We start from the raw sequence: 56,917 nt of genomic DNA on the forward strand, positions 1-56,917 counted from the left end.
CGAACCGACCACCGAGCCCACGGTCGAACCGACCACCGAGCCCACGGTCGAACCGACCACCGAGCCCACGGTCGAACCGACCACCGAGCCCAGCGCTGGAACCACGCCCGGAGTGACGGCACCCTCACCTGGCAAGCCGTCCAGCCCGGACGCGAAGTCGACCTCGCGCGCGAAGCTCGCCAAGACCGGCGCAGGAACCACGTCGCTCGCAGCGGTCGCCGCGGTCCTCCTGCTCGCGGGAATCTCAACCACGGTTGCGCGCAGGCGGGCATAACCCCGCGCAATCGGCGTCGGTAGTCTCGTAAGGGACTGTCTGGTGGCGGGCCCGGCTTCATTCGAAGCCGGGCCCGCCACGCACATATACGGCTCTCGGTGTGTTGAGTTGTGGTGAGCGGTGAGTCCCTGAGCCGCGTTACTAAGGGGCTTGAGGATGCGGGCCTGTGGGGTGACGTTGGGTACGCCACTTCGGCGTCTACTACGCCGGTTGGGTGTGCGCTGAAGGGCTCGGAGGCCTTCAGCACACACCTAAGTGGCGTACCCAAGTACTAACCGGCGTAGTAGACGACGCCGACCAATCGTCGGAGCCCGTCCGCACGAACGCGGTCCAGCACCGGCCTCCCTACACGCCGGCATCGGCCGCACCCCACCGCTTACCGCACCTCCCAAATGCCGCCCTCTGAGCGATAATCGCCCCATGCCCACCTCGCCGATCGTCCGCACCGGCACCGCCGAGGTGTTGCTCGCAGAACTCGGGGACCGCCTGGCCGAGCGCTTGCACACGGCCGCAGCCGCCGTCGGCCGCGACGCCGCGTCCGCCACCGAACTCCACACCCGGATCGACGACGGGCCTGATGCCCGCAGCGGCGGCCGCCTCGTCGTCGGGCTGACCGGGGCACCCGGAGCCGGCAAGTCCACACTGGCCGCAGCGCTGGAGCACAACCTGCGGCAACGAGAGTTGCTCGCCGGCGGCGTACCCATGGACGGATTCCACATGTCCAACGCGGTGCTGGACGCGCTGGGCCGCCACGGCCGCAAGGGCGCCCCGGACACCTTCGACGTCGTCGGCTACCTGTCCGTGCTCGACCGGGTGCGTGCGCCCGGATGCATGGACGTTCTGACGCCGGTGTACCGGCGGGACCTGCACGAACCGGTGGCGGCCGGCGCGCTGGTGAGCGGTCCCGGCGTCGTGGTCACCGAGGGCAACTACCTGGCACTGGAATCGGGCGAGTGGAGGCAGGTCCGCGCCCGGATTGATCTGCTGATCTTCTTGGAAGTGCCCGAGGCGGAGCTCATTGACCGCCTGGTGTCCCGTCACCAGGACTTCGGTCGCAGCATCGCCGACGCCGGCCACTGGGTGCGCACCGTGGACGTGCCCAATGCGCGTCTGGTGTCCGCCTGTGCACACCGCTGCGACGAGATCTGGCGGCTCCGGCCCGCGGGCTAGGCCGACTTCCGGGCCGGCCCCGTCGGCCGTCCAGGCCAATGCCGCGTCGCCCCGGCCCATGCCCCGCCAGCCATTCCCCAGGCATCCCCACGCGGACCATCGGCACTTTCGCGCGCATTTGTGCGGATGCGCCGAGGCCGACCCCATTTGGAATCCATAGCCTCACCGCAGCAGTACTCGAAAAGCGAGTACGCGACACGATTGAGGGCCACCCAATGGCACACCTGAAGATGAAGGCGCTACTGACCACCTCCGCACTGGTTGCGGCGACCGCAGCGGTCGGGACGGCCGCCTCGGACCCGAATGGCGACTACTACGCCCGCCTCAAGAAACCCGACTGGAATCCGCCCAATGAGGCCTTCCCGATCGCGTGGACCACGCTGTACACGGATATCGCGCTGACCACCGGGCTCACCCTGGCCGACCTGTGGGAGGCCGGCGAGATCACGGGCAGCAACAAGGAGGCCAAGCGGTTCCTGACGGCGACCGCCGCGAACCTGGCGCTCAATGGCGGCTGGAGCTGGGCGTTCTTCCGCGCCAAGCAGCCGGCTCTGTCCGCCGTCTGGTCCGGAGTCCTCGCCGCCAGCTCGGCCGATCTGACCCGCCGCGTCTTCAAGATCAGTAAGGTGCGCGGCATGGCCCTGGCGCCATACGCGGCCTGGACCGCATTCGCCACCGCCCTGTCCTGCGCCGTGTGGAAGCTGAACGACCGCGCGGCCAGTCACCGCGCATCTTGACCCCTCGCCCCGGGGCGGCGGTCGGCCGTCCCAGCTCTGCCATGATGAAGCCGCCGAGGGTGTCGAAGGGGCCGTCGGGCAGGCTGCGGTCCAGTGCCCGGGCGACGTCGGCGCGGGAGATGAGCCCGTCTATCACCATGCCGCCGCTGCGGCGCACCACGGTCGGCTCCTCACGGTCGTACTCGTCGGCGATCTGCCCGGTGAACTCCTCGACGACGTCCTCCAGGGTGACGATCCCGTCCGTGCCGCCGTATTCGTCCACCACCATCCGCCGCTCCTCGACGCCGAGGTTCTCCTGCGCCAGGATGAGAGTGCGCAGCTCACCCAGCCCCACAGACTCGATCCGGGCCACCGGATCGCGCCCCAGTAGCCGAAGTAGTCCGTCTGCGCCGCCCCGAAGGAGGCGGAGACGCAGGCGCCGACCAGGATGAACAGCAGCACGAGCAGGCAGTTGCGCAGCAGTGGATCCACATCCGCATTGTCTAGGGGGGCTGCTTCCGGGTTCCTGATCAACCACTCATAGAAGGCTCTGGTGGATATCAACCGTTTACTCCCGAGTCCACCCGCCTGACCAAACACTCTCAGAACCGTGAGAACAACCTCAAACCACTCGGAGCGCCCGCCAAGAAAACAATACGAATACTCCCAAAGCCGCTTGAATCCGAATACGCGCACATAGCCGGAGATGTTTACTTCCCTTGTCACCGGCCCGCCAGGGCCACAAACCACCGACATGGCAGGAGCAGGCATCATGACCGCGCACAACTTCGTCGTCGTGACCTTCGCGGAGTCGAGTAAGGCCTACGAGGCGCTCAGTGATATCCGGCAGGCGGCACAGGCCGGGAGAATCTCCGTCCCGGCGGCCATCATTGCCGAGCGGGAACCGGACGGCCACCTGCATCTGGCCGAGGGCGCAGACGCCCGCATCGGGGACGGTGCCTTCTCCGGGGGGCTCATCGGCATGCTCATCGGCATTCTGGGCGGGCCGCTCGGAATGCTGCTCGGCTGGGGCACCGGGGCCCTGGCGGGAGGCTTCGTCGACGTCGAACGAGTCAATCGCGCCGAGACCGCCATCGGCGAGTTCAGCTCACGCCTGCCCGCGGGAACGACGGCGATCTTCGCCGAGGCCCGCGAGTACGCCGAGGAGGTGCTGGACGGTCTGGTGGCCCCGCTGGACGGGGTAGTGGTGCGACGACCCGCCGCCGAGGTGCTGGCGGAGCTGGAGTCGGCGCAGGACGCCGCCAGGGCCGCCAACCGGGAAGCCACCAAGGTCATGCGTCAGGAGCGGCGCCAGGAGCGCAAGGAGGCCTGGGAGGAGCGCGTGGCCCGGCTCAAGGAGCGTTTCCACCACAAGGGCTGAGGCGCCGCCGAGGGCAGGATCACGACCGTCTCGGTATTCGTAGTCCAGTCCTCTCCGGCTGCCCGGTCAGGGCATGCTCCAAAGCTGCACGGGGGCTCCGCCGGTCGGCGGGCCCCCGTTGGCCGGCCCATCCTTGTCCGCCGGTTGGACGCCAGTCGGCGCCCGGATCCGCTTCGGCAGCCGGAGCGAAGGCGGCCCTTGCGGAGGAGCGACGCCAGGAGCGCAGTGCGCAGATCGCGGTGGCCGTCTTCCCCCTGGTGATGTTCTCCGCCTTCCTCGCCGCCTTCTTCTCCCCCAGCACCTTCGTGCCACTGGCCAACTACATGACCCCACTGCTGGCGGTGACCATGCTGGGCATGGGCATGACCCTGTCGGTGCCCGACTTCACCATGATCGCGCGCCATCCGGTGCCGGTCGTGGTAGGCGTGCTCGCCCAGTACTGCGTCATGCCGCTGGTGGGCTGGAGCGTCGCCCACGTGATTCCGCTGCCCGACGCGCTCAAGGTCGGCATCATCCTCATCGGCTGCGTCCCGGGCGGGACCACGTCGAACGTGTGCAGCTTCCTGGCCATGGGCAACACCGCGCTGAGCGTGTCCATGACGGCCCTGTCCACCATGCTCGCGCCCGTGGTCACACCGCTGCTCACCCTGTGGCCGGCGGGTACCTACATGGAGGTGCCGGCGGGGTCGATCGTGCAGATCGTGCTGCTGCCGGTGGGGACGGGACTGGTGCTGAACATGTTCGCGCACCGGCAGGTAGCACGGATTCAGCCGCTCATGCCCTGGGTGTCCGTGGTTGCGATTGCCGGGGTGGTGGCTGCGGTCGTTTCCCGCAGCCAGGCGTTGATCGCCACGGCCGGACTACTCATGTTCGTGGCGATCGCCGTCGAGAACGCCATTGGGTATGGGCTCGGCTATGCGGTCGCCCGGGCTATCGGGGTATCGCGCCGCGACCGGCGCACCATCTCCATCGAGACAGGCCTGCAGAACGCCGGGCTCGGCTCCACCCTGGCCGCCGCCTACCTCGGCGCCGCCGTGGCCGCACCGTGCGCGGTGGCAACCTTCTGGCACACGATCACCGGTTCCATGCTCGCCATGTACTGGCGCCTGCGCGGCTTCCCCGACGGCGAGGACCCGCTGGCCACAGTCCGCGAACTGCGCGTGCGTGCGGCTGCGGCAGCTGCGACCGCCGAGGCCTAATACTCTTCGGCCGCGCCCCGGCCGCCGGAACCAGGGCCGGACTCCGGTTGGCGGGAGTCTCCTTCGGGCTTGGCGGGCTGCTCCGAAAGGCGGGGCATCCCCCGAGGACGCTGGGCGGCCGTCGAGGACGTACCTCGGCCCGCGAGAACGCTGCCCCGGAGGACGTCCTCGGCGGCGAGGGCGCGTTCTCACGGTCTATCCCGCGTCCTCGAAACAGTCAGTGGGGCCTGATGCTCAGTGGTCGATTACCAGGAGCCGGGGCGCATACGCCTCTAGGTCGTGTTATGTAAGTCGTTTGAGCCAGTGGTCGATGCTGGCGATGCGGGTGGTTGGTTGGTAGCGGACGGCGAGTTTGTCGTGTCTGGTGGCCAGGGCCCGGTTCTGCTTGAGCTGGCCGAAGCAGCGCTCCACCGCGTTGCGGTCCTTGTAGGCGATCGGGTCGAAGGCGGGCGGCCTGCTGCCGCGTCGGCGGCGGTGTGCGGCCTGGTCGGCCTTGACGGGGACGGTCACGGCGATGTGTTGGGCGCGCAGCCAGTCACGATTCGTGTCAAGCCCTACTTGGACCGCGAGGCTCCGCTTGGACTGCCCAGCCCTGCTTGGACCGTCCTAGACGCCGTCTCAGGCGGTCCATCCAGGCAAACGCGGTCCATCCAGACGAACGCGGTCCGAGCAGGGGGCCGGGACGGGCACGGGCGCCGGGTCCCGAGGACCTCCCCGCCGGCCGGCGGCCCAGGTGCCGGGCAGGGCCGCCCCCGGGCGGAGGCGAGCCAGCTGTTCCAGGCAAGCGGCGTGGCGCCGGGCGGGGGCCCGTCCGCCTGGCGGCCGGCCGCCGGCGCCTGCTCCCGTGCGCGTCGGCACAAAGTGTCCGAGATCGGCACAAACAGCTCCGGCGCTGCCGCCAGCGGCAGGCAGAGCGTTGGAATCATGCGGTTTCTCGATCGGCCCCAGGGGCTGCCGGCGGCCTTTGTGCCGAACTCGGACACCCCCGCAGGCGCCTACCCCACCACACCCACCCCACCACGCCGGCAATACTCACCACACCCTCATACCAGAAGAACCCTCAAACGACCTACATAACACGACCTAGACGCCCGACCGCACGTCGCGGGCAGACAGTGGTGGAAGTGCACTGCCCTCCGGGCCGACCCCGACAACGACCCCCTACACCCGAACACGACCAGCACCCGGCGAGAACGTCCTTGTACGCCCCAGTCCCTCACAAACGTGGAGGGATCGGGGATGAGGTTTGAGGGTGTGTTGTCTGGCGCGCGTGGGTCGAGTGCTGCTCTGCTCATCTGCGGGCACGCCTGCGGCGCTCGCCGCTGCCGCACGTCCCGCAAAAGTGTCCGGATTCGGGACAAACGATGCCGGCGGCGTCCAAGGCCGCGAGCACAACGTTGGAATCATGCGGGTGCAAGAACGGCTCACGCCCACGTGGGCGGCGTTTGTCCCGGATCCGGACACTCCACCCCGACGCACGCACCCTCATCCCGCAACAAGCCCCGTCTAGCTAAGGCATGACAGCATGCAGGAGACGCAGCCCTCCACCTCGGTGGCGGCGATTAGCCCTGCCGGGAAACTGGCACTGGCGCCGTAGGCGCTGGCGAAGTAAGCTATTCGTCGCTCAGGGCAATAGCCCTGCGAAGTGGACCCGGCAGCCTTCCGGACGGTGGGCGAGCCGGGTTTCGCGTGTCAGTCGCCCAGCTCAATGACGTCGAGCGTGACGCCGGCCAACGCCTCCCGCCACTGCCCACCCTTGTTCCAACACCAGCTGACGGCATCGGCCAGCCAGAGCAGAGGCTCTTCGTGATCATGCAAATGATCGTAGGTTCCGTCCCAACCAGAGCCGAACGCTTCATGCAGCACGCGCCGATCAGACTGCACAGCAGCGTCATTTCGATCAAGCACGAGCTGTTGGCAACCTCCATCGCGCAGCGCCTCGGCCAGGGCACGCAGGCATCTTGGCCTCGCAATCCTCGGTTTTGCCGCACTCCGGTACACCTCGACCTTGACTGGCATCGCCACGATGTCGTGGATTACCGCGCGGCGCACATCATCACGTTCCTTGGTGAAGTGAATAGAGCGCTGTCCAGAGCGCAGACGGCAACGAAGTGCCTTTCGGATCCGATGCACATCAGACGGTCGCAAGTACACCGCGGTAATCGAGTATCCCCGGACCTCAGACTCGTCGACAAACACGCGATAGGGACGCGACAGATCCCAACCGTCTTTACTCACCGCCCTAAACCCCCCTTACCACGCAGCCTCACAGCATGCAGGATACGCAGCCCTCCACCTCGGTGCCGGTGAGCGCCGCCTGGCGCAGGCGGATGTAGTACAGCGACTTGATGCCCTTGCGCCAGGCATAGATCTGCGCCCTGTTCACATCGCGGGTGGTGGCGGTGTCCGGGAAGAACAGCGTCAGGCTCAGCCCCTGGTCCACGTGCTGGGTGGCGGCGGCGTAGGTGTCGATGATCTTCTCGGGGCCGATCTCGTAGGCGTCCTCGTAGTACTCGAGGTTGTCGTTGGTCATGTACGGCGCCGGGTAGTAGACCCGCCCGATCTTGCCCTCCTTGCGGATCTCGATCTTGGCGACGATCGGGTGGATCGAGGAGGTGGAGTGGTTGATGTAGGAGATCGACCCGGTGGGCGGCACCGCCTGCAGGTTGCGGTTGTAGATGCCGTCCCGCTTGATCTTTCCCGCCAGCTCCGCCCAGTCGGCGCGCGTGGGCACGTGCACCGACGACGCCGCGAAGATCTCGCGGACCCGCTCGGTGACGGGAACGAAGTCCTGCGTCAGGTACTTGTCGAAGAACTCGCCGGACGCGTACTTGGACTCCTCGAAACCGACGAAGGCCTCCCCGCGCTCCACCGCCAGCTCGTGCGAGGCGGTCAGGGCGGCGAACAGCACGGAGGCGAAGTAGACGTTGGTGAAGTCCAGGCCCTCCTCGGACCCGTAGTGGATGCGCTCGCGCGCCAGGAATCCGTGCAGGTTCATCTGGCCCAGGCCGATCGCGTGGGACTCGCGGTTGCCGCGGTTGATCGAGGGCACCGACTCCAGCTCCGTCTGGTCCGAGACCGCCGTCAGGCCGCGCACTGCCGTGCGAATGGTGCGGGCGAAGTCCGGGGAGTCCATGGTCTTGGCGATGTTCAGGGAGCCCAGGTTGCAGGAGATGTCCTTGCCCACGTGGGCGTAGGACAGGTCCTCATTGAGCACGCTCGGCTCGGACACCTGCAGGATCTCCGAGCACAGGTTGGACATGACCACCTTGCCCTTGATCGGGTTGGCGCGGTTGACCGTGTCCTCGAACATGACGTAGGGGTAGCCGGACTCGAACTGGATCTCGGCCAGCGTCTGGAAGAACTGGCGGGCGTTGATCTTCTCCTTGCGGATGCGCTCATCGGCCACCAGCTCGCGGTACTTCTCGGTGACGTTGATGTCCGCGAAGGGCACCCCGTAGACGCGCTCGACGTCGTAGGGGCTGAACAGGTACATGTCCTCGTTGCCCCGGGCCAGCTCGAAGGTGATGTCCGGGATGACGACGCCGAGCGAGAGGGTCTTGATGCGGATCTTCTCATCCGCGTTCTCCCGCTTGGTGTCCAGGAACCGCATGATGTCCGGGTGGTGGGCGTGCAGGTACACGGCGCCGGCGCCCTGGCGCGCGCCCAGCTGGTTGGCGTAGGAGAAGGAGTCCTCCAGCAGCTTCATCACCGGGATGACGCCGCTGGACTGGTTCTCGATGCGCTTGATGGGGGCGCCCATCTCCCGCAGGTTGCTCAGCAGCAGGGCGACGCCGCCGCCCCGCTTGGACAGCTGCAGGGCGGAGTTGATGCCGCGGGCGATCGACTCCATGTTGTCCTCGATGCGCACCAGGAAGCAGGAGACGGGCTCGCCGCGCTGAGCCTTGCCCTCGTTGAGGAAGGTGGGGGTGGCCGGCTGGAAGCGGCCGGACATCATCTCGCCGATCAGGTCCAGCGCCAGGGCCTCATCGCCGTCGCCCAGTGCCAGGGCGACCATGGTGACGCGGTCCTCGAAGCGCTCCAGGTAGCGCTTTCCGTCGAAGGTCTTGAGCGTGTAGGAGGTGTAGTACTTGAAGGCGCCCAAGAAGGTCTCGAAGCGGTAGTCGTAGGCATAGGCGGCCTTGAAGGCGGACTTGACGAACTCGGGCGTGTAGCGGTCCAGCACCTCCTGCTCGTAGTAGCCCTCCCGCACCAGGTGGTCCAGCTTCTCCTCCAGGGTGGGGAAGGTGACCGTGTTGCTGTTGACGTGCTGGAGGAAGTACTGGCGCGTGGCCTCGCGGTCGGCGTCGAACTGGATCATGCCGTTCGCGTCGTACAGGTTCAGCTTGGCGTTCAGGGCGTGATAGTCGAGGTCCGGGGCCACCGTGGTCTTCGTGCCGGTGCTCGTCGGGGCCGTCAGCGTGTCTGCCAAAACTTGTCCAATCCTTCTTTTACGCGTTCGACGTCGGTGGGGGTGCCGAGCAGCTCGTACCGGTAGAGGAAGGGCACGTTCAGCTTGCTGGCGATGATGTCGCCGGCGAGGCCGTAGGCCTCGCCGAAGTTGGTGTTGCCTGAGGCGATCACGCCGCGGCACAGCGACCGGTTGTGCGGGTCATTGAGGAACCTGATCACCTGCTTGGGTACGGCGCCCTTGACGGCGCCGCCTCCATAAGTGGGAACGACGAGGATGTACTCCTCGTCGACGCACAGCGGCTCATCCTTCGGACGCAGCGGGATGCGCGCGCTGGGGTAGCCGAGCCGGTCGACGAAGCGACGGGTGTTCTCCGAGGCGGAGGAGAAGTAGACGAGTAGCGGGCGGCCACTCACGAACGCCTGCCTCCGCTCAGATGGCGGCGGCCTCGGCGACGGAGACGAGGGCCTTGATCTTGTCCGGGCGGAAGCCGGACCAGTGCTCGCCGCCGGCCATGACCACGGGCGCCTGCGCGTAGCCGAGGGAGCGAACCTGCTCCAGGGCCTCGGCATCGAGGGTGATGTCAACCGTCTCGTAGGACAGGCCGGCCTTGTCCAGGGCGCGGTAGGTGGCGGAGCACTGGACGCAGTTGGGCTTGGAGTAGACGGTGATCGCCATGTCAGTCACTTCCTGGCAGTGGGTGGTTGATGATTGAGGTGCGTGCGCGCCCCGACGGCCTCCGCTAGCGGGAACCTACCCGGTTGTAATCACACGCATGTAGTTCTCGGGAGGGCAAGCGCCCCCTGCTGTTCAAAACACTACCCCTAGGGGTCGGGGTGCGCCACTACCCCAAGATGATGTGGCTGGCGTGTCGTTGTGCATAGACCCCCTCCGAGCTGTGGACAGCGCACCGATCGCTGTGGACGCACCTGTGGAGCCGGCGCGGACACCCCCGCCGACCATCCCGGCGCCGATGCGGCCGAGGCCGGCTCGGATCGGCTCATCCATGCTCTCGCGGGGGTCCGACACGAATTCGACCCCCTTAACCCCGAGCCACCCACAGGCACACGACCCAACCATCCCCGCTTCGTCCCCAGTCTGGGGACGAAGCGAAGAAAAAAGCCCTCCGGATCACTGCCCGCCGGGCGTGTCGCACCACCGCCGGAGGGACTTCCCCCATTCCGTCCTGCGCCACAACCGTGCTACGTTCCAATGAAGCGGCTCACATGGGCCGACCGCGCGGCAGCGAGCGCACCACCGAGAGGACCGCGAGACGACTATGGACGCATCCGAGCGCCGGCAGGCGATCCTGACCCGCCTCGAGGGGGCCGCCGCCCCCCTGGCGGCGGCGTGGCTGGGCGAGCAGCTCGGCGTCTCCCGGCAGATCGTCGTCGGCGACGTCGCCCTGCTGCGCGCCGCCGGGCACGCCATCCGCGCCACCAACCGCGGCTACGTCCTGGCTCGCCCCAGTTCGCGGCCGCGCCGCGTCCTCCACGTGCAGCACGGACGCGATCAGGTGGCCGCAGAGGTAGCCGCGATCATCGACGCCGGCGGCACGGCCCTGGACACGATCATCGAGCACCGGCTATACGGTCAGATCACGGTGGACCTCCTCATTCACAACCAAGCCGAGCTCGACCTCTTCCTCGAGCGCATGACCGAGTCCTCGACCCTGTCCGAGCTGACCAACGGCTGGCACGCGCACACAGTCGAGGCCGACACCGAGGCGCAGTTGGACGCCATCGAGGCACGCCTGGACGAGCTCGGCATCTTGCGCTGACACGCGGCTCACGACTCGGGCCGAGTGCCGCCCGCCTGAGAGGCACTTCACGCAGCCAGTGTCATGACACCTAGCCGCATCCGGCTATTCTGCATGTGTCTTGACACCAAGTGCGGGATCGCGCCCGTCACCGCCCGCCGCCCATGGGAGGCCCCATGTCCGCACCCTCCGCTCCCCCCGCCGGCCCTGCCGCCCCCTCCCCCGCCCGCAGGCGCGGCCCGCTGAACCGGCTGCGCGCCTTCGGCGACCGGTTCTTCATCGAGGGCCTTACCGGCATGGCGCACGGCCTGTTCGCCACGCTGATCATCGGCACGATCCTCACCCAGCTCGGCGCCCTCATCCCCGGGACGGCGGGCGACTTCATCGTGCTGATGGGGCGAGTGGCCTCCGCCGTCACCGGCGCCGGCATCGGCCTGGGCACCGCCCGCCGCCTGGGGGCCGACACCTTCGTCGTCATCTCCGCGGCCGCCGTTGGACAGATCGCCGCCCAGGCGTCCGGCCTGCTGTCCGGCAGCGCCATCCTGACCGACGACGGCGGCACCGCCCTACTCCTGCGCGGTCCGGGCGAGCCGCTGGGCGCCTTCGTGGCCGCCTGCGTGGCCGTCGAGGCCGGGCGCCTGGTCTCGGGCCGGACGCCGGTGGACATCCTGGTCACCCCGCTGACCACCATCGTCGTGGGCGGCGGCGTCGGGCTGCTGGTGGGCCCACCCATCTCCTCGGCCATGACGGCGCTGGGGCAGCTGGTCAACTGGGGCACCGAACGGCAGCCGCTGCTGATGGGGGTGATCGTCGCCGTGATCATGGGCATGGTGCTGACGCTGCCGATCTCCTCGGCGGCGCTCGGCGTGATCCTGGGCCTGTCCGGCATAGCCGCGGGCGCCGCAACCATCGGCTGCACCACCCAGATGGTGGGCTTCGCCGTCGCCTCCTTCCGCGAGAACCGCTGGTCCGGGCTGTTGGCGCAGGGCCTGGGAACCTCCATGCTGCAAATGCCGAACATCCTGCGTCGGCCGCTGATCTGGGTACCGCCCACACTGGCGTCGGCACTGCTCGGGCCGGTGGCGACCGCGGTGCTGCACCTGGAGTCCAACGCCGTCGGCTCGGGCATGGGGTCGGCGGGCCTGGTCGGTCAGCTCATGACCTGGCAGACCATGAGCACCGGCACCCCTCCGGCGCAGCTGCTGGCCACCATCGTGCTGTTCCACTTCGTCGCCCCGGCGCTGCTGACCCTGGCCATCAGCGAGTTCATGCGCGCTCGCGGCTGGATCCGCCCCGGCGATATGGCCCTCGCCCGGGCGTAACCGTGTCCGCTTGTTTCAGGGCTCTTCGTGTTTGAGGGTGTGGTGGTGTGACGGGTGGGGTGTCAGGGTGGTGGTTTGTGGGCACGTTCCTCCGGGCGCGGCACGTGGCGCGATGGGTGGGGCGTGCGCGGTGGGTCACCGTGAGTCACGGTGGGTCACGGCGGATCGGGCGCGACGACTCGTACCTTCGCCTGAGGGTTCGTTCCTTCGCGGGAGGTGGCGAAGCGATGGCGCCAAGTGACAACCGTCGTCGGAACACACGAACCGTCCGCCCCGCCACGCCGCTGCGGGCCATGACCCGCCCGGGGACGCACTCGGTATCCCGACTGGCCCGCGCCCGGGTTGATGGCACCCACAGCCCCCGACCGGCTGCGCTTCGCAGCTGACCGCCGTGCCGATTTACGACCTCGGGGCGTGGTTTACGGCCCCGGGGTGGTCGTGGATCGCACCCCAGGTCGTAAACCCGCGCTCCACGCCCTCGCGAGGTCGCTCGGAGCAACGACGCTGAGCACGTCCCCGGGCGCGGGAGGTCGTTGTCGGTGGGTGCCGGCCTGCCGAGCACGACCTCTTCGGCTCCAAGCCCTCCACACTCGGGAGGGCCTCGGGGCAACGAGGGCGTTGTCGGGCCAGCGAGGACGACCTCGATCCCCGGCCGCCGGCTCCCGCAGACCAGTCGTCGGAATCACGCGGGCAACCGGACCGGAGACCACAGCCCTGGGCCACGCACACCACCACAACAAGCGGCCAAGCACCAACCAGAACACGCCACCAGCCACACCCCCGAACGCGAAGAGCCCGTTGAGGGCGCCGGCGCCCGGTGACGCGGGGCGCACGCCCCGCGCCCCCCACGCCACAGTCGCAATCGCGACCCCCGAATAGCCGTAATGCATGCGACACCACATACGAGTATGGCCATATCCGTGCCATACTCGTGATCGAAACGCGATTGTCATTCGGCGACGGCGCGCCCAGTGCTCGGCGCCGCCCTGCCCCGGCAAAGGAGGTACCCCTTGACTGCACCGGCCTTACGGTCGTCGCAGGCCTCGCCCCCGGAACAGTCACCGCTCCCCGCCGGCTGTCACGCGGCCTCTCGGCAGATGGTCGCAGCGGGCATCGGGATCGACCTGGCCATCGTGGCTGTGCCGCTGGTGGTCGGCCTGTTGCTGTCGGGCCCGGCACTGCTCAGGCTCCTGCTCGTGCTGGCGGCGCTGGGCCTGCTCCTGGCCCAGCTCGTTGGCCATTGCCTGTACGGCAGAGCCGCCGGCGGCCTGCTGCTGGGGCTGCTCACCGTCGACGCCGAGGCGGGCCTGCCCACCGGAACGGCACGAGCCCTGTTGGCGGTCGTGCGCCTGGGCTCTGCCGCCGGAGCCACCGTGCTGGACATCCACAACGGCCCCGATCCGTCCCGGGTGACCCTGGACGAGCTGGACGAACTCGCTGAAGCCGCCGAGCTCTCCGCCCGCGCACAGCAGCTGGCTGCAGCATCGTCGCCCTCGCCGCAGCCGGTCCAGCCGCAACCGCAGCAGCCGCAGCCGAGACAGCCGGAGCAGGCTCCCGCGACCGCAGCCCTCCCGCCCGAGTCACCGCCTGCGCTCCGTGCCGTACCGGCGCAGCCCCCCTCGGCGCAGACTCCCCCGATGACGCCCATGCCGCTGCCGCCGTCCGTGCCGCCGCAGGCGCCCCCGCCCCCACCGCCGCCCGAGCCCGCCCAGCACCCGGCCGCCGCGGCCGCGCCGCAGGCCCCCGCACCGCCCCGAATGACCCGCAAGGAGTTGCGGGCCCGGGAGCGGGAGCAGGAGCGCGCCCGCGCCCGGCAGGCGCTGAGCTTCCCGGACGCCCAGGCCCCTGGCCCCGAGAGGATGGTCGGATGAGAGCCGCGGCCGCACCGCCCGGAGCCGGCCTCACCGGAACCGCCCGCGAGGCTGCCGCCCACCCGAGGAGCGCCCGTGCCGCGTGAGAACGAGCAGGCGGTTCTCGATTCCGCCCGCGTGCACCACGCCCGCCTGCGTGACGCGCTCGAGCGCGGTCGCGTCCCCGGCAGGAGCCGCGCCCAGGCGCCACGGCTGATCGCGTCACTGGTGGTCGCGGCCCTGGCGTGCAGCGGCTGCGTGGGCTACGCCTACATCTCCACGCACCTGGAGTCACTCCGCAACCCCTCGGGCAGCAGCGTCTCCACCGACAGCGCCACAGAACACGCCACAGACGCGCCCGCTTCAACCCAGCCAACGGATGCAGCGGCGCAGGCAACCCAGGAAGCAGAGCAATGATCCCCTACACCCGCATCACGCTAGTGGCCGACCGGTCACGAGCCGAGCTGGTACTGCCCTCCACCGAGCCGGTCGGCGCCCAGATGCCGACGCTGCTGTCCCTGCTGGGCGACCAGTCCGGCCGCTCCGGCGCCCCGACGGCGACGCACCTGGTGCGCACCGACGGCCGTCTGGTGGACCCCGAACTGGACCTGGTCACCCAGGAGGTCCTGGACGGCGAGGTCCTGCGCGTGGTGGCGGACGACGAGATCCCGCCGCCCGCACGCGTGTCCGACCTCAGTGAGGCCATGGCAGACCTCACCGAGGCGCACCCGGGCCGGTGGCGGCGCACGGACCGGCCGCTCGGAGTCGGCATTCTCATCGGCGTCCTGACCGCGCTCGCCGTCTGGCCCCAGCTCCAGGGGCTGACGCCGACGGCGCACACCTGGGTGGCGCTGACGGGTCTGGCCCTGCTCTTCGCCGTCGCCGCGCTCCGGCGCAGCGGCATCGGCCCGGTCGGCGTCGACGTCCTCGGAATGTGCCTGCTGCTGGGACTGCTGGCGGCGCAGGGCCTCACCCTGGCGACGACGGGGACCGGGCCCGGAGCACTCGCCGCGCTCGCCCTGCTGCTGCTGACCACGGCCGCCCTGGGGCTGGCAGGCGGACGCCTCGGCTGGAGCACCGGTGCCGCCGTCGGACTCGGTGCCGAAGGCGCCTGGATGCTCATCGCCGCCCTGTCCCCCACCACGAAGCTGGCCCACGGCCTCCTGGCGGTGCTCGCGCTGATACTCGCGGGCTGTCTGCCGTGGATCGCGCTGGTGGTCTCCGGGGCGGCCCGACTGGACGACACCGCCTTGACCGGGGTGCTGCCGCCGCGGGACCGGGCCCGCCGCAGCCTGACCGCCGCCCACGACTCACTGCTGGTCTCCTGCCTGGTGGCGGCCGCGGCCCTGGCGTGGGCGACGGCGAACCTGGCGCGGCAGGACGATCCGTGGGGGCGCTGGCTGGCCGTGGCCGTCGTGATCGCGGCGGCGCTGCGCTCGCGCGCCTTCCCCCTGCGGGCGGAGGTCATCGCCCTGTGGCTGGCCTGCCTGCCGGCGCCGCTGATGCTGGCCTCGCCGCTGCCCTGGTCGCAGCGCGCCGCACTGCTGGCCGTCGCCGTCCTGGTGCTGGCGGCCGCGTCCCTCTACCAGAGCGCCGACCAGACCCGCGTGCGGCTGCGGCGCCTCGGCGACCTGGCGGAGACGGCCGCCACCGTCGCCACGTTGCCGCTGCTGTGCGGCCTGGATGGACTCTTCGCCCACCTGCTGGGGCTCTTCTCATGAGCGCTCCCGCCCGCCTCCGTCCCGGAGCAGGCCGCGACGGCGCCCGTACCGATTTCCTGCGCCGCCCGCTCGACCTGTGCGCCCTGGCCCTCACCGGCGCGGCCGCCTGGCGCCACGCCGCTGCGCACACGCAGCAGGCCCTGGTGCAGCCGCTGCCGTTGACCTGTCGCATCGCCGTGGTCCCCACCGGGCGGGCCTGCGGGGCCACCACCGTGGCCCTGCAACTGACCGGGGCGCTGACCCGCTCCCGGCGCGCGCCCGCGCTGGTATTGTCCGCCTCCCCCGGCACCGACGCCGCCGCCGACCGGCTGCCCTTCTCCCGTCGCTGGCCCCTGGAGGAACCCGTTCCCACCGCGGTGCCGCCGGCGGAGCTCGGCCCCGCCCTGCGCGGCTCGGCCGGCTGCGGGCCCGACGGCCTGACCTCCTGCCTGCGGCTGGTGCCGGCGGAGCCGGGACTGCCGCCGACCTGGCACCGGGCGCGGCGCGAGCTCGGGCACTTCTTCGACACCTGCGTGACCGAGTTCGGTCCGCTGACCCACGCGGAACTGGCCGAGATCGCGCCGCTCCACCACGCCCTGGTGCTCGTGACCCCGGCGCGGCGCCGGGAGGTGGAGCGCGCCCGCGCGCGCCTGCGCCGGCTCGCCGAGGCCCTCACCGGGCACCCGGCCGACGCCGCAGTAGGCGCAGTCGGCGCGGTAGGTGCAGAGCCCGCCGCCCTGCCCGCGGGGACGAGGCGCGGCAGGCCGCCCGTGGTGCTGCACGCCGTCGTCGCCACCGCGCCCGGGCATCCGCTCATCCCGCGCCTGGGCCCGGACGAGATCCTGGTCCCCTACGACCCTGCGCTGCGGCGGCCCGGCCCCACGCCCCTGCGGCGCCGCACCGCCGTCGCCATCGCCGCCCTGGCGGCCCGCGCCGTGGATGCGGCCGCCCGGACAGCACGAGGTGAGGCATGATCCGCACCGTCCACCGCCCCGGGCGTCTGCACCGCCCGCTGGAGCTGCCCGAACCGGCCGTCGTGCCCGCGCCCCCGCAGCTGGCCGACACCGGTGCGGGGCAGGGACTCCCCTTCCAGATGCTGCTGCCGCTGGCCGGCGCGGGCTCATCCATGCTCATGATGACCCTGCTGCGCTCCAACCTGATCTTCGCGATCCTCGGCGCGGTGGTGATGCTGGTGACCGTGATCGGCATGCTCGCCGCCACTGTGTCCCGGCGCAACGGGCAGGCCCGTCAGCGCCGGGAGCGGCGCGAGCGCTATCTGGACTCGCTGGCGGATGCCGCAGCCGCCCTGGAGGCGACCGCCGGGCAGCTGCGTCAGCGCGCCTACCGGGCCCACCCCGCGCCGCAGGCGCTCGCCGCCTGGGCCATCTCCCCCGAACGGCGCTGGGAGCGGCGACGCACCGACGGCGACTTCCTGCGCCTGCGGCTGGGCACCGCCGACCTGCCCCATCCGCTGGCGGCCATGCCGCGCACGGAGGCCGTCGCCCAGGCCGATCCCCTGCTGGTGCAGGAGGCGCGGGCCCTGGTGGACAACTACGCGGTGCAGTACGCCATGCCCGCCGCCATCGATCTTGACGCCGCCGGCGAGGTGTCGCTGATCGGCCCCCGGGAGGCCACCCGCGCCCTGGCCCGCACCCTGCTGGTGCAGGCGGCGGTCCACCACGCCCCGGAGGATCTGCACATCGCGCTCGCCTACGACCAGTCCGTGGCCGAGGCGTGGGAGGGCGTGGCCCGGCTCCCCCACCTGCGCGTTCACGGCGCCTTCGACGGCCCGGTGGCCATGCGCCGGGTGGGGGCGGACCAGCAGGACCTGGAGCGCGTGCTGCGTCCCGAGATCGCCGCCGCCGCGAAGGCCGCCGCCCAGGTGGCGCGCATAGGGACGGGAGGCGGGCAACGTCGTCGCACCCGGCTGCTCGCCGTCGTCGACGCCGAGGGACCTGCCCGGTCCTTGACGATTCCCGACGCCTCCCTGCGGGCGCAGGACGTGGGCGCCACCGTCGTGCACCTGGTCACCGACCGCTTGGACGAGCCCTCCGACCCGTCGCTGCGGCTGACGGTGCGCGAAGACGGCACGGTGCTCGTGGAGGACCTGCGTCCGGCCCGCGACGCCTCGGGAAGGATCGACCACGCCGCCGCCCCGATCCCGCCCACCGTGGTGACTCCCGACGAGCTGGGTCCGGCGGCCGCGGAGGGCGTGTGCAGGGCGCTGGCGCCGCTGTCCCTGGGGGCGGCCGCCGAGCGGGAGGTGGAGGACGCCTCCGCCACCCCGCTGGCCGACCTGCTCGGGGTGAACGACCCCAGGAGGATCGACGTGCCCGCCGCCTGGCGGCCCCGCTCGGCCCGCGACTTCCTGCGGGTGCCGCTGGGCACCGACGACAACCACGAACTGGTGCTGCTGGACCTGAAGGAGTCCGCCCAGCTGGGGGTCGGGCCGCACGGGCTGTGCGTGGGCGCTACCGGCTCGGGCAAGTCGGAGCTGCTGCGCACCCTGGTGACGGCGCTCGCCGTCGGCCACGGGCCGGAGGACCTGTCGATGATCCTGGTCGACTACAAGGGCGGCGCCGCCTTCGCGCCCTTCGCCTCCCTGCCGCACGTGGTCGGGCTGATGGACAACCTGGCCGACGACGCCGGGCTCATCGAGCGGGCGCGCGCCTCGATCGCCGGCGAGGTGGTGCGCCGGCAGAAGCAGCTGCGGGACGCCGGCTCCTCCCCCAACATCGCCCACTACCGGCGGCTGCGCGAGGAGCATCCGGAGATGGCGCCCATGCCGCACCTGTTCGTCATCATCGACGAGTTCGGGGAGCTGCTGACGGCGAATCCGGACTTCGTGGACCTGCTGCTGACGATTGGGCGCATCGGCCGGTCCATAGGCGTGCACCTGCTGCTGTCCAGCCAGCGCATTGAGGGCGGCAAGCTGCGCGGCCTGGACACCTACCTGTCCTACCGGATCTGCCTGCGCACCTTCACCGAGGGCGAGTCCTCCACGGTGATCGGGGTGCCGGACGCCTTCCACCTGCCCGCCTCCCCCGGGTACGGGTACCTGAAGGTGGACACCAGCGTCTTCACGCGCTTCCGGGCCGGCTATGTCTCCGGACCGGTGGAGGAGGTGGAGGCCGAGCCCGCCCCCGCCGAGCGCGAGGAGCAGGTGCCGCTGCTGCTGCCGGTGCACAACGGCCTGGAGGCCGAGGAGCCGACGGCGGCACAGGCCGTCGTCCCGGAGGGGCACACCACGAGGCGGACGGTGGTGGACGCCGTCGTGGCACAGCTGAGCCGGGCCGCTGAGCCCATGCCGCCGGTGTGGCTGCGGCCGCTGCCCGCCCGGCTGCCGCTGACAGACGTGTTGGGCGGGTCGCTGCGGCGCGACGCCGTCGGGCTGCGGGCGCCCGCCCCGCCCGGCCCCGGGCCCAGGGTGCCGGTGGGGCTGGTGGATGATCCCGCCCGGCAGCGGCAGCAGCCGTGGCTGCTGGACCTGACTGTGGGCGGCGGGCACGTGGCCGTGGTCGGGGCGCCGCAGAGCGGCCGCACCACCTTCCTGTGGACACTGGCCACTGCGGCCGCGCTGACGAGCGGACCCGACCGGCTCGCCTTCTACGGGGTGGACGCCACCGGCGGCGGGCTGTCGCGACTGGTGGCGCTGCCGAATGTGGGCGGCGTGGCCACGCGCGGGGACCGGGAGCGCATGCGCCGCGTGCTGGAGGAGGTGGTGGCGATGCTGGATCAGCGCGAGCAGGTGCTGGCGGCGCGCCGTATCGACTCCCTGGAGGTGCTGCGCGCCCGGCACGCCGCGGGGGAGCTGCCCGAGCTGGCCAGCGCGGACGTGGTGCTGCTGGTGGACGGACTGGGCCTGCTGCGCTCGGACTTCCCGGAGCTGGAGGACCCGCTGGATGAGGTTCTGCGCCGCGGCGGCGGTTTGGGGGTGCATGCGGTGATGACGCTGTCGCGCGGGAACGATCTGCGCATGTCGCAGCAGTCGCTGGTGGGCACCCGTCTGGAGCTGCGGCTGAATGACCCGGCTGATTCGCTGGTGGCCCGCAAGCTCTCGGCCACGCTGCGGGCGGATACGCCGGGCCGGGTGCTGCGCACGGACAAGCTGTTCGCCCAGGTGGCGCTGCCGGTGGTTGAGGGCGCCGACCTGTCCGAGGGCGTCGGCGCGGCCCTGCAGGTGCTGGCGGAGGAAGTGGGCGCGGCCTGGTCGGGGCCGTTGCCGGCGCCGGTGCGGCTGCTGCCGGAGAGCATCGACCCGGCGGACCTGCCCGACGGCGAGCAGGAGCCGGAGCTGCTGCCGCTGGGGCTGTTCCAGGACACGATGACCCCGATCAACCTGGACCTGACCGGCCGGGACCCGCATCTGCTGGTGCTGGGCGATCCGGGCTGCGGCAAGAGCACGGTGCTGCGCGGCGTGATCGAGTCACTGGTTGAGCGGTACACGCCGGACGAGCTGGTGGTGGCCGTCTACGACGTGCGGCGGACGACGGCCGGGGCCTGCCCGGAGGCCTTCCTGGGTGGGCATGCGACCTCGACGGCGCTGGCCGGCGGGCTGTCGGCGTCGATCGCGCAGGAGCTGCAGCGCCGCTCCGATGCCCTGGCGGCGGGTGAGGCGGCGGACGGGCCGCGGATCGTGCTGGTGGTGGACGACTACGACATCCTGTCCTCGGGAGGCAACGGGCCGCTGGGGCCGATCATCCCGTTCCTGTCCTCGGCGCGGGATCTGCGCCTGAATGCGGTGCTGGCCCGGCCGGTGGCCGGGGCGTCACGGGCCCTGTACGACCAGCTGCTGCAGGCGCTGCGGGACACCGGCGCCACCGGCCTGATCATGGACGGCGATCGCGGCGAGGGGGCGCTTATCGGCGGGGTGCGGGCGGAGCATCTGCGGCCCGGGCGCGGTTGGTGGGTGCGTCGCGGCCGCAAGCCCCGCCTGGTTCAGGTCGGCGACTTCACGCCGACCGGCGAGTGAGCTTCATGCCGACCCGCGGCCGGAGTGCCCGGCTACTTGATGAAGGGGATGCCGCGGAAGGGCACGACCTTGCCACGGCTCGCCCGGACGCCGAAGGCGATGCAGATGATCACGTGGAACAGGGAGATGAGCATCCAGGCCAGCCCCAACGCGCCCCATGGAAAAAAACCACCCGAATCGGCAGGCAGCACTTCAATCAGGGTGAGGAAAAAACCACCCGGGAAAATAAGCGTAGCCAGCAGGTAGTTGATTCCCCAGCTGGCGGCGGCGGTGCCGTTGGTGCGCATGGGCTCGGGCCGCCTCCTACAACGCAAGCCGACGGCGATCATAGCGATGGACGCAACAATGGACCCGAGCCCGGGAATCATCATGAACACGATCAGCCCCATGCACCACGCATACGCGTCGGTCGGCCGGGGCCGCGCCTGCGGGTAGTACGGCCCGCCGTCGGGCGGGGGCGGCACCTGCTGCGGCATCCCGGACGGAACCGGGTACGGCGCCTGGGGTGCCGAGTGTGGGCCGCCATGCACGGGCTGCCCCGGCACTGGCGGGTACGAAGCCTGCTGCTGGGGAAACTGCGGAGAACGGGGATAGTCAGGGTAGGGGCTGCTCACTGGCTCTGCTTCATCCAGTCCGGCATCGCCTTGGGGTCGCGGGGGAACAGCTGAAGCTCTTGGGCGACGTCCTCGGGTGTGTAGGGCGGGTTGAGGACGGGCTCGTGGTCGTAGTCGAAGTCGGAGACGAGCTGGTAGTCCTGCTTGTTCATGGTGAACACGCCCTTGGTCCAGGCGCCGCCGCCGGGCCGGGCCATGGCGATGCGCACCTTGACGGCGGGCTCGACGACCTCCCTGGGGACGATGTTGTCCTCCCAGCCGCCCCGGCGCATCAGCCCGGAGGAGCGCAGTGCCCGGCTGCGCACCCCGGCTCGGGCACCTACGGCCTGCACCTCAATGGACATCTCCTCCACGTGGGCGGAGCGCATCCAGCGTACGCAGGCGTCTGAGAGCGCCTCAACGGCCTGCATCTGTGCTTCGAAGGACCACTCGGTCATGAGTTCCTGCCTCTACTCTGCTCGGGTCAGACTGGCATCGGCGTTTACCAAAACGACACTACCGCGAACGACGACGCACCGCAGCCCCGAGCGGGGTTGCACGCGTCACGCTCGTCCGAAACGATTTCCGAGCTGCGTTCCAGCCGCTCCGGGGCGAGCTTGTGTCCGGGACCGGTACAAACGACTCCTGGACACCTGGCACCTGCGCAGAAGTCGTTGAAATCACGCGGTTTCGCTTCCGCCGACGACGCTCACGGTCCGAGGGCGCGTGGCCGTGGAGGCGTGTGCGCCTGGAGCGCAGTCACAATCTATGACAAACACCGTCTACACCCGCCGGAGCCAATCCGGCGCCCGCATGATTCCACCGTTTCCTCCCAGGAAGTCAACGCCCCCGGGCGTGTTTGTCATAGATTTGGACACACCAGGATTCCGCCGCCGCTTCAGCTCACTGGCCGCGCTCCTGCTCACGCTTCCGACGACGCGCCTCACGACGACGAGCATTACGGGCCTTGCGCTTCTCATACGCCGCCGCACGCTCAGCCAGCCACTCCGGAATATACTCAGGATCACGCGGATAGATGTCCAGCTCAATCGCATACTCGCCAGCACCCGCCGGCACCGAGCCAAAGTCCGGCTCACGCATCCAGTCACACTCCTGATGCAACACCCCATCAGAAGCATCCATCCACAACCGACACCACGTCCACGCACCCCGACCAGGAACAACCTGCGCAGCCCTCAGTTTACCCTGCGGCGAACTGAGTTCCCACGGAATCCTCGCAGATTCCTTTTCATCGCCTCGCAGCAACCATGCAGTATTTCGCTGGGTGAGACCTATGCCATTAGTCTCAATTTCCGCTCGATCGCTTTGTGTCGTCTCGAGCCACATCCGGAACTCGCCCTCAATACGAGAGAATAGTTGCCCGCCACTAGCTGCCATTTCCACTCCGTCCTCCTGTTTTCAACCGCGTCGCCGACCTTATAATCGATTATTCTCTGTTCACGAATTTCTTCTGTTCCTGCAAGCCATTCTGTTCTTTCCAACTGACGGTAAACTCCGTCGGTACTCTGTCCACCGGGTTCACGTCCCCCAGCCTACTAACGGAGTCCGCGTTGGCCGGCGGCCCGTCGTACTCGATACGTATGTCAATGTCCCGGTAGTCGCCAGGGTTGTCAGCAATCTTCTTCTCCAGCTCGTAGAAGCTACCCGGATGATTACCGTTCACCGACTCCCGCATCGGCACCACGTTAATGTCCTCCGGCGGACCACCAAACCGCTTACCGGTAAGATGACCACCCTGGAAGCCCCCACCCAGGCCGTCCCCGTAGTGACCGATCCGCCGCTGAGCCGCCTTCGACTCATACACCCCATCAGGACCAACCACATCCAGGCGATCCACCTGAAGACGCACCGTACGACCCCACTCATCAGTCGTATAGTGGAACTTCCCATCCACCGTATACGTCGCATTCGGCAACGGGTCCTTCAAATCCGGATTCATCGTAGTGGAGGTCCTGCCCAGCCACGTCTGCCGCTGCACCGCGGAGTCCGCCTCCACATGCACAATCTCCCCGGCATCATCGGTGTAGTACTTCCCCCGGCCCTCCACCTCGTAACAGGTGTTCGGGTCCAGGTCCACACCCTTGCCGAAGGGCTTCGTAGCCTTCGGCGCCAGCGGACTGTCGGCATCAACCTTCACAGACCGCTCGGTGCTGGGCCGGTGCTCCTGGTTGAATGCATCCTTGTCCGGGTCGTAGTCCGGCGTGCGCTGCCCGGCATCGGGCGAGTCCTTCACGTCCGGTGAATCCGCCCCATCCGGCGCCTCACCAGCGGGACCCCTGCCACCATCGGGAGCCGCATCGCCGTCAGGCGTCCACTGCGACGCATCAGGTGTATCCGCTTCGGGGGAGCGCCCGTCCGGACTCACGTCCCCATCGGGACTCCTACCACCGTCGGGCGTCGCATCGGCATCAGGTCTACGACCGCCCTCCGGCACGTCACCCCCATCACCACCGCGGGCATGCGGCGCATCGGGCGCATCAGGAGCAGCGTCCACCTCCGGGGTACGCCGCGCACCCGGCGCGTCCACGTCGCTACGGCCCAGATCAACCCCATCCAGATCCGGACTCTGGCTGGTCCCGTCCGAATGAGCCCGTGGGTTCCGATGGCCGCCGTCAACGTCAACGTCCACATCAGGCAGATCGGTACGGGCATCAACATCCACATCCGGGAAGCCACTCGTCGTACCCCTCTGCCACGGCAGATCAAGACCAGTAAAGTCCAGATCAACCTTGCTCACCACAACCTTGGTGATCTTGCCCAACGTCGCATCAACCACCATACCCAGCGGGTCCATGTAGTTCAGCACCTTGCCCGCCACAGCAGCCCAACGCGCGGCCCTACCCGCCTTCGAGGCACCGGAAGTGACCTTGGTGGCGATGCCCAAGCCCGGAATCAGCACCGACGCCAAATTGAAGGTGGCACCACCCAAACAGCGGGCCGGGTCCTCCTCCCAAACGTCCCAGCACAGGAATCCCTTGGCGGTCTCCTTCCAGGCGTTCCCGAAGGTTTCCCGCTGCGCACCTTGGAACTGTCCGTCCTCGTCCCAGGTGAGCCCGATCAACATGCCCAGCCCCCGCCAGGTGGCCGTCCGCCGGTCGTCATCGCGTGTGAAACCGTTGGAGCCCTCGAACTCAACCCCGCCCAGGTTCAGCACGCCGTTGACCATGCCGCCCAGCCCCTCGCATACGAGCCCGTCCCACAGGAAGCGCTTGACGGCTACTCCAGCCTTCTTCGGGCAGGCGTCCTGGCGGTCCACCGGACTGCCCCAGGGCATGCCCTCGGTGCCCTCGGGAATATCCGAGTAGCCGTAGCCCAGCTCGTCGTCATCCCCCGTGGGGTCGGCGTGGTACCCCTCCAGGCCGTCCAGGGCCCGAATGCTGTTGGCGCAGGTTCGCTCAGCGTCCCACATGTCCACCTGGATGCCGTTGGCAGTGGTGATCAGGCCGTTGTTCTCATCGACCAGGTCCTGGTCGTGGTCCCACTCCGGGTTGTCCTTGATCTTCGCCTTGAAGGCCAGCGCGTTCGTCCTCAACGTCTGCGCGCGCGCCTTGATGCCGGACATCGACTCCGCAAAGGTGGACAGGTACCCGGCCATGCTCTCCAGCGCAGTGGCCAGCGTGTCGGTGTCCGTCGCCACCGGGTCCATGGCCGCATACAGGGTCTCCTGCTCGGGGGCCTTGTACACGTTCTGGATGCCGGCCCACTTGGTCTTAACGTCCGAGCCGGAGGTACGCAGGTCACCTGCCTTCGTCTCCAGGTTCGTCGCCGCGGTGCTCAGCGAGTCGACGTCGAAGTCCACGGCAGGGATCTTCGTCTCATCAAAGGGAGTAGCCATAGGATCAATTCACTGCGTCGGGGTATCACGTGGCCTGGCGCTGGAACTCCAGCGCGGACGCCTCATCGTGCTGCTGGTAGGCGTTGACCGCCTTGACGGTGTTGTTCAGCACGTTGCTGATCGTGGTGGTGATGGACTCGAAGTCGGACTTGTGCGTATCGAACCAGTCGACGATGGCACTGGCCACGAGCGCTGACTGCATGAGCTCCTCCCCGTTGGAGTTCGTGCCCATGCCGCTGGCCTCGGTGCACGGGGTTATCGCGTTGTTCAGTTCGGTGCCGACGCCGTTCAGGGCGGTGGTGAAATCGCCCTCCTGCCCCGGGGTGGAGTCCACCAGCGTCTGCTCCTCCGACAGCACCTGCGCCACGCCGTCGGGGTCAATATCCCATGACGACACCGCCGTCAGCCGATCTCATCCACGGCCTGGCGGGCGCGCTGCAGCGTTGACTGGGCGCCCTCATCCGTGGTCTGCATCGACTGCCGCAGCGTGGCGATTATCCCCCGCACCTCGCCGGCGGCGTTCTTCCAGCGCAGCTCCTTGGCCTGGTACTCGTCCGAGACGCCATCGGCCTGGTACTGGGACATGGCGGCCTTGACGTCGCTGTCGCGCTGGTTGATCAGGCTCTCAAGCCGGGACGCCACCCGCTCGAAGTTGGACTGCACCTCCTGCGAGGCGCCGACGTCGTAGGAGCGCTTGTCGATCTGGTTGGCCATACTCGTCCCCTCCTTGAGGACACAACTCATAAACTCGTGGAAATCTTGTTGATTCAGTTCCGCTGCGCCCGCGCAGGAAATAGGCCGCACGGGCCGGGCGCGTCAGCGGCCGGAGCTGAAGCGCGCGGAGTCGAAGCTCACCGAGCCCTCGGCGGCGCGGGTGGAGTCCACCATCTCCTGCTCACCCTGCATGAATGCGGTGTCCATGCCGCGGATACCGCCCAGCACCGCGGCGAGTGCGCCGTTCAGCTCCGCGGAGACCTCATCCGTGCGGGCCTTGAATCCGTCGAAGGCGGCCCGCCCACTGCCGTTGAAGCGGCCCTCCAGCGGCTCCGCCGCCGCCACCAGCTCCTTGACCAGCGCGCCCAGATCCTCGTTGGAGGAGGAGGTCTGCTTGGTCAGCGTCGTCAGCGTGGACGCACCCATGTCGAACTTCATACGTTGTACCCCTCAGGAAGGAATCTATTGCAGGTGTCACGCAGCCCGCTATGGGCAACTATTCGGGACCGCGGCGGCCGCCTCGGCAGCCACGCCGCACAGCGTGGCACTCCGCCGTCAGTCACGCAAGAGTAACGTCTACCGCGAGTCGGTCCGTACCCTACGGGACCGTACCGACCTCGGATCGAAGGCCGGCCCGACGCGCCGCACCGCGCAGACCGCCTCCACAGCCAGCCCGAGGTCCACCACAACCAGTCCCTACAACCGGTCCCCCAGGAAGGAGCCACGCCCGCCCATGCCCCGCGGAACATTCACCCGGCCCGGCGCACCCCGGGCCGAGCGCCCCACCTTCAAGATGACGCACCCGATGCTCGACGCCCAGATCGGCAACCGCGCCAGAATCACCCGGCTTCCCGGCCCCGTCGTCGCCCTGACCGAGCCGCTGGCGGACCTGCTGCACCGCACCGCCGGAGGCTCCCAACGGACCATCCTGGTGGTCCCCGAGCACAGCGCCGTCACTCCCGCCTTCGACCGCCTCACCGACGCCACCGGCACCATCGTGCTCGTCCAGGAGGACGCCACCTACCGCGAGCTGCGCTCCGGCCGCCTGATCTCGCAGCTCTCGCAGACCCTCGAGGTTCTGGACCAGCCACAGCTGAAGGTGTCCCCGCGGCACATGGTGCAGCGAGACGTCCGCCCCAATCTCACCGTCTCCATCTCCGCCTATCACCCCGCCCGGCGCACCACCCGGCTCGGCGGCGTCGTAGAGCTGGTCGCTGAGCACCTGCTGCCCGACGCCGAGCTTTCCTGGGGCGGCTACGAGCCTGCCGGCGCATTCTGGGACCGCGACGCCCTGACCGACTTCTGCCGCAGGCACATGCCCACCATCCACCTGGTGCTGGCCGGCCACAGCGACCACGGCACCCTCACCGGCACCATCACCGTCTCCCGCACCGACAACGGGCTGGAGGAGTATGTGGAGCTGAGCCTCGCCGGGGCCACGCCGGCCACCGCATACCGCGACCGGGCCACGGCCCTGTTCCGGACCCTGTCCACCGATGCCAAGCCGCAGTTCGCGCTCGCCATGCGCACCTACGCCCGCGCCGACACCTCCCTGCCCGTCACCATGCGCCGCCCGCCCACTCCCCTGGCGGTGCTCATGGGCGCACCGGGCATGCGACAGCTCGGCGCCGACGCCGCACAGGTGGCCTCCGCCCACGGCGGCGAGGCGACCGGCTACGGACGTCGCCGCGGCCTGCTGGTGCCGCTCGAGTCCAATTTCGACGCCGACTGGCAGCCACTCCTAGACCTCGTTCGCACCCTGGACGGCGACGCCGGGAACGTGAGCCGGGCCCTCGGGGTGGACAGTGGGACCTTCACCGCCCGCGGGTCAGCCGCACCGCGTCCCTGACCCGCCCCGCACACCTCGACTCGCGACCTGGAGGAGCAGCAGTGCCCCGCATTATCACCGCCGTCACCCAGGAGGTGCCGGAGGTGCTGGACGTCGTCAGTCTGGCACTCGCCCGCGACACCACCGCCACCTACGCCCCCACCGCGGACGACGCCGCCGTGGCCGTCTTCACCGAGTTCTCCGACCGGCGCCCCAGCCTGGAGATCGTGCGGCCCACCCTGGTTGCCGACGCGCGCGAGCTCCGGCGCGTGCTGCAGGTGGACTTCCCCCCCGTACTGGGAGCCGCCGTACGTCGTCAACCAGTTCCTGGTGCCCTGGGAGGAGCGCTGCGACGTGTTCACCCAGGTGCCCATCGACGTCGCCGTCATGTTCCAGGGATTGGCGGTCAGCGAGGGATCGATACTGCCGGTGGCGAACCCCTGGTGGTGGCGGATCACCGAGGCCGGTCGGTGGACGCCGACCCGCGCCGCCCGCGAGCAGTGGTGGCGTGCCACCACCGGCAGGCCGTTCGAAGGACACGGCGCCCACCGATGACCCCGCTCGACCCGACGACTCGGCGCTACCAAGGCACCGAGGGCCCGAACCGTCCACTACCCTGAGCACGTGAGCTCCTCCGCCGACCCCAACGCCGAGTACAGGCGCCGTCTCAAGCACCGGCAGACGATCGTGATCGGCGGTGTGCTGACGGTGATGGCCGCGGTGACCGTCGTCTGCCTCATGGTCTGGAGCGGCATACTCCCAGCCCCCTACGACCCGGGATTCTCCGCCGCGGAGGATGACACCGCCAACCTGGTGCAGCCCTGCCCGCCCGCCGACGCCACCACCGCGGAGATCACCTCGATCCCCGTGAACGTCTACAACGGCACCGACACCACGGGACTGGCCGGCGGCGTCGCCGACACCCTCGAAGACGCCGGACTCACTGTGAACAACACGGCCGACTGGCCCAAGGGCGACTACTCCGGCGAGGTGCAGCTGACCACTTCCAAGGCCGGACTGGCCAACGCCTACACGCTGGCACACGTGTTCACCGGCTCCGTGATCGTGCAGATCGACGAGACGCAGGACGCCAACGACCCCACGGTCAGCGTGGTGCTGGGTGACCAGTACTCCACCGGCATCCTCTCGGTGGAGGAGATCGGCCAGCTCAAGGCCGGCGAGACCATCTCCGCCCCCACCGGCTGCGTAGCGGCCACCACCGTCCCCGAGGCGACCGACTCCGCCGAGGACGCCGAGAACGCCGACGGATAGCCGTCCGGAGGCCGAGCCCACCAGGGCCTGGCGCGCAGATGCCCAAGCCGCCCCGGCCCATACGTGGCACGATGGCGTCATGAGCGCCGAGCAGCCCGACGTCGTCGACCCCACCCGGATCGTGCCGGCTGACTTCGTGTTCCCGGGGACCGAGCAGCTCGACCCGCGCGAGGTCTTCGCCGGGCCCGGCTACCAGGCCCCCCGGCAGCGCACCGAGCCCGCCGCCGTCGCCGCCCTCGTGTGCGCCGTGCTCAGCCTCATCCCCGGCCTGGGCCTGCTCGCCCTCGGCCTGGGCATACTGGCGCTGCGGCGCCTGCGCAACAGCTATGACACCGGCCACGGCCAGGCCTGGTTCTCGGTCGTCGTCGGCGCCGCGGCCACCATCGGCTGGCTGTGGCTGTGGTGGATTGTCGCGCAGACCACCTGACCCCGCCGCCTGCGCACGCGTCGGCACAGCGTACCGGCGGCATCCCGCGGGCGCCCCGGTACACCCTCACCGACGGGTGGGGCGCCCCACCCGGCCGTGCCGCGCTCAGCGGTCACGAAAACCCGTATGGTAATCGCGTGAAGCCCTTCATCATGGTCTCGACGCGTCCCGAGCTTGAAGCCGCGCAGAACGAATACGACTCCTTCCTCGCCCAGGGCGGGCTCCAGCCGGAGTACCTCCAGCACTTCCTGCTCGAGGAGGTCGACCTGTCCGACTCCTTCGCAGCGGCGGACGTGTCCGGAGTGTTCATCGGCGGCAGCCCCTACGACCTCTCGACGCCGGAGTCCGCCAAGACGCGTACCCAGCTGCGCGTGGAGGAGCAGGTGCGCGAGCTGCTTGCCCTTGCCCTCAAGGAGGGGGTGCCCGTGCTCGCCACCGGCTTCGGCCTGGAAGTGCTCGCCAGTTACCTGGGCACCCCCACCTCGCGTGAGTTCGGAGAGCAGCTCGGCACCGCGGACGTCTACCTCACCGCTGAAGGACGCGAGGACCCGCTGCTGGAGGGCATGCCGCAGACCTTCAGCGCCTTCGTCGGTCACCACGAGGGCGCCGTCGACGTGCCGCAGCACGCCACCCTGCTGGCCAGTTCGGCGGACTGCCCGGTGCAGATGATCCGGGTCGGCAAGTCCGTTTACGGCACCCAGTTCAACCCCGAGCTCGACGCCGAGCGCTTCGCCCAGCGCGTCTCGGTCTACTCCGACGCCGGCTACGGCGACCCCGGCCTGGTGGACAACATCCTGGCGGAGGCTCGCAGCTCGCAGGAGCACGTAGCGGGCCAGGTCATCCGCAACTTCGTGACCCACTTCGGCCGCGAGGCGTAGAACCACCCAGCACTCCGGAATCCAAGCTCCCATCAGGATCGGTCGTGACAACACGTGACGCAAGCAGCCGTTGAGGCCGTCGCCGAGGTGATGGCCGACCGCCGCACACTCGCCGTCACCGGCGCCGGCATCTCCACTGACTCCGGCATCCCCGACTACCGGGGCGTGGGCACCACGCCGATCGAGCCGGTCGACTTCCAGCAGTTCGTCACCGACCCGGTCTGGTACAAGTGGGTGTGGGCCCGCAACCACGCCACCTGGCGGCTCCTGGATCCGCTGGTCCCCACCCCGGGGCATGTGGCGCTGGCACAGTTGGAGGAGGCCGGGCTGCTGACCGGCGTGGCCACGCAGAACGTCGACCGGCTCCACTCCCGGGCCGGGCAGCGCACGGTGTGGGAGCTGCACGGCGCCTATGACCGGGTGGTGTGCCTGAAGTGCGGGCGCATGACCTCCCGCGCTGACCTGGACACGCGTCTGACCGCCCTGAACCCCGGCTATCCGCGCGAGTCCGACCCGGCCCGCGTGGCCATTACTCCGGAGGCCGATCGCGCGGCCGCCGAGGCCTGTGACTTCACCCCGGCCGTGTGCGAGGAGTGCGGCGGCCTGCTCAAGCCGGACATCGTCTTCTTCGGCGAGGGGCTGCCCGCGGCCATGGACGAGGCGATGCGGGCAGCCGGGCACTGCGACGTCGTGCTGGTGGCCGGCTCCAGCCTGGCGGTGCTGACCGGCCTGTGGATCGTGCGGCAGGCCCTGGCGAGCGGCGCCGAGCTGGTGGTGATCAACCGCGGCCCGACGGCGGTAGACGAGCTGGCCACGGTGCGCGTGGAGGGCGGTACCAGCGAGTTCCTCGCCCCGCTGGCCGACCGGCTCAGCGGCTGAGTCTCCACCCGACGCCGAACCGACGTGCCGCCCGTCATCCCCACAGCGGGGGCGACGAGCGGCAAGCTCAAACCGGACGGCTAGGTCAGCTGTCCAGGTCGGCGAACTCGGCCGGTACCTCGGCAATCGCCTCGGCGATGGGGGTCTCGCCGTCGCGGAAGGGAATCACCTTCCCGATGCTGGCGGGCTCGGCGAGCACCGCGGCGATGACGGCGGCGACGTTGGCCCGCGAGGTCGGCGCCTGCGCGGCGTCGCCCTCGCGCCCCAGGCCGATCCGGCCGGTCGGCTCATCGAGGGTCAGCAGGCCGGGGCCGACGATCGTCCAGTCCAGGTCGGAGGCGACCAGGTGGCGGTCGGCGGCGAGCTTGGCCATGGCGTAGGTGCGCAACGGATGCTCGGCCGGAACCGGGTCCTCGCCGTGCGAGCCCGCGAAGGAGACCATCACGTAGCGGGGCACGGAGGCGGCCCTGGCGGCCTCCATGGAGCGAATCGCGGCGTCGCGGTCGACGGCCGTGGTGCGCTCGGGGCCGCCCTTGCCGCCGGCCCCGGCGGACCAGACGACGGCGTCGGCCCCGGCAAAGGCGGCGGCGAGCTCCTGCTGGCTGGCGTCCTCGACGGACACGACCAGCGGGGTGGCGCCGGTGGCCTCTACGTCCTCGGCCTGCGCCGGGTCACGGATGAGGGAGACGACGTCGTCGCCGCGCTGCACCAGCAGCGGGGCGAGCAGCAGCGCGACCTTGCCGTGGCCGCCGACGATGACGATGCGGGACATGGTTGAACCTTCTTCCGTTGAGGCAAGCGCTTCAGGCCTGCTTCAACGAGCGTAACGCGCCACGAAGTTGGACAACACCTTCCAGGAGTCGGACACGTCCTGGCGGCGCACGTCCTCCTGGACCTCGCTGAGGCGCGCGTCGTCGAAGTAGCCGTGGCCGGAGTAGAAGGACAGGCGGTGGGCCAGGTAGTCACCATCCAGCTCGGGGTGGAATTGGGTGGCGTACAGGTTGGTGTGCATCCGCAGCAGCTGCACGGGGCAGGACGCCGCGCTGGCCAGCACGACCCCGCCGGCGGGCGGCACCGTGACGGCGTCGGTATGGGCCACGAAGGCGGGGAAGGCCGCCGGCATGCCCGCACACAGGGGATCCTCGCGCCCGGCCGCGGTCAGCTCAACCTGCGGGTAGGAGACCTCCTCCTTGTAGGTGCCATCCACGACGCCGCCCTGGTGGCGGGTGAGCAGACCCAGTCCGTAGCAGGCACCCAGGAAGGGGAAGTCCGCGTCCAGCAGCCGGGTGACCAGCCCGTCCAACTCGGCCTCGACACGCAGCTGCACCGGGCTCTTGCGCGCTTGCGGGGTGGAGACATTGAAGGGAGAGCCGCCGACGATAATGCCGGACCAGTCCGCCAGATCGATCTCCGGCATGGGCTGGGCCTCAAGGCGGTGGCGAATCAGGGAGGACTCGTCGAGTCCGGTGCGCAGCAGGAAGGCCTCGTATTCGGCGTCTGCGGGCTCGTCGTCGGCGCGGGCGGCCAGCATGAGGAAGGGTTTCACGAGGCAGAGACTATTTCCTGCCGTGGAGCTGTTCACCCCTTTGTCTCACGCATCACTCACTGCTGTCGGTTACAGGGAGGCCAACAGCTCCTCCACCGCGGCCAGGACGACGTCGGGGGCGGGAGCCTGCTGGAAGGCGGCGGCTGTCGGCGCGGCGGCGCGGCGCCCCGCGGCACGTCGTTCGGAGCCCGCGGCGGCATCGATGTAGGCCAGGCCGGTCACGCGCACCCCGCGGGAGGCCAGGGCCATGGCCTCGGCCACCGTGTCATTTACGACGGCGTCGGCGCCGAGAGCCGCCAGTACGCCGGCCTCGGTGGGGCTCGGCCGCACCGGCCCGGGGGTGAGGGCGGCGACGCCGGGGCCACGCACGCCGTCGAGTCCGGCCAGAGCCGCCGCAAGACTCTCATCCCAGGCGGCCTCCAGGGGTGCGGTTGCGGGGAACAAGGGGGAGCCGGTCAGGTTCAGGTGATCCCCGATGGCGAGGAAGTCGCCCGGGGCGGAGCCGCCGAGGCTCGTGGCGCGGGTCACCAAGAGTGCGGCGCGCACACCGGCACCGGGCGCGATGCGGGCCAGGGCGGTGGTGCGCCGCGCGGGCACGCCCTCGAAGAGGCTGGTGCGGCCGCGCGCCACGAGTACCCCGCGGCCGTCGCGGTCGTAGGAGCACAGGGCGTCCTCCTGGCCGATGCCCCCGGGGGCGGACACGCCGGGCAGGAAGGACAGGCGCACGCGCGAGGCCGGGCGCCCCCAGGCCTCGTCCAATTCAGTCAGCAGCGAGGGCTCGGAGATCACCAGGAGATCGTGGCGCTGCCGGCCGGTGGCCAGGACGATCGAGGCGCCGTCGGGGTCTTCCTCCCATACTCCAGCTGTCGGCTGTGTGGCCACGGGTGCTCCCTCTTGCTTGTCGCGTTCGTCGTACTCGTCCAGCTAGAGAGCCTACCCGGCCCACCCCGGAACCGGGTCCGCCCAGGGGATGAAACCAGAGCGTGAGGTGCGCCGAGTCGGCGTATGTGGCCCGGTCACATGGTGCGTTCGTAGTAGAAGCGCGAGCCGTACAGGGCGATGATGTTGACCCACAAGGCGATGATGGCGGCCGTGCCCAGCTCCAGCTCAACACCGAATAATGCGACGATCACCGCGCCCAGGACCAAGATCCAGTCCACCTTGCCGGTCAACGCCCAGGCCGACTTCCAGATGAGCTCGTCGCGCTCGTCCTGGATGCCGTCGAGCGCGCGTGAGTAGGAGCTGCCGCCACGCCGCCGCACCCACCAGCCGATCAGCCAGAAGGCGCAGATCGCCATAGTCACACCGGTTACGTAGCCGCTCAGAGGCTCCGCCTCACGGTGCTCGGGATCGCGCAGCCAAGCGAACGTGAGGATTATCAGCAGAACGGCGGAGCAGGCCATGGCGAGCATCCGCACCTTACGTCGACGGGCTGCCTTGGCCGGCTGCGGGTTACTCGCCGCGGGGGTGCGTGCGTCATCGCCTTTCGGCGTATTGCGGTCGTCGGGGGTGTCGGCGGCGGGCGTGCTGGCGTCGTCGGGCAGGTCAGGCATGGAAGATCTCCTCGACTGTTTTGCCGAAGTAGCGGGCGATGGCGATGGCCAGCGGGAGCGAGGGGTCGTAGCGCCCCTTCTCAATGGAGTTGATGGACTGCCGGGACACCCCGACGGCCTCGCCCAGCTGCGCCTGCGTCAGCCCCTTGGCCTCGCGCAGCGCGCGCACGTCGTTATCCATCGGGCTCTCCTTGGTCGGTCCTGCCCGATCGTATCGAAGGCCCGCGTGATGGGCGGAGTCAAGCGCCACTCGTTCCGCCCCGACTCTCGACTGCCACGGCCTGCTGCGTGCGGCCTGGTTCCTGCCGCAGAACAGGTTCACGCCTCGCCCTCACCGGTTGCCTCGCCCCGAGTAGACATGATCGTCGCATTTCCGGCGACGCTCACAAGAAGCACCACGATTGCCGCGGCCCCGAGCACCAGACCCCCGGCATCCGACTCAATCCTCTGAGCCACCACGCTCAGGCCCATGCCAATCGGGAGCAGGGATGTCCATAGACCAACCATCGCGGGGCTCTCCATGGACACCGGCGCACCGCCCGCACGGTGCCGCACCCGGCGGCGGACGAGCCCATAGGCCGCTGCCACCGCCGCACTACCTGCGACCAGTCCGAAGAAGATCCCGAGCAAGGAGGAGCGAGAAGCGGGGAAAGCGCCGGCAATGACGACGCCCGCCAGGAGCACCGCGGCGGCAATGACGAGCAGACGGGTCTTCAGCGTTTGCGAGACTAACCAGCTCATGGTGGTGTCCTTTCCGAGCGATGTTCTTGCAGAAGTGGGCGAAGGAGCCCCCGAACCAGCCGGGGCGGAGACGCCGCCGGGGCGCCGGGCCCGGGGCGGACGCCGCCAGCAGCAGATGTCAGGCACCCTTGACATGGCTAGCATGCTTGACACGCTCGCCAATGTCAAGCACACTTGTCCACCGTCGGCACCTGCCCACCACCAGCCCTTGCCCGGCTCGTTCCAGCACTGCGTGCCATCAGGCTTGCGAAGCCCCGCGTCCACCCTCCGGGCCGTCTACTACGCCGGTTCGGGGTCTACTACGCCGGTTAGCCGTCGGTTGTATGGCTGTAGGGGGCGTACTAGACCGCTAACCGGCGTACCCAACGCCGAAGTGGCGTAGTGGAGGGCAGTGACGGGCATGATGTGCGGGTGAAGCAGACCGCGGACCCCGTCGCCCGGCTCCTGGCCGACCCGCCAGAACTGCCCGTCGTCGCCGCCCTGCCCCGGCTGCGCGCACTGCTGCTGGGTCGAGTCCCCGACGGCGACGCCGGCGCCTCCCCGGTCCCGCCGCCGACCGCCCTCGCCACATCCGCGCACAACGGGGACACACCTGCACCCAGCACCACCAGCCGACCCGCACCCGCCGTCGTGGTCACCGCCCCTCCCGGCACCGGCAAGACCACGCTGGTGCCACCCCTGGTCGCCGACGCCGTCGCCCGCCCCGTCGGCACCGAGGCTCCCCGCGAGCGCACCCCGAGGCGTGTCATCGTCACTCAGCCGCGGCGCGTGGCCGCGCGGGCCGCCGCTCGACGCCTGGCCGCGCTGCTGGGCGAGGAGGTCGGCGGCACGGTCGGCTATGCGGTGCGCGGGGAGCGCCGCGCCTCGGGCCGCACCCGCATCGAGGTGGTCACCGCCGGGCTGCTGCTGCGCCGCCTCCAGGCCGACCCGGAACTGCCCGACGTCGCCGCCGTGGTCCTGGACGAGGTGCATGAGCGCTCCCTGGAGTCCGACCTGCTGCTGGCGCTCCTGCTGGATGCCCGCGCCGCCCTGCGCGAGGACCTGACCGTCGTGGCGATGTCCGCAACCTTGGACCTGGAGCGCCTGCCCGCCCTACTGGGCGACGGCCTCGCGCCCGCACCGGTGGTGGAGGTGCCCGGGGAGCTGTACCCGCTCGAGGAGGTCTGGGCGCCGCCGCCGTCGGGGGTGTCTCGGCTCGGACCGCGCGGGGTGCCGCGAGAGTTCCTGGCGCACGTGGCCGCCACGGTGCGGCGCGCGCTGGCCGAGCGCACCGGCGACGCGCTGGTCTTCCTGCCCGGCGCCCGGGAGGTCGACGACGTCGTGACCCGGCTGCGCTCGGCCCTCCGTGACGACGGGGCCGACCCCGATGGCGCCACCAGTTCCATGACTGCCGCCGTTCGGGTGCTGCCGCTGCACGGGCGTCTGCCCGGCCCCGCCCAGGACGCCGCGCTGACGCCCGCCCCCGGCGTGCGGCGGGTGATCGTGTCCACCGACGTGGCCGAGTCCTCCCTGACGGTGCCGGGGGTGCGGATCGTCGTAGACGCCACGCTCGCGCGCGAGCCGCGCCTGGATGTCGCCCGCGGCATGTCGGGCCTGGTGACGGTCGGCGCGTCCCGGGCCGCCGGCGTCCAGCGGGCCGGGCGGGCGGCGCGCACCGGGCCGGGCACCGTGTACCGCTGCTGCACGCCGGTGGACTGGGCGCGGGCCGCGGTGGCACCCACCCCGGAGATCCTCATTGCCGACCTGACCCGCACCGCCCTGGAACTGGCAGTATGGGGCGTGCCCGAGGGGAAGGGACTGGCCTGGATCGACCCGCCGACCGCCCCCGCCCTGGAGACGGCCAGGCTTGCGCTCACGCGCCTGGGACTGTTCGATGGCGACGCCGTGACCGAGCTGGGCCGTGCCGTGGCCGCCATTCCGGCCGAGGTGCGTCCCGCCCGCGCGCTGCTGGCGGCCGCCGATGTGATCGGTCTGCGCCGTAGCGCCGAGGCGACCGCGTTGCTCACCAGCGATCTGCGCGCCCCGCAGGCCGATTTGACCGCTCTGGCCCGGAGTGTGCGCGGTGGCGCCGGCGCGGGCGCGTGGCGTACCGAGGCGAGACGGCTGGAGCAGGCGGCCCGGCGACACCGCGGCGAGGAACGCACCCGGCCTGGTGCTGCCGGCGCCGTCGGCAGTCCCCCGCTCAAGACCGGTGCGAGTGGTGCCGACCGGGCACTGGCGTCCGCCGCCGACTTGGGCGAGCGGGTCGGCCCGGGGACGGCGGACGCCGTCGGGCTGGTGGCCGCACTCGCCCGCCCGGAGTGGATCGCGCGCCGCCGCGGCCCGGCGCCGAACGCCGACGCCTCCGCCAGTTACGCAAGCGTCGGCGGCACGGGGCTGCGGCTGCCGGCGGGGTCACCGCTGGCGGGCTCGACGTGGCTGGCGGTTTCCGCCGTGGACCGCGCACCTGGCACCGCCGAGGCGACGATCCGGGCGGCCGCGCCGATCGACCAGTCCCTCGCACTGGCGGTGGCCGCCGACTGGCTGGTCGAGGAGTCCCGCACCGACTGGGACGGCAACCGGCTGCGGGTGGAGCGGGTGCGCCGTTTGGGCGCCATCCCGCTGGCCTCGACGCCAGGCGGCACGCCCGCGCCCGCCCAGGTCGCGCATGCGGTCGTCGAGCGGTGCCGCAGCGAGGGACTCGGGGTGCTGCCGTGGCGGGACGCCACGGTGCTGCGGGCGCGCCTGGCCCTGCTGCACCGCACGCTGGGTGAGCCCTGGCCCGCCGTTGACGACACCGCACTCCTGGAGCGAGCACCGGACTGGCTGATTCCCGGCGTGGAGGCGCTGGCGGCGTCGGGAGGGCGCTTCGACCTGGAGCGGCTGGACATGACAGCGTGCCTGCGCTCCCTGTTGCCCTGGCCGACGGCAGCGCGCCTGGATGAGTTGGTGCCGGAGCGGGTGCAGGTTCCGTCGGGCTCTCAGGTGCGCGTGGGCTACGTGGACGAGCGGGGCGAGGTACTGGAGCGGCCGGTGCTGGCGGTCCGGGTGCAGGAGTGCTTCGGTTGGGCGGATACGCCCCGGATCGTGGACGGGCGTGTGGGGGTTGTGATTCAGCTGCTTTCGCCGGCGCGGAGGCCAGTGGCGATCACCGATGACCTGCGCTCCTTCTGGCGGCAGGGCTACCCGCAGGTGCGTGCGGAGATGCGCGGGCGCTACCCCAAGCACGCCTGGCCGGAGGACCCGTGGACGGCTCCGGCCACTCGGGGCACCGGCCGGCGGCGGGGCTAGCGGCATGCCTGCGCCTCTGGACCGTGACTCTGTCACCAGATGCACCACTTTCCGAGCGCCGACCGGCTTCAAGAGACGGCTAACCGCATGATCCCGCGAGCGGGTCGGCGGATACGGCAATGGCTGGGCACAAAGTGGTGCATTCCATGACACCGCCTAGAAGCGGTTGGCATCCAGGCGGCTGAAGCGCCAGCCGGTCGGACTGCGCGTGCTGCGGGCGGAGGAGTCCGGCACGACGTACCCGAGGATCTGCAGGTTCCAGGTGCCGCGCACGCCCCACACCGTCGCGTTGGTGCGGGCGCGACCACGCACCACCGGGAAGCCGTCGATGCTGCCCGGCTCGGCGGAGACGACCTGCGAAGAGTGGTAGGTCAGGGTGCCGTCACGGATGTCGGAGAGCCACTCGACCTTGGGCCGGGGGTACCCGGTCATCATGAAAAGATCCCCGGACTCCGACTTTTCGCCTGGATTCCGGGGATCGACTTGGCGGTAGCGCTGGGATTCGAACCCAGGGTGGCTATGAACCACACAGACTTTCGAGATCTGCACCTTCGGCCGCTCGGACACGCTACCTTGCAGACAGAGCCTACACGTCGCGCAAGCCCGGACGCACCTCCGACCGCCTGCGAAGTCGCTCACGGCACGAGAGCCGACGCCGCGCGCCGACCCGCGGCCGGGCCGGTGTTCGCAGGGCGACCGGCCTAGCCGCACTCCCCCGACCGCCGCGAAGCGAAGAAGTCCCGCAGCAGGGCCTCCGCGTCCTCCCCGTGCAGCCCCGCCACCACCTCCACCTGATGGTTGGCGCGCGGATCGCGCAGGACATCGCGCACGCTGCCACACGCCCCGGTCTTCGGCTCCCAGGCGCCGAACACCACTCGCGCCACACGTGCCAGTTGGATGGCCCCGGCGCACATGGTGCACGGCTCCAGGGTGACCACCAGTGTGCAGCCGTTCAGATGCGATTGTCCCAGCACCGCTCCGGCCGCCCGCAGGGCGCGGATCTCGGCATGCGCGGTCGGATCATGCTCCGTCTCTCGCGCGTTGGCGGCCTCGGCCAACACCTCGCCCTCGGCCCCCAGGACGACGGCACCCACGGGCACCTCCCCGGCCAGCCCCGCCACCCGGGCCAGCTCCAGCGCCCGGCGCATGGCGGCGTCGTAGCGCTGCTGGGTCAGACCGGGAAGACTCACGCCTCCACCCTGCCACAGACACCACCCACCGGCACGAGCCGTTCGGCGTAGGCGCACCCTGCGACCGGCCGAATCCGTTTCGCAACCGGCACGCCGGCTCCGTGCGGCGGGAAATGTGGGAAGGATCTCCCGGGCGGCCGTTTATCCCCGACCTCATGCGGCTGCCAAGTCCGCTCCGCCGGGCCGTTTCGGGCGCTTTCACTTGCGAAGTCGCGGAATCCCTGAAAGATTCACAATCCTGTAAACGTAGTCATGGTCATGCGCTGAGGACCCTGTGTACGCCCAATGCATCACCAGTGCATCCACTGCATCAAGGAGTGCCACGTGCCTGATTCCCCAAGTGATCAGCCGACACCGATAGCATCCGAAGCCCCTGAGCAGCGCCGTCTCAATGCGGCGGTATTCGCCGTCTCCGCAGCCATCATCGCCACCATCGCCGGCGCCGCCATCGTGGCCCCGGACACGGTCTCAGCTGCCTTCAACGCCGCCGTGTCCTGGGCCGGGCGCTGGTTCGGCTCCTTCTACATCATGCTGGTGACGGCGGCGCTGGTGTTCGTCGTCGTCCTGGCGCTGTCGAAGTTCGGGACCATCCGCCTGGGGCCGGACAACTCCACCCCCGACTTCTCCACCTTCTCGTGGGCCGCCATGCTCTTCGCCGCGGGCGTGGGCACGGCGATCATGTTCTACGCGGTGGCCGAGCCGGTGGCCCAGTACATGAACCCTCCCACCGGGGAGGGCCAGACCGTCGAGGCGGCGCGCAACGGCATCGTCCTGACGCTGCTCCACTACGGCATCAGCGGCTGGGGCCTGTACTCCATCGTGGGCATGGCCCTGGGCTACTTCGCCTACCGACGCCATCAGCCGCTGGCCGTCCGCTCCACCCTGCGCCCCCTGCTGGGCGAGCGGGTCAACGGCCGCTTCGGCGACGTCGTCGACGCCGCCGCACTGGTGGGCGGGGCCGTCGGCATTGCGGCCTCACTCGGTGTGGGAGTCGTGCAGCTCAACGTCGCCCTCACCATTCTGTTCGGCCTGCCGCAGGGCACCGCCACCCAGATCGGTCTGATCGCCCTGAGCGTCATCATGGCCACGATTTCCGCCGTGTCCGGCGTGGACCGCGGCGTGCGCGTGCTGTCCAACATCAACGTGCTGCTGGCGGTTGGGCTCGCCCTGTGGGTGCTGATCACCGGCGACACCGCCTTCCTCATCGACGCCCTGGTGGGCAACATCGGGGACTTCGCCACCCAGTTCCCCGGCCTCACTCTGGAGACCTACGCCTACGAACGCCCCACCGAGTGGCTCAACAGCTGGACGCTGTTCTTCTGGGCGTGGTGGATCACCTGGGCCGCCTTCGTCGGCATGTTCCTGGCGCGCATCTCCCGCGGCCGCACGGTGCGGGAGTTCATAGTGGGCTCCCTGGTGCTGCCCTTCTCCTACGTCACCATGTGGGTGTCGATCTTCGGCAACAGCGCCCTGAACCTGATCCGCTCGGGCAACCTCAGCTTCGCCGAGCTGACCGTGGCCGAGCCGGAGCAGGGCCTGTACACGCTCCTCGGGCACCTGCCCGGCGGCAAGTTCCTGATCGCCCTGGCCTTGTTCATCGGCATCCTTTTCTACGTCACCAGCGCCGACTCCGGGGCGCTGGTGATGGCCAACCTCTCCAGCCGGGCGCCGTCGACCTACCACGGGGACCCGCAGGACGCCCCCGCCTGGTTGCGAATCTTCTGGGCCGCGCTGACCGGCGTGCTCACCATCGCCATGCTCGTGGCCGGCGGCATCCCCATCCTGCAGCAGGCGACCATCGTCATGGCGCTGCCGTTCTCCTTCGTCATCATCGCCGTGATGGCGGGGCTGTGGCGGGCCATGCGCACCGAGGCCAGCCGCGAGCAGGCCCGCGGTATCGCCAACCGCAACCGGCTGCTCGGCGCCACGGGCACCGCCGCCGGCATGAACCGGATCCCCTGGCGCGACCGCCTGTCCCACACCTTCGACATCGTCTCCCCCGCCCGCGCCCGGCGCGCCATGACCAACCGCGTGGTGCCCGCGCTCGAGGCGGTTGCCGACGAGCTGCGCAAGGAGGACTTGCCGGCCGAAGTGGTCATAGCCGGTCCCGAGGCCCAGGACCCCGACGACGTGCGCAACTTCCTCGGCTCCGCCACCCTGGTGGTCACGGCCCCGGAGTCGGCGGAGCAGGCGGCTGCGGCCCAGGGCGAGCAGGTGGCTCCCTCCCGCTTCCGCTACGCGGTGCGGATGGTGCAGGCGCCGGTGCCGGCCTTCGGCGTCGTCGTCCACGAGGCAGACGACGTCACCGTCCGCCTGGAGGTGCGGCCCCGCGGCGGCGGCCAGGGCTACGACGTCATGGACTGGTCGCGCGAGCAGGTCGCACACGACGTCCTGGACCACTACGAGCGCTGGCTGGAGTACCTGGGCGCCGCCGAGACCGTCTGAGTCTCCTCTCGGCTATCGAGCAACCAGCCGCAACGCGGTCGTACCCAACGGACCGTCAACACCCCAACGCCGTCGGTCAGCCGAGTCTCCCAACCGGCCCCTCCCCCGGCAGATCATTCATCTAGGCTTGGGCCATGCGCCTGCACGTTGCCAATCACCCGCTCATTGACCACAAGCTCTCCGTCCTGCGCGACGAGAGGACGCCGTCGGCCGTGTTCCGCCAGCTCGTCGACGAGCTGGTCACGCTCCTCGCATACGAGGCGACCCGCGACGTGCGCACCGACGAGATCCGCATCAAGACGCCGGTTGCGGTCACGACCGGCCGGCACCTGGCCGAGCCCCGTCCGATCGTCGTACCGATCCTGCGCGCCGGGCTGGGCATGCTGGAGGGCATGACCCGGCTGCTGCCCACCGCCGAGGTGGGCTTCCTGGGCATGAAGCGCAATGAGGACACCCTGGAGGTCGAGACCTACGCCAACCGCCTGCCGGACGACCTGTCCGGGCGCCAGTGCTTCGTCATCGACCCCATGCTCGCCACCGGCCACACCCTCGTGGCCGCCATCAACTACCTGCTGGAGCGCGGCGCCCGCGACGTCACCGCCATCTGCCTGATCGCCGCCCCGGAGGGCATCGCCACCCTGGAGGCGGCCATCGGCGACCGTGCCGAGGTCACCGTCGTCACCGCCGCCCGCGATGAGCGCCTGAACGAGCACGCCTACATCGTCCCCGGCCTGGGCGACGCCGGCGACCGCCTGTACGGCATCGTGGACTGAGCGGAGATTACGACGGCGGAGATCCCGTCGGCGGGACCCCACCGGGGTGGCTGGAACCACGCCGAGATCGGCACAAGTTACGTACCCAAATCGGCACTAATGACGCTGCCCGGGAACCCGGTTCCCGGGCAGCGTCACCGTTTTTCGGCTCCGCCCCTCCGCCGTTTCTACCGATCTCGGCACGTGACTTCGACCGATCTCGGCGGTAGGGCGAGTCCTAGAAGGCCGGAATCACGGACTCGTCGGTCCAGGTCTCCTGGATGTAGGTGCGCAGCCCATCGGAGTTGAGCAGTCCGGCCAGCTTGACCAGGTACTCGTTGTCCTTGTCGGCACTGCGCACCACGAGCTGGTTGGCGTAGGGGGACTCCCCGCTCGGCTCCAGGACGAGGGCGTCCTCGCTGGGGTTCAGCCCCGCACCGAGCGCGTAGTTGCCGTTGATGACGGCCAGCTCGGCGTCCGCCATCGACACCGGCACCTGCGCGCCGTCCACCGTGACCAGCTCGAACTTCTTGGGGTTCTCGGTGACGTCGAGGGTGGTGGGGCTCTCGACGTCGGGGTCGAGGGTGATCAGGCCGGCGGACTCCAGCAGCTTCAGGCCACGAGCCGTGTTCGCGGGGTCGTTGTTGAGCAGGATGGTGCCGCCCGCGGCCGCCTCGTCTACGGAGCTGTAGCCCTTGTCGGTGTAGATACCCATGGGCTCGATGTGCACGTCGGCGATGGCGACCAGGTCGTAGCCCTTCTCCTCGTTCTGCTGCTCCAGGAAGTTGGGCGTCTGGAAGAAGTTCGCCGCCAGGGAGCCGTCGCTGAGCGAGGCGTTGGGGATGTCGTAGTCGTCAATCGACACGATGTCCAGGTTCAGCCCGGCGTCGGCGGCCAGGTTGTCCTGCACCCACTGCAGGATGGTCACGTGCGGCTCCGGGGTGGCGCCGATCTTGATGGTGGCCGTGTCGCCGTCGACGGTGATGCCGTCGACGCCGCTGGAGTTGCCGGAGCAGGCGGCCAGGGTGAGGGCGACGGCGGAGACGATGCCGCCGGCCAGGACGGTACGACGAGTGATGGTGGTGGTCATGGTGGTGTTCCCTGTCTTGAGTAGGTCCTTGTGCTCAGGCCGAGCCGTCGGGGCCCGCAGGCCCCGGGACTCCGGCTGGTCGAGGCTCAGCGGTGGTCGACCAGCCGGCTGAGCATGTCGCCACACACCTGGATGACGGCGACCACGAGCACGATGAGGACGACGACGATCACCATGACGTCGGAGGCGTTCTGCCGGTAGCCGTACTGGATGGCCAGGTCGCCCAGGCCGCCGCCGCCCACGGTGCCGGCCATGGCGGTGTAGCCGAGCAGGGTGATCAGGGTGACGGTGGCGGACTGGATGAGGGTGGGCAGGGCCTCGCGGACCAGCACGCCCCAGGTGATCTGATTGCCGGAGGCGCCCATCATCAGGGCCGCCTCGACCTTGCCGTGGTCGACGTCGTTGATGGCGGTCTCCACCAGGCGGGCGTAGAAGGGGATGGCGCCGATGGTCAGCGGCACACAGGCCGCGCCCCAGCCCAGAGAGGTGCCCACGAGCATGCGGGTGAAGGGGATGAGGGCCACCATGAGGATGATGAAGGGCATGGAGCGGCCGATGTTGACGATCTGGGACAGCACCTCGTAGACGGCCCGGTTGGCGTGCTGACCGCGCTTGCCGGTAGTGACCAGCGCCAGTCCCAGCAGCATGCCGAACACAATCGTCAGCGCACCGGAGACGCCGAGCATCTGGAAGGTCTCCAAGGTGGCCGGACCGAGCTTGCGCTGGATGGCGGGGTTGCTGAACCAGGTGTCGTCGCCGCCGGTGGCCAGGGCGAGGAGTCCGGTGGAACCGATCAGCGTGTTCATGCGCGCACCTCCGCGGTGACGCCCGCTTCGCGCAGGGCGGTGAGGGTGCCCGCAGCCCGCTCTGCGCGCACGGTGAGGGCCAGGCGGCCGACCTGGGCGGAGCCGAGCGTCTCGAACAGGCCGCCGGCGACGTCGGCGCCCCGCTCGGCGGCGAGCGCCAGCACGTGGGCGGCGGCGGGCTGGCCGGGGTGGGCGGTCAGGGCCACGTCGATGACGACGTCGCCGTCGTTCAGAGCGCCCTCGGGGATCTCGGGGGTGGGGACGAGCTCGTGGGACAGGCGCGAGCCTACGTCGGAGACGACCGCCTCGATGGAGCCGGACTCGACCACGCGACCCGCCTGGAGCAGGCTGACCGAGTCGCAGATCTGACGCACCACGCTCATCTCGTGGGTGATGATGACGACGGTGACGCCGAGGCGGTCACGCACGTCCCGGATCAGGCCGAGGATCTGGCGGGTGGTCTCCGGGTCCAGCGCGCTGGTGGGCTCGTCGCACAGCAGGACGGGAGGCTGGTCCGCGAGCGCCCGGGCGATGCCCACGCGCTGCTTCTGTCCGCCCGACAGCTGGGAGGGGTAGGAGGAGCCGCGGTCGGCCAGCCCGACCAGGTCGAGCATCCGGGCCACCGTGTCGTGCCGCTTCCCCTTGGGCACGCCGGCCAGCGCCAGCGGGTAGGCGACGTTCTGGGCGGTGGTGCGCGAGTCGAGGAGGTTGGCGTGCTGGAAGACCATGCCGATGGCGCGGCGGGCCTCGCGCAGGTCGCGGGCGGACAGGTCGGTCATGTCCTTGCCCGCCACGCGGACCTCGCCGAAGGTCGGGCGCTCGAGGCTGGTCAGGCAGCGCACCAGGGTGGACTTGCCGGCCCCGGAGGTGCCGACGATGCCGTGGATGGATCCGGCCTGCACGTCCAGGGTGACCCCGTCCAGGGCGCGCACCGTCTTCCCGCCCGGGAGCCTGTACACCTTGTGCACGTCGCGCAGGGAGATCATCGGCTCGGCCGCCGCGCCGTGCGTCACCGCGCCTCCCGGAGCGGGTCCTGCGGATACAGGTGGTTCCGTCACGTGGTCCTCCATCGGTCCTGGCGGTAGCACCCTCACCGCGAACGGGGGTTGCTGCAACGTCGACGAGCCAGGTCTCTCGGTTGCTCTGGATGGTCGGCGCCTACGTTAGGCGGGAAGCGGCGCCCGGAGCAAGCCGGTTGCCGAAAACGACGCGCGCATCACTGCCCAGGCGTCTCCCGCCACAAACACGCGCTTGCGCCACGAACACGCGTTTTGGAGGTTTACACGTGCTCCACACCTGCAAAGCTCCAGAAACTCGTGTGCCTGAGGAGAACTCGTGTTCGTGAGACGAACACATGCGTTTGGCGGCACAGACGCCCTCGGCCCGGCGCCGTTGTCGCACACCGACGCGGAGTATGCACGGCCGACCGCCGTCGTCCGTGACAGGATGCAGCCATGGCACCCACGACCGCGACGACGCCGGACCCGCAACCGGCCCCGCTCAGCCACCCATCGCCCACCGGAGCCACGGCGGCCCCCGGGCCGCTGCCGGAGCTGGCGCCAGACATCCTGGGCGAGCCGTGGGTCGCGCGCACCATTCCGGTGACCGAGTCTCCCGCCGCCCCGGGCGCCGACCACGCCGTGCTGGTGCACCAGCGCGGGGCCGTGCCGGCCCCGGGACCGAACGGGGAGCTGGGTGCTCCCCGGCACGGACGCGCCGTCCTGTACCTGCATGGGCGCAACGACTACTTCTTCCAGACCTGGCTGGCCGAGGCGTTCCTGGCCGCCGGATATGAGTTCTACGCGCTGGAGCTGCGCACCTGCGGTCGGGCGGGCGTGGGCTACTGGTCCCCGCACGACGTGCGCGACCTGCGGGTGCACGACGAGGAGATCGGCGAGGCGCTGCGCATCATTCGCAGCGAGCACGGGCATTCCACGGTGGTGCTCAACGGCCACTCCACCGGCGGCCTGCAGGCGGTGATCTGGGCCGGGGACCATCCGGGATCGGTTGAGGCGGTCACCCTGAACTCCCCGTGGCTGCAGCTGAACTCCTCGGGCCTGGTGCGCTCCTACGGCTCGGCCCTGATCGACCTGATCTCCCGCCGCGATCCCGACCGCATTATCGACAACCCCGGCGAGATCAGGGAACTCGAACAGGCCGAGGCGGCCTCCACCGCCAAGTCCGCCGCAGGCGCCGCACCTGACGCGCCGCTCACCGCCGACGCCGCCACCGCCGTGCCGGTGGACAGCGATCCCGGACCGATCGAGGTCGACATCTACTCCCGCACCCTGCACCGCCGCTGGGGCGGGGAGTGGGACTGGGACCTATCGCTGAAGCCCTCGCCGTCGTTCCCGGTGCGGGCGGGCTTCCTGGCGGGCATTCGCCGGCTGCAGCGGGAGGTGCACCACGGGCTCGGCATCGGTGTGCCGGTGCTGGTGTGCTGCTCGACGGCGTCGGGCGGGCCGGGTATCTCCCGCGAGGAGGCGCTGCGCTGCGACACGGTGCTGTCGGTGGAGCAGATCGTGGAGCGGTCGCGGTTCCTGGGCGAGGACGTCACCGTGGTGCAGATCCCCGGCGGCGTGCACGACCTGGTGCTGTCGCCCTCGCCGGTGCGCGAGGAGTACCTGTCCACGCTCACCGGTTGGTTGAACGAACGACTGAGCTGAGGCCGTGGCCGGTCGGGGCGTGGCGCCGGGTGGCCAGTCAGGGCGTGGCGCCGGGCGTGCCCGTCAGCTGCGTGAGCGCGGGGGCAAGGGCGTCGCTGACGCGTTCGACGACGTCGAGGGTGTCGACGAAGTCGGCCACCGTGCCGTACCAGGGGTCGGGCACGTCCAGGTCGGCCCGGTCGGCGGGGTATGCCGGTGCACCAGGGGCCGTGCCGCCCGCGGGAGTTGTGGTAGCCGCCTCCGGATCGAACTCGCGGAACATGCGGATGCGCCCGGGGTCGACGCCGAGGCGCTCGGCACGGCGGAGCAGTGCGCGCAGGTGTGCGGTGGTCATGGCCAGGACGAGGTCGGCGCTGCGCAGTTCGGCGTCGCTGATGCGGTGGGCGGCGTGGGCGTTGATGACCGCGGCCACGGCGCGCGCGGCGGCGTCGGCGCCGATGCCGTAGCCTCCCTCGGCCAGGATGCGCCGTGCACGGGGGTCCATGGGGTTGCCGGTCTCCTCGTCGGAGACGCCCGCCGAGGTGACGACGACGCCGCCCGGGCCGGTGGTGGGGACAGCGGCGGCGGCCAGGCGGTCCACGAGCACGGCGTGGGCCATGGCGGAGCGGCAGATATTGCCGGTACACACCATGACGACGCCGTAGGGCGCGGCCCGGTCGCGAGGTTCGGGCAGGTGGGGCACGGGGTCGAGCGAGTCGACGCCGCCGACCTGGCCGACGGCGGTGCGGGCTGCGGAGTCCGGGCGTGAGGTCATGGCAGGAGCCTGGCCGAGTCGGGACGGCGTTTCAAGCCGGGTTCACCGCTTCGTCGGCATGATCACGGACGACCCCAGTGCGAAGGGGAAGCCCGGTCGCAGCAGGCACTCCACGACCGGCCGGGCCATTTCCGTCAAGGGCCCGACTTCGAGCCCTCGCGCCCCGGCGCCGCCCAGCAGGCTCTGGTAGGGGATATCCAGGTCCAGCAGGGTCATGTTGTCGGCATGCCTGGCGCGCGCCCAGGCGCCGTCGTTCATGTCGAGCAGGGTGCCCAGGTGGAAGTGCATGACCTGGCGGGAATCCACCTCGCTGGGCACGGACAGCAGGTGGTGCGCCTCCGGATCGCGAGGGGCGCGCAGCGTGAACAGCAGAATCGCCCCGTCGCGCGCCGCGCGCAGCATCAGGCGGCCGATGTGAATGGAGAATCCGATGAGGTCCAGGCCGGTTCCGGCGCCCATGGCCTCCTCCACCGGCAGGGCCTTGGACAGCCGAATGGAGGCGCCGTCGCCCGGGTCGTTGATGGCGCGGCGGCCCGACGGCGTGGCCGCATGCAGCCGTAGTACCGGACCGTCGTCGGTGTCGGCGGCCGCCGGCAGGAGCGTGGCGGTCTCGACGAGCTCCTGCCAGCCACCGGGCGTGACCGACGGGCCGGGTTCGGTCTGCACGTGTCCCAGGCCGAGGATGGAGGCGAAGTCGACGTCATCGAGAGGGCGGTGCCAGGTGATGTCGGCGCCGTCGTGCCACAGGGGCAGGATTCCGTTGAATGGAACCCCGAAGCGGACGTGCTCGGGCGGCGGCGGGGCCACATGGCGCCCGTGGGAGCGGCTGCGGCGCTGAGAAGAACGACCGGGAATCTGAGAGCGGGACGCCGTCGCGGGACGGCTGCCGTGAAAAGGCGTCCAGGGCTCCGTCTGCCCGGCCGGAAGGCCGCCTCGGGGCGCCTCGTCCCGCCTTCCCGCGAAGTACTCGCTCATGGGGGCTAGCCTAAAGCGCCGACGTCGAAAAGTGTTATCACGGCGCGACCCTGTCCCGCGCCCGCAATCGCTCGGCCTTGCGCGCCCTCTCCCAGCGGGGGACCGGCCTGGCCGTCATCGCCAGCAGGGCCAGCACTCCCAACGCCGCAGCGGCGATCAGCCCCCATCCGGCCTGCCTGACCCCGCCGGCAGAGATCTCGGTCATGGCCGAGCCGATGTTCAGACTCAGCACCACCATCAGAGCGGTCCTGGCGCGGGGGTGCCCGAACCAGACCGCCGCCGCCGTTGCGGTGGTGGTAGGCGGTGAAGAAGTCCGGCCAGATCTCCAGGAGGGCGTCGGCATTCGCCCAGCGGACGTCGTCGACCACGTAGTCGCGCTCGACGTCGATATCGGCGTCGATCTTGTGCGTCACCCGGAGGGTCAGCGTGGACAGGCCCACGGGGCGCTCGTAGGTCGCACCGGCCAGCCAGTCCACCCGGCGGCCGCCCGGCATGACCCATCCCTCGGGTACCCGCCAGAAGCGGATGTGGTGCCGCTGCGCCGGATTGCCCTCCACCTCCTTCTGGTAGGCGAAGTCCTGCTTGCGACCGAACAGCAGCGGGTCGGAGACGGGAGCCTCCGGGTAGGAGCGGCGCAGCACCGAGGAGACGATGATCCTCCAGGACGAGCGCAGCGTGGTGGGGTCCGCCCGCACGGTACCCGACCTATGACATCAGATAAGTCGGTCGTCGCCGCAGCATCCAGCTTACATACGTTGTATACATTGTATTTACTGTTCACGTTGCGTACGATGCAGATATGGCTTCGACGCTCGGCAGCCCGCTCTCCGTCAGGCTGCCTAAAGACCTACGTGACCGCGTAGCCGCTCTTGCCCGCACGACGCGCAGGAGCCAGGGCGACATCGTGCGCGAGGTGCTCGAGCGCGATCTCGCCGCGCTGGAATGGGAACAGCGCATCTCCGACCGTGCGGCCGCACACCGGGCCGGGAACACGACCGCCATCTCCGCCGAGGAAGTCGATCGGCAGCTGGGGATTGAGGGCGAGCCCGCCGCGGACGCCATCGGCACGATCTCATGACGAACTGGCGGCTCGAGTACGATCCCGACGTCGTCCGCCGGCTGCGGGAAACCGACCCGCAGGTTGCGCGCCGCATCCGCGACGCCCTCACGGCGGTGGTACTCACCGGGGATCCGCGCATCCGTGGCAAGGCGTTAACCGGGCGGCTGTCGGGACTGTGGCGGTATCGGATAGGCGATTACCGCGTGATCTGTGACATCCAGAACTCCCGGCTGGTGGTGCTTGCGCTCGATATCGGCGAGCGCGACCACGTCTACGACCAGGGCTGCCTCCCCATCCCAAGCATAATGACGACGTCGGTCCCGACCGATCTCGGCACGTAACTTCTACCGACCTCGGTGAGGGGAGGCGGGTCAGTGGGCGGGCGCGGGCGGGGCGGTGGAGCCGCGCACGATCAGCTCGGTGGGAATGATGATGCGGCGATTGCCGTCCTGCACCCCGGAGGCGACCTGCTCCAGCACCAGGTTGACCATCTCCACCCCGGCCCGGTGGAAGTCCTGGCGGATCGTCGTCAGCGGCGGGAAGCAGTACTCGGCCAGCGCCAGACCGTCGAAGCCCACCACGGACACGTCCTCGGGCACGCGCCGCCCCTGCTCGTGCAGGGCGCGCACCAGGCCGATGGCCACCTCGTCGTTGGCGCAGAATACCGCCGTGACCTCCGGATCGGCGGCGAGCCTGCGGCCGGCGGCGTAGCCGGCGGCCGCGTCCCAGTCCCCGGGCACGGCCTCGGGAACCTCCCGCCCGGCCTCCTCCAGGCACGCCGCCCAGGCGGCGGAGCGGATCAGCGCCGACTGGGAGTCGGCCGGCCCGGTGATGTGGTGGACGGTGCGGTGCCCGAGCTCGAGCAGGTGGCCCACCGCGGCGCGCACGCCCCCGACCTGGTCGGCCGACGCCGAGGGGTAGTAGCCCACCAGCGCCGAGTCGGACACGGCCACCGGCATCCCGGCGGGCAGCACCAGGTGTTCGGGACCCGCACGTCCGGCCTGCACGATCACGAGGCCGTCCACCGCCTGCGCGGCCAGCCGGTGCACCGCAGTGCCCATGTCCGCCGACAGGGGCCGGTCCACCTGCACCATGGAAACCGTGTAACCGGCCTCCCAGGCCGCCTGCAGCACGCCGTCGGTGGTCTGGGCCTCGCCGGTGCGCAGGATCTGCTGGGTGAGCACGCCGATGGCCTTGAACGATCCGCTGCGCAGTGCCTGAGCGGCGCGGTTGGGCGTGTAACCCAGCTGCCGCATGGCATGGAGGACCTTCTCCCGGGTGGCCGGGCGCACGTTGGTCGCACCGGCAGAGACGCGGGAGACCGTCTGTGAAGACACGCCGGCCAGCCGGGCGACGTCGGCAACCGACGGCACCCCCCGATCACGTCGTCCCCCTGCCACCTTCGCGAGCCTAGCAGCCCGTCCCGGCGCGAGCAGGAGCCCGGTCCGGCTGCACACCAGTGATAACGTCATCATAATAGACCTACCTCCTCAAGGAGGATTTCGAGGAATCACTCCAACGACGGATAGAACTGAGTATTCTCAACCCGCACGTCTGTATGTTAACGTCGACATAGACGGAGCGCCACACGATCCAGCCACGCAGTTCACGACCGTCGGCGTCCGCCCACACCACCACGGCATCACCCCAGGCGGGCCCGCCCGGCCCGCCGCCGCACACAGGAGAGTCAACGATGATCCTTCCCGGGCACCATGAGAGTCTCGCCGTCCTGCACGAGGGCACTCTGCCCCAACGCGCCTACTACGTCCCCGCCTCCTCCCCCACCACCGCCCCGCCCTGGCAACGGGAGTCCTCCGACCGCTTCCACCTGCTCAACGGCGACTGGACCTTCGCCTACTACCCGGGCCCGTATGCCGTCCCCGAGGAGTTCTGGGCACCCGAGTTCCCCACCGCCGGCCTGGGCCGCATCCCGGTCCCCTCCAGCTGGCAGCACCTGGGCTATGACCAGCACCAGTACACGAACTTCCGCTACCCCATCCCCTTCGACCCGCCCTTCGTGCCACAGGACAACCCCTGCGGCATCTACCTGCTCGACTTCGAGCACACCGCCGCGCCGCAGGCCCCGCGCACGCACCTGGTCTTCGAGGGCGTCGACTCCTGCTTCTACGTCTGGCTCAACGGCCGCTACGTCGGCTACAGCCAGGTCGCCCACGCCACCAGCGAGTTCGACGTAACCGACTTCCTGACCCCCGGGCCCAACCGGCTGGCGGTGCTCGTGCTCAAGTGGTGCGACGGCACTTACCTGGAGGACCAGGACAAGTTCCGCACCAGCGGCATCTTCCGAGATGTCTACCTGCTGGACCGCCCGGCCGCCCACCTGCGCGACTACGCCGTCACCACCGCGCTGGGTGACGACGGCGCCACCGTCACCGTCCGCGGCTCCTTCCAGGGTGGGGCCGTACCCACCCACCTGCGCCTGCTCGACGCCGCGGGCGTCGTCGTCGCCGCGGCCGAGCTGGAGCCTCTCGACGGCGACGGGCACAACTCGGCGAACGCGGACAACGCCGCCCCCTACACCCACGCCGCCGAGCTGCGCCTGGCCTCCCCGCACCTGTGGTGCGCGGAGGACCCCTACCTGTACACCCTGCAACTGGTCACCCCGGACGAGGCGATTACCGACCGCGTCGGCCTGCGGGAGGTCACCACCGCGGGCGCCGTGCTGTACGTCAACGGCTCCCCCGCAACCCTGCGCGGGGTGAACCGGCACGAGTCCGACCCGGTCACCGGTCCCGTCATCGACGTCGACCACATGCTGCGTGACCTGAAGCTGATGAAGCAGCACAACATCAACGCGGTGCGCACCGCTCACTACCCCAACGACCCGCGCTTCTACCAGTTGTGCGACGAGTACGGCTTCTTCGTCATGTCCGAGGCGGACGTCGAGTCCCACGGCACCCAGGTGCGGGTGCTGGCCGACTCCTCCTGGGAGAGCCAGGTGGAGCACTGGAACGAGCCCATCGCGGACAACCCCGAGTGGACCGAGCCCACCCTGGACCGGGTGCGCGCCATGGTGGAGCGGGAGAAGAACCGCCCCTGCGTCATCTCCTGGTCGGCCGGCAACGAGTGCGCCTACGGCTGCACCTTCGAGGCCGCGCTGGCCTGGCTCAAGCGCGTCGACCCCACCCGCGTGACCCACTACGAGAGCGCCTTCTACCGCGACTCCAAGCGCACCTACGACTACTCCGGCATCGACCTGTACGGGCGCATGTACCCGGGCCTGGACGAGGTGCACGCCTACCTGGACTCCGACCCGGACAAGCCCTTCCTGCTGGTGGAGTACTGCCACTCCATGGGCAACAGCCCCGGCGACCTGGAGGAGTACTGGGAGCTGATCCTCGCCGAGCCGCGCATGTGCGGCGGCTTCGTGTGGGAGTGGTGCGACCACGCCGTGCGCGCCGGAAGCGCCAACGGGCGCCCCATCTACCTGTACGGCGGGGACAGCGGCGAGCTGCTGCACGACGGCAACTTCTGCGTCGACGGGCTCGTCTCCCCCGACCGCGTGCCCCACACCGGCCTGCTGGAGCTGAAGAACGTCCAGCGTCCCGCCCGCGTGACCGCCTTCGACGCCGCCGCCGGCACCCTCACCCTGCGCAACGACCTGGACGCCACCGACCTGGCCGACTACCTGGAGGCCCGTTACGAGGTGCGGCGCGACGGCGACGTCGTCGAAGCCGGGAGCCTGCCGCTGCCCGAGTCGGTGCCGCCGCACACCAGCGTCACGGTCCCCTGCGCCGTACGGGTGCCCGACTCCGGCCGCTGCCACCTGCTGGTCTCCTACCGGCTCAAGGCGGAGGTGCCGCTGCTGGAGTTCGGGCACGACCTCGGCTTCGACGAGGTGCCCCTGCCCAGCGCCCGCCCCCGCCACCGCGTGCTGGACCGGCTGGCCGAACTGGGCGGTGCGCCGTCGTCGGGCGCAACGACGACACGGCCCGCGGCAACGTCGGTAGGCCCCACCAGCCTGGTGGTGTCCGGGGAGTCCTTCAACTACGAGTTCGACACCCGCACCGGCCTGCCCAGCCGACTCGTGGTGGGCGGGCGCAGTCTGCTGACCCGGCCAATGGAGATCAACACCTGGCGGGCCCCCACGGACAACGACGCCGAGGTGCGCAAGCAGTGGGAGACCGCCCAGTACCACCGCACCTCCGCCCGCGCCTACCGCGTGGAGGCCGAGGAACGGGGCGACGCCGTCGTCGTGCATGTGGAGCTGTCGGTGGGCGCTCCCGCCGTGCAGCCGGTCCTACGGGCGGCGGGCAAGTGGACGATCGCCGCCTCCGGACTGATCGAGCTGGACGCGCGGGTCATGCTCGACCCGGCCTTTCCGCCCCTGCCCCGCCTGGGCCTGCGCCTGTTCCTGCCGCAGTCCATGACATCCGTCGCCTACCACGGGCTGGGGCCGCACGAGAGCTACGTCGACAAGCACCGCGCCAGCTACCACGGCGCCTTCCGCACCGACGTCGACGCCCTGCACGTGCCCTACCTGCGCCCGCAGGAGGGCGGCAGCCACGCCGACTGCGACTACGTCACCGTCAGCGACGACGTCGCCTCCCTGACCGCAGCCGGCGTTCAGCCGCTGTCCTTCAACGCCTCCCGGTACACCCAGGAGCAACTCACCCGCGCCCGCCACGATGTGGAGCTGCACGCGTGCGACTCCACGGTGCTGTGCCTGGACCGGGCCATGGCCGGAATCGGCTCCGCCTCCTGCGGGCCCGCCCTGCGGGACATCTACCGGGTGGACCCGTCGCGCCTGACGGACCTCGGCATTCACCTCTTCCTCCTTCCATCCATCACCCGTGGCGAATAGGCGCTCGCGGGTACGACTCACAGTGAGGTCAACTGATGAACGAGAAGAAGTACCTAAAGTGGTACAACAAGGTCGGTTATGGCTCCGGCGATGTGGCCGGGAACGTGGTCTACGCGCTGCTGTCCGCGTTCGTCATGATCTACCTGACCGACACCGCCGGGCTGAACCCCGGCGTGATCGGCACGCTCATGATGCTGTCGAAGTTCTTCGACGGCTTCTCCGACCTCATCTTCGGCACCCTGCTGGACCGCACTCGCACCCGCATGGGCAAGGCCCGGCCCTGGATGCTGTGGGGATTCGTGGGCTGCACGCTGATGATCATCGCCGTCTTCGCCATCCCGCCCAGCCTGGGCGAGACCGCCAAGTACGCCTGGTTCTTCATCGCCTACACGCTGCTGAACTCGGTGTTCTACACGGCCAACAACATCGCCTACTCCTCGCTGACCGCGCTGATCACCAAGAACAGCGCCGAGCGCGTGCAGATGGGCTCGATCCGCTTCATGTTCGCCTTCGGCACCAGCCTGCTGATCCAGACCTTCACCGTTAAGGGTGTGGAGCTGCTGGGCGGAGGCGCCGAGGGCTGGCGCACCATTGCCATCATCTACGCGCTGATCGGCCTGGCGGTGAACACGCTGTCGGTGATGTCGGTGCGCGAGCTGTCCCCCGAGGAGCTCGCAGACCGCTCCGACATGCCCGCCGACGACGCCCGCCGCGCCGAAGAGGCCGCCGGGGCGGAGAAGCTGCCGTTCAAGGAGTCCTTCAAGCTGCTGCTGGAGAACAAGTACTACTTGATCATCCTGGTGGTGTTCCTGATGACTCAGATCTTCACCGCCACGCTGAACATGGGCATCTACTTCATGACCTACATCCTGGGCGACGCCAACCTGCTGGGCGTATTCGCCTGGGCCATCAACATCCCGCTGATCGCCGGGCTGCTGGCCACCCCCTGGGTGGTGTCCCGGGTCGGTGGCATGTACCGGGTGAACATCGTCGGCTACATCATCGCCGTCGCCGGCCGGCTCGGGGTTGTGGCCGCGGCGTACGCGGGCAGCCTGCCACTGATGCTGGTCTTCTCCGGGATCGCCTCCATCGGCATGAGCCCCCTGCAGGGGACGGTCAACGCGCTGATCGCCGAGGCCTCCGAGCACACCTTCCTGCGCTCGGGCAAGCGCATCGACGGGCTGATGTTCTCCTGCACCTCGCTGGGCGTGAAGATCGGCGGCGGTCTGGGCACGGCGCTGGCGGGATGGCTGCTGGCCATGAGCGGCTACGTCGCCAACGCCCCGGTCCAGCCCGAGTCGGCCATCAACATGCTGTACTTCATGTACCTGTGGATCCCGGCGATCGTCAACGGCATCATCCTGTTCCTGCTCTCGCGCCTGGACGTGGAGCACTCCAATGCCCGCCTGCGCGCGCGCCACGAACTCGAGGAGCTGGCTCCGGTTCAGTCGGCGGAGCACTAGTCGGCAGCCGCCGTCGGCGGGCGGGCACCAGGCGTGTCCGCCCGCCGCCCGGGCCGCATTCCACGACCTCGGTGACACTGCACGACCTTGGGGTACGTTCCACGACCACCCCGGGGTCGTGTTTTGTACCCCAAGGTCGTGGAACGTTCGGGCCGTCCCGGCACAATGCGCTACTTCCACAGTCAGGCGGGATCCCCGGCGCGCCTCGCCACGATCCCGCATGGCACCAGGGTGGCGAAGACGCCGCCCGTCCTAGAGATCTGCCTCGCCCGATTCATGTCAGACTTCCGAGAGACACTTCAGACGAACACACCGTCCACCGGGACACGACAAGGAGCCATCCATGACGACCTACGCGGCAATCGCGCCCCCGGCACCGCCGACGCTCCCGCTCGCGATCGACTCCCCTGGGCAAGCAGACCCAACATCCCGCAAGACCTCTCAAGGGAACACAGCTGGGAAGCACGTTGTTCGGACCGGTCGGACACATACTTCTCGAGCTCAGGGAGCCACAGCGTTGAACAAGCGTCCCAACTACACCTCGCTGGAGGTGTGCGCCGGCGCAGGCGGACAGGCGCTCGGC

53 protein-coding genes, 1 tRNA gene, 2 pseudogenes and 1 riboswitch (1 of these 57 cut by a window edge) are annotated in these 56,917 nt (G+C 70.0%); of the genes and pseudogenes, 27 read left to right on the plus strand and 29 right to left on the minus strand.

Going from position 1 to position 56,917, the window contains the following annotated elements:
* From BLR49_RS13315 to BLR49_RS10505, 3 genes are all read left to right on the plus strand, one after another.
* Positions 1–274 (plus strand): LPXTG cell wall anchor domain-containing protein (locus tag BLR49_RS13315; RefSeq protein WP_176765851.1); only part of this gene is annotated, 274 nt, incomplete at its 5' end.
* Positions 275–694: 420 nt separating this feature from the next.
* Positions 695–1,444, plus strand: a complete 750-nt coding sequence (locus BLR49_RS10500; protein WP_092537390.1) for a nucleoside/nucleotide kinase family protein — start codon at positions 695–697, stop codon at positions 1,442–1,444.
* Positions 1,445–1,659: 215 nt separating this feature from the next.
* Positions 1,660–2,181, plus strand: a complete 522-nt coding sequence (locus tag BLR49_RS10505) for a TspO/MBR family protein (RefSeq protein ID WP_092537392.1) — start codon at positions 1,660–1,662, stop codon at positions 2,179–2,181.
* Here BLR49_RS10505 and BLR49_RS10510 read toward each other — a convergent pair.
* Positions 2,063–2,533 (minus strand): transporter associated domain-containing protein, encoded by a 471-nt coding sequence (locus tag BLR49_RS10510; RefSeq protein WP_245690613.1) that lies wholly within the window; start codon positions 2,531–2,533, stop codon positions 2,063–2,065. The two genes, BLR49_RS10505 and BLR49_RS10510, sit on opposite strands and share 119 nt — an antisense overlap.
* Positions 2,534–2,932: 399 nt before the next feature.
* On the opposite strand from BLR49_RS10510, the gene BLR49_RS10515 reads away from it, so the two are divergent.
* Both BLR49_RS10515 and BLR49_RS10520 read left to right on the plus strand, forming a co-directional pair.
* Entirely contained in the window at positions 2,933–3,541 is a 609-nt protein-coding gene (locus tag BLR49_RS10515) for a DUF1269 domain-containing protein (protein ID WP_092537394.1), read from the plus strand.
* A 239-nt stretch (positions 3,542–3,780) separates the two neighbouring features.
* Entirely contained in the window at positions 3,781–4,740 is a 960-nt protein-coding gene (locus BLR49_RS10520; protein WP_245690614.1) for a bile acid:sodium symporter family protein, read from the plus strand.
* Between the two features lie 282 nt (positions 4,741–5,022).
* On the opposite strand, the pseudogene BLR49_RS10525 reads toward BLR49_RS10520, so the two are convergent.
* The 5 genes and pseudogenes from BLR49_RS10525 to nrdH form a co-directional block, all read right to left on the minus strand.
* Positions 5,023–5,274: pseudogene (locus BLR49_RS10525) on the minus strand (IS5/IS1182 family transposase); the annotation flags it as partial.
* 1,158 nt (positions 5,275–6,432) lie between these two features.
* Positions 6,433–6,978 (minus strand): hypothetical protein, encoded by a 546-nt coding sequence (locus tag BLR49_RS13740; protein WP_143013750.1) that lies wholly within the window; start codon positions 6,976–6,978, stop codon positions 6,433–6,435.
* 28 nt (positions 6,979–7,006) lie between these two features.
* Complete coding sequence (gene nrdE, locus BLR49_RS10535; RefSeq protein WP_092537399.1) at positions 7,007–9,172, minus strand: class 1b ribonucleoside-diphosphate reductase subunit alpha; 2,166 nt, start codon at positions 9,170–9,172, stop codon at positions 7,007–7,009.
* A complete protein-coding gene (gene nrdI / locus BLR49_RS10540) occupies positions 9,157–9,567 on the minus strand; it encodes a class Ib ribonucleoside-diphosphate reductase assembly flavoprotein NrdI (RefSeq protein WP_176760922.1) in 411 nt (136 codons plus the stop codon). The genes nrdE and nrdI overlap by 16 nt, the downstream gene beginning before the upstream one ends.
* 16 nt (positions 9,568–9,583) lie before the next feature.
* Positions 9,584–9,829: a glutaredoxin-like protein NrdH gene (gene nrdH, locus BLR49_RS10545; protein ID WP_176760921.1), complete on the minus strand. Its 246-nt coding sequence runs from the start codon at positions 9,827–9,829 to the stop codon at positions 9,584–9,586.
* Between the two features lie 601 nt (positions 9,830–10,430).
* Here nrdH and BLR49_RS10550 point away from each other — a divergent pair.
* From BLR49_RS10550 to eccCa, 7 genes are all read left to right on the plus strand, one after another.
* Complete coding sequence (locus BLR49_RS10550) at positions 10,431–10,931, plus strand: transcription repressor NadR (RefSeq protein WP_092537403.1); 501 nt, start codon at positions 10,431–10,433, stop codon at positions 10,929–10,931.
* Positions 10,932–11,086: 155 nt separating this feature from the next.
* The gene (locus BLR49_RS10555; RefSeq protein ID WP_176760920.1) at positions 11,087–12,232 is read left to right on the plus strand and encodes a PTS sugar transporter subunit IIC; all 1,146 of its coding nucleotides are present in this window, start codon (positions 11,087–11,089) and stop codon (positions 12,230–12,232) included.
* Positions 12,233–13,329: 1,097 nt separating this feature from the next.
* Complete coding sequence (locus BLR49_RS13320; RefSeq protein ID WP_176765853.1) at positions 13,330–14,103, plus strand: hypothetical protein; 774 nt, start codon at positions 13,330–13,332, stop codon at positions 14,101–14,103.
* A 75-nt stretch (positions 14,104–14,178) separates the two neighbouring features.
* Positions 14,179–14,499 (plus strand): hypothetical protein, encoded by a 321-nt coding sequence (locus BLR49_RS10565; protein ID WP_092537409.1) that lies wholly within the window; start codon positions 14,179–14,181, stop codon positions 14,497–14,499.
* Positions 14,496–15,803 carry an EsaB/YukD family protein gene (locus BLR49_RS13885; protein WP_092537411.1) on the plus strand — a complete coding sequence of 436 codons (1,308 nt, stop codon included), beginning with the start codon at positions 14,496–14,498 and terminating at the stop codon, positions 15,801–15,803. The genes BLR49_RS10565 and BLR49_RS13885 overlap by 4 nt, the downstream gene beginning before the upstream one ends.
* The gene (locus BLR49_RS10575; protein WP_092537413.1) at positions 15,800–16,756 is read left to right on the plus strand and encodes a hypothetical protein; all 957 of its coding nucleotides are present in this window, start codon (positions 15,800–15,802) and stop codon (positions 16,754–16,756) included. The genes BLR49_RS13885 and BLR49_RS10575 overlap by 4 nt, the downstream gene beginning before the upstream one ends.
* Positions 16,753–20,754: a type VII secretion protein EccCa gene (eccCa, locus tag BLR49_RS10580; RefSeq protein ID WP_092537415.1), complete on the plus strand. Its 4,002-nt coding sequence runs from the start codon at positions 16,753–16,755 to the stop codon at positions 20,752–20,754. Before BLR49_RS10575 ends, eccCa begins: the two co-directional genes overlap by 4 nt.
* Positions 20,755–20,786: 32 nt before the next feature.
* Here the strand turns inward: eccCa and BLR49_RS10585 are convergent, their stop codons facing one another.
* The 7 genes from BLR49_RS10585 to BLR49_RS10615 form a co-directional block, all read right to left on the minus strand.
* Positions 20,787–21,230 carry a magnetosome magnetite crystal formation protein family gene (locus tag BLR49_RS10585; RefSeq protein ID WP_092537417.1) on the minus strand — a complete coding sequence of 148 codons (444 nt, stop codon included), beginning with the start codon at positions 21,228–21,230 and terminating at the stop codon, positions 20,787–20,789.
* A 134-nt stretch (positions 21,231–21,364) separates the two neighbouring features.
* Positions 21,365–21,805 carry a hypothetical protein gene (locus BLR49_RS10590; protein WP_245690615.1) on the minus strand — a complete coding sequence of 147 codons (441 nt, stop codon included), beginning with the start codon at positions 21,803–21,805 and terminating at the stop codon, positions 21,365–21,367.
* 445 nt (positions 21,806–22,250) lie between these two features.
* A complete protein-coding gene (locus tag BLR49_RS13750) occupies positions 22,251–22,751 on the minus strand; it encodes a hypothetical protein (protein WP_245690616.1) in 501 nt (166 codons plus the stop codon).
* Between the two features lie 43 nt (positions 22,752–22,794).
* On the minus strand, positions 22,795–25,167 hold the full coding sequence (locus BLR49_RS10600) for a DNA/RNA non-specific endonuclease (RefSeq protein WP_176765854.1): 2,373 nt from the start codon (positions 25,165–25,167) through the stop codon (positions 22,795–22,797).
* 61 nt (positions 25,168–25,228) lie between these two features.
* A complete protein-coding gene (locus BLR49_RS10605) occupies positions 25,229–25,600 on the minus strand; it encodes a DUF6507 family protein (RefSeq protein WP_092537423.1) in 372 nt (123 codons plus the stop codon).
* A 5-nt stretch (positions 25,601–25,605) separates the two neighbouring features.
* Entirely contained in the window at positions 25,606–25,917 is a 312-nt protein-coding gene (locus BLR49_RS10610) for a pore-forming ESAT-6 family protein (RefSeq protein ID WP_092537425.1), read from the minus strand.
* A gap of 102 nt (positions 25,918–26,019) precedes the next feature.
* A complete protein-coding gene (locus BLR49_RS10615; protein ID WP_092537427.1) occupies positions 26,020–26,355 on the minus strand; it encodes a hypothetical protein in 336 nt (111 codons plus the stop codon).
* Positions 26,356–26,650: 295 nt separating this feature from the next.
* Here BLR49_RS10615 and BLR49_RS10620 point away from each other — a divergent pair, with 295 nt between their 5' ends.
* From BLR49_RS10620 to BLR49_RS10645, 6 genes are all read left to right on the plus strand, one after another.
* Positions 26,651–27,766, plus strand: coding sequence for a DUF6177 family protein (locus BLR49_RS10620; protein ID WP_092537429.1), 1,116 nt, complete (start codon positions 26,651–26,653; stop codon positions 27,764–27,766).
* Between the two features lie 41 nt (positions 27,767–27,807).
* Complete coding sequence (locus tag BLR49_RS13105; RefSeq protein WP_143013751.1) at positions 27,808–28,365, plus strand: hypothetical protein; 558 nt, start codon at positions 27,808–27,810, stop codon at positions 28,363–28,365.
* A 4-nt stretch (positions 28,366–28,369) separates the two neighbouring features.
* On the plus strand, positions 28,370–29,017 hold the full coding sequence (locus BLR49_RS10630) for a LytR C-terminal domain-containing protein (RefSeq protein ID WP_092537433.1): 648 nt from the start codon (positions 28,370–28,372) through the stop codon (positions 29,015–29,017).
* Between the two features lie 79 nt (positions 29,018–29,096).
* Positions 29,097–29,444: a DUF4190 domain-containing protein gene (locus BLR49_RS10635; RefSeq protein ID WP_092537435.1), complete on the plus strand. Its 348-nt coding sequence runs from the start codon at positions 29,097–29,099 to the stop codon at positions 29,442–29,444.
* Positions 29,445–29,581: 137 nt separating this feature from the next.
* Positions 29,582–30,322 (plus strand): glutamine amidotransferase-related protein, encoded by a 741-nt coding sequence (locus BLR49_RS10640; protein ID WP_092537437.1) that lies wholly within the window; start codon positions 29,582–29,584, stop codon positions 30,320–30,322.
* A 90-nt stretch (positions 30,323–30,412) separates the two neighbouring features.
* Positions 30,413–31,201 (plus strand): Sir2 family NAD-dependent protein deacetylase, encoded by a 789-nt coding sequence (locus BLR49_RS10645; RefSeq protein WP_092537496.1) that lies wholly within the window; start codon positions 30,413–30,415, stop codon positions 31,199–31,201.
* A gap of 85 nt (positions 31,202–31,286) precedes the next feature.
* Here BLR49_RS10645 and BLR49_RS10650 read toward each other — a convergent pair whose 3' ends face one another.
* The 6 genes from BLR49_RS10650 to BLR49_RS13325 all read right to left on the minus strand — a co-directional run bounded on the left by BLR49_RS10650 (position 31,287) and on the right by BLR49_RS13325 (position 35,041).
* Positions 31,287–31,973, minus strand: coding sequence for an NAD(P)H-binding protein (locus BLR49_RS10650; protein ID WP_092537439.1), 687 nt, complete (start codon positions 31,971–31,973; stop codon positions 31,287–31,289).
* Positions 31,974–32,015: 42 nt separating this feature from the next.
* Positions 32,016–32,747, minus strand: a complete 732-nt coding sequence (locus tag BLR49_RS10655; RefSeq protein ID WP_092537441.1) for a glutamine amidotransferase — start codon at positions 32,745–32,747, stop codon at positions 32,016–32,018.
* Between the two features lie 69 nt (positions 32,748–32,816).
* The gene (locus tag BLR49_RS10660) at positions 32,817–33,629 is read right to left on the minus strand and encodes a nucleoside phosphorylase-I family protein (RefSeq protein WP_092537443.1); all 813 of its coding nucleotides are present in this window, start codon (positions 33,627–33,629) and stop codon (positions 32,817–32,819) included.
* Positions 33,630–33,763: 134 nt separating this feature from the next.
* The gene (locus BLR49_RS10665) at positions 33,764–34,300 is read right to left on the minus strand and encodes a hypothetical protein (RefSeq protein WP_092537445.1); all 537 of its coding nucleotides are present in this window, start codon (positions 34,298–34,300) and stop codon (positions 33,764–33,766) included.
* Positions 34,293–34,481, minus strand: a complete 189-nt coding sequence (locus tag BLR49_RS10670; RefSeq protein WP_092537447.1) for a helix-turn-helix transcriptional regulator — start codon at positions 34,479–34,481, stop codon at positions 34,293–34,295. Before BLR49_RS10670 ends, BLR49_RS10665 begins: the two co-directional genes overlap by 8 nt.
* 137 nt (positions 34,482–34,618) lie before the next feature.
* Positions 34,619–35,041, minus strand: coding sequence for a hypothetical protein (locus BLR49_RS13325; RefSeq protein WP_092537449.1), 423 nt, complete (start codon positions 35,039–35,041; stop codon positions 34,619–34,621).
* A gap of 411 nt (positions 35,042–35,452) precedes the next feature.
* Between BLR49_RS13325 and hrpB the strand changes: the two genes are divergently transcribed.
* Positions 35,453–38,311 carry an ATP-dependent helicase HrpB gene (hrpB, locus tag BLR49_RS10680; RefSeq protein WP_245690617.1) on the plus strand — a complete coding sequence of 953 codons (2,859 nt, stop codon included), beginning with the start codon at positions 35,453–35,455 and terminating at the stop codon, positions 38,309–38,311.
* 156 nt (positions 38,312–38,467) lie between these two features.
* On the opposite strand, the gene BLR49_RS10685 is transcribed toward hrpB, so the two are convergent.
* The 3 genes from BLR49_RS10685 to tadA all read right to left on the minus strand — a co-directional run bounded on the left by BLR49_RS10685 (position 38,468) and on the right by tadA (position 39,459).
* Positions 38,468–38,746, minus strand: coding sequence for a hypothetical protein (locus BLR49_RS10685; RefSeq protein WP_092537451.1), 279 nt, complete (start codon positions 38,744–38,746; stop codon positions 38,468–38,470).
* A gap of 49 nt (positions 38,747–38,795) precedes the next feature.
* Positions 38,796–38,884: transfer RNA gene (locus tag BLR49_RS13330), tRNA-Ser, on the minus strand.
* Between the two features lie 128 nt (positions 38,885–39,012).
* Positions 39,013–39,459, minus strand: coding sequence for a tRNA adenosine(34) deaminase TadA (gene tadA, locus BLR49_RS10690; protein ID WP_092537500.1), 447 nt, complete (start codon positions 39,457–39,459; stop codon positions 39,013–39,015).
* 366 nt (positions 39,460–39,825) lie between these two features.
* On the opposite strand from tadA, the gene betT reads away from it, so the two are divergent.
* Together betT and upp are read left to right on the plus strand one after the other, a co-directional pair.
* Entirely contained in the window at positions 39,826–41,946 is a 2,121-nt protein-coding gene (betT, locus tag BLR49_RS10695) for a choline BCCT transporter BetT (RefSeq protein ID WP_425425770.1), read from the plus strand.
* Positions 41,947–42,080: 134 nt separating this feature from the next.
* The gene (gene upp / locus BLR49_RS10700) at positions 42,081–42,719 is read left to right on the plus strand and encodes a uracil phosphoribosyltransferase (protein WP_092537455.1); all 639 of its coding nucleotides are present in this window, start codon (positions 42,081–42,083) and stop codon (positions 42,717–42,719) included.
* Between the two features lie 217 nt (positions 42,720–42,936).
* On the opposite strand, the gene BLR49_RS10705 is transcribed toward upp, so the two are convergent.
* The 3 genes from BLR49_RS10705 to BLR49_RS10715 all read right to left on the minus strand — a co-directional run bounded on the left by BLR49_RS10705 (position 42,937) and on the right by BLR49_RS10715 (position 45,664).
* The gene (locus tag BLR49_RS10705; RefSeq protein ID WP_092537457.1) at positions 42,937–43,788 is read right to left on the minus strand and encodes a MetQ/NlpA family ABC transporter substrate-binding protein; all 852 of its coding nucleotides are present in this window, start codon (positions 43,786–43,788) and stop codon (positions 42,937–42,939) included.
* 86 nt (positions 43,789–43,874) lie between these two features.
* Complete coding sequence (locus BLR49_RS10710) at positions 43,875–44,594, minus strand: methionine ABC transporter permease (protein WP_092537459.1); 720 nt, start codon at positions 44,592–44,594, stop codon at positions 43,875–43,877.
* Positions 44,591–45,664, minus strand: a complete 1,074-nt coding sequence (locus BLR49_RS10715) for a methionine ABC transporter ATP-binding protein (protein WP_092537461.1) — start codon at positions 45,662–45,664, stop codon at positions 44,591–44,593. Before BLR49_RS10715 ends, BLR49_RS10710 begins: the two co-directional genes overlap by 4 nt.
* Positions 45,658–45,748: riboswitch (SAM riboswitch) on the minus strand. Its footprint overlaps the gene before it by 7 nt.
* 300 nt (positions 45,749–46,048) lie before the next feature.
* On the opposite strand from BLR49_RS10715, the gene BLR49_RS10720 reads away from it, so the two are divergent.
* Positions 46,049–47,260, plus strand: coding sequence for an alpha/beta fold hydrolase (locus BLR49_RS10720; RefSeq protein WP_092537463.1), 1,212 nt, complete (start codon positions 46,049–46,051; stop codon positions 47,258–47,260).
* A gap of 37 nt (positions 47,261–47,297) precedes the next feature.
* On the opposite strand, the gene BLR49_RS10725 is transcribed toward BLR49_RS10720, so the two are convergent.
* The 3 genes and pseudogenes from BLR49_RS10725 to BLR49_RS10735 all read right to left on the minus strand — a co-directional run.
* Entirely contained in the window at positions 47,298–47,891 is a 594-nt protein-coding gene (locus tag BLR49_RS10725) for a low molecular weight protein-tyrosine-phosphatase (protein WP_092537502.1), read from the minus strand.
* A 165-nt stretch (positions 47,892–48,056) separates the two neighbouring features.
* Entirely contained in the window at positions 48,057–48,989 is a 933-nt protein-coding gene (locus BLR49_RS10730; RefSeq protein ID WP_092537464.1) for a hypothetical protein, read from the minus strand.
* Between the two features lie 37 nt (positions 48,990–49,026).
* Positions 49,027–49,693: pseudogene (locus BLR49_RS10735) on the minus strand (LssY C-terminal domain-containing protein); the annotation flags it as partial.
* A gap of 95 nt (positions 49,694–49,788) precedes the next feature.
* Here BLR49_RS10735 and relB point away from each other — a divergent pair.
* On the plus strand, positions 49,789–50,067 hold the full coding sequence (relB, locus tag BLR49_RS10740; RefSeq protein WP_092537466.1) for a type II toxin-antitoxin system RelB family antitoxin: 279 nt from the start codon (positions 49,789–49,791) through the stop codon (positions 50,065–50,067).
* Positions 50,064–50,390 carry a type II toxin-antitoxin system RelE family toxin gene (locus BLR49_RS10745; RefSeq protein WP_092537468.1) on the plus strand — a complete coding sequence of 109 codons (327 nt, stop codon included), beginning with the start codon at positions 50,064–50,066 and terminating at the stop codon, positions 50,388–50,390. The genes relB and BLR49_RS10745 overlap by 4 nt, the downstream gene beginning before the upstream one ends.
* 30 nt (positions 50,391–50,420) lie before the next feature.
* Here BLR49_RS10745 and BLR49_RS10750 read toward each other — a convergent pair whose 3' ends face one another.
* Positions 50,421–51,524, minus strand: a complete 1,104-nt coding sequence (locus tag BLR49_RS10750; RefSeq protein ID WP_245690619.1) for a LacI family DNA-binding transcriptional regulator — start codon at positions 51,522–51,524, stop codon at positions 50,421–50,423.
* 218 nt (positions 51,525–51,742) lie between these two features.
* Between BLR49_RS10750 and BLR49_RS10755 the strand changes: the two genes are divergently transcribed.
* The 3 genes from BLR49_RS10755 to BLR49_RS10765 all read left to right on the plus strand — a co-directional run.
* Positions 51,743–54,871: a glycoside hydrolase family 2 TIM barrel-domain containing protein gene (locus tag BLR49_RS10755; RefSeq protein ID WP_092537470.1), complete on the plus strand. Its 3,129-nt coding sequence runs from the start codon at positions 51,743–51,745 to the stop codon at positions 54,869–54,871.
* A gap of 35 nt (positions 54,872–54,906) precedes the next feature.
* Positions 54,907–56,334, plus strand: coding sequence for an MFS transporter (locus BLR49_RS10760; protein WP_092537472.1), 1,428 nt, complete (start codon positions 54,907–54,909; stop codon positions 56,332–56,334).
* Positions 56,335–56,851: 517 nt separating this feature from the next.
* Positions 56,852–56,917, plus strand: partial view of a DNA cytosine methyltransferase gene (locus BLR49_RS10765; RefSeq protein WP_245690620.1) — the 5' end (the start) only. The gene runs 894 nt beyond the window's last position; the window shows 66 of its 960 coding nt (coding positions 1–66); the start codon lies at positions 56,852–56,854; the stop codon falls past the right edge of the window.

Source organism: Actinomyces ruminicola, from assembly GCF_900103885.1.
GTDB classification, from domain to species: Bacteria; Actinomycetota; Actinomycetes; order Actinomycetales; family Actinomycetaceae; genus Actinomyces; species Actinomyces ruminicola.

Bases quoted from the DNA above. Each gene is read 5' to 3' on its own strand.
- BLR49_RS10720 (WP_092537463.1), top strand. From the start codon at position 46,049: ATGGCACCCACGACCGCGACGACGCCGGACCCGCAACCGGCCCCGCTC.
- BLR49_RS13320 (WP_176765853.1), top strand. From the start codon at position 13,330: ATGGTCGCAGCGGGCATCGGGATCGACCTGGCCATCGTGGCTGTGCCG.
- nrdH (WP_176760921.1), bottom strand. From the start codon at position 9,829: ATGGCGATCACCGTCTACTCCAAGCCCAACTGCGTCCAGTGCTCCGCC.
- BLR49_RS10575 (WP_092537413.1), top strand. From the start codon at position 15,800: ATGAGCGCTCCCGCCCGCCTCCGTCCCGGAGCAGGCCGCGACGGCGCC.
- BLR49_RS10505 (WP_092537392.1), top strand. From the start codon at position 1,660: ATGGCACACCTGAAGATGAAGGCGCTACTGACCACCTCCGCACTGGTT.
- eccCa (WP_092537415.1), top strand. From the start codon at position 16,753: ATGATCCGCACCGTCCACCGCCCCGGGCGTCTGCACCGCCCGCTGGAG.
- BLR49_RS10760 (WP_092537472.1), top strand. From the start codon at position 54,907: ATGAACGAGAAGAAGTACCTAAAGTGGTACAACAAGGTCGGTTATGGC.
- BLR49_RS10590 (WP_245690615.1), bottom strand. From the start codon at position 21,805: ATGACCGAGTGGTCCTTCGAAGCACAGATGCAGGCCGTTGAGGCGCTC.
- upp (WP_092537455.1), top strand. From the start codon at position 42,081: ATGCGCCTGCACGTTGCCAATCACCCGCTCATTGACCACAAGCTCTCC.
- BLR49_RS10710 (WP_092537459.1), bottom strand. From the start codon at position 44,594: ATGAACACGCTGATCGGTTCCACCGGACTCCTCGCCCTGGCCACCGGC.
- BLR49_RS13325 (WP_092537449.1), bottom strand. From the start codon at position 35,041: ATGAGCTGGTTAGTCTCGCAAACGCTGAAGACCCGTCTGCTCGTCATT.
- BLR49_RS10705 (WP_092537457.1), bottom strand. From the start codon at position 43,788: ATGACCACCACCATCACTCGTCGTACCGTCCTGGCCGGCGGCATCGTC.
- BLR49_RS10670 (WP_092537447.1), bottom strand. From the start codon at position 34,481: ATGGATAACGACGTGCGCGCGCTGCGCGAGGCCAAGGGGCTGACGCAG.
- BLR49_RS10715 (WP_092537461.1), bottom strand. From the start codon at position 45,664: ATGGAGGACCACGTGACGGAACCACCTGTATCCGCAGGACCCGCTCCG.
- BLR49_RS10620 (WP_092537429.1), top strand. From the start codon at position 26,651: ATGCCCCGCGGAACATTCACCCGGCCCGGCGCACCCCGGGCCGAGCGC.
- BLR49_RS10745 (WP_092537468.1), top strand. From the start codon at position 50,064: ATGACGAACTGGCGGCTCGAGTACGATCCCGACGTCGTCCGCCGGCTG.
- relB (WP_092537466.1), top strand. From the start codon at position 49,789: ATGGCTTCGACGCTCGGCAGCCCGCTCTCCGTCAGGCTGCCTAAAGAC.
- BLR49_RS10725 (WP_092537502.1), bottom strand. From the start codon at position 47,891: ATGGTGTGTACCGGCAATATCTGCCGCTCCGCCATGGCCCACGCCGTG.
- BLR49_RS10500 (WP_092537390.1), top strand. From the start codon at position 695: ATGCCCACCTCGCCGATCGTCCGCACCGGCACCGCCGAGGTGTTGCTC.
- BLR49_RS10650 (WP_092537439.1), bottom strand. From the start codon at position 31,973: ATGTCCCGCATCGTCATCGTCGGCGGCCACGGCAAGGTCGCGCTGCTG.
- BLR49_RS10550 (WP_092537403.1), top strand. From the start codon at position 10,431: ATGGACGCATCCGAGCGCCGGCAGGCGATCCTGACCCGCCTCGAGGGG.
- BLR49_RS10645 (WP_092537496.1), top strand. From the start codon at position 30,413: ATGGCCGACCGCCGCACACTCGCCGTCACCGGCGCCGGCATCTCCACT.
- BLR49_RS10635 (WP_092537435.1), top strand. From the start codon at position 29,097: ATGAGCGCCGAGCAGCCCGACGTCGTCGACCCCACCCGGATCGTGCCG.
- BLR49_RS10730 (WP_092537464.1), bottom strand. From the start codon at position 48,989: ATGAGCGAGTACTTCGCGGGAAGGCGGGACGAGGCGCCCCGAGGCGGC.
- BLR49_RS10665 (WP_092537445.1), bottom strand. From the start codon at position 34,300: ATGCCTGACCTGCCCGACGACGCCAGCACGCCCGCCGCCGACACCCCC.
- BLR49_RS10615 (WP_092537427.1), bottom strand. From the start codon at position 26,355: ATGAAGTTCGACATGGGTGCGTCCACGCTGACGACGCTGACCAAGCAG.
- BLR49_RS10515 (WP_092537394.1), top strand. From the start codon at position 2,933: ATGACCGCGCACAACTTCGTCGTCGTGACCTTCGCGGAGTCGAGTAAG.
- BLR49_RS13885 (WP_092537411.1), top strand. From the start codon at position 14,496: ATGATCCCCTACACCCGCATCACGCTAGTGGCCGACCGGTCACGAGCC.
- BLR49_RS10755 (WP_092537470.1), top strand. From the start codon at position 51,743: ATGATCCTTCCCGGGCACCATGAGAGTCTCGCCGTCCTGCACGAGGGC.
- BLR49_RS10555 (WP_176760920.1), top strand. From the start codon at position 11,087: ATGTCCGCACCCTCCGCTCCCCCCGCCGGCCCTGCCGCCCCCTCCCCC.
- BLR49_RS10750 (WP_245690619.1), bottom strand. From the start codon at position 51,524: ATGATGACGTTATCACTGGTGTGCAGCCGGACCGGGCTCCTGCTCGCG.
- BLR49_RS10610 (WP_092537425.1), bottom strand. From the start codon at position 25,917: ATGGCCAACCAGATCGACAAGCGCTCCTACGACGTCGGCGCCTCGCAG.
- BLR49_RS10585 (WP_092537417.1), bottom strand. From the start codon at position 21,230: ATGCCGCAGCAGGTGCCGCCCCCGCCCGACGGCGGGCCGTACTACCCG.
- BLR49_RS10685 (WP_092537451.1), bottom strand. From the start codon at position 38,746: ATGATGACCGGGTACCCCCGGCCCAAGGTCGAGTGGCTCTCCGACATC.
- tadA (WP_092537500.1), bottom strand. From the start codon at position 39,459: ATGCGCCGGGCGCTGGAGCTGGCCCGGGTGGCGGGGCTGGCCGGGGAG.